A 57671-nucleotide genomic window follows, 5' to 3' on the forward strand; every position below is an offset into this window, starting at 1 on the left:
TTCAAAATTTATTAACTAATTCAGTTAAGTATAATAAAATAAATGGTGAAGTTTGGATATCAGCATGCAAAAATATGCAACAATGGCAAATAACGGTCAGCGACTCGGGGATTGGTATTCCACTGAACCAGCAGTCTCGTATATTTGAGCGCTTCTATCGAGGTGACGAATCAAGACAACGTAAAATAGCAAGTGGTACTGGATTGGGGCTTGCAATTGTCAATGAGATTGTGAACCAACATAATGGGGAAATCAATATTAAATCACAGGTAGGTGTCGGGACGACAATTAGTGTTATTCTACCTTTGTAGAAAAGTACCAAAACAGTAAAATTGATGTTTGTGTATGAAAACATCATGCTCTTTACACAATCTTTACATAAAAGCGTTTTGACATTTACACAAGTTTAAGATAATAAATATGTAGTAGTAAATCTTGGGAGGCATGAACATGTCGAAATCATATCGCGGTTCAATCGTATTCACGATTGCAGCTGTGGCAGTTGTTGCAGCGCTTGGAACAGCGTATGCAATGCGCGATAAAAGTGCGTCAAATACGTCAATCACTGCAGTTGGGTCAACTGCTTTACAGCCACTGGTTGAAGCTGCTGGTGAGGAATACGCTAAAGATAATCTTGGTACCTTTATCAATGTTCAGGGTGGTGGAACAGGCACAGGACTGAGTCAAGTGTCGCAAGGTGCTGTTGACATTGGTAATTCTGATGTATTTGCTGAAGAAAAAGATGGTATTGATGCTAAAGCGTTAATTGATCATCAGGTTGCGGTTGTCGGTATTGCGCCACTATTGAATAAACACAACGGTGTCAAAAATTTGACAACTAAACAGCTCATTTCTATCTTTACCGGAAAGGTAACGAATTGGAAAGAGGTTGGTGGTAATGATCAAAAAATCGTCATCATTAACCGTGCAGCTGGATCAGGGACACGTGCCACTTTTGAACAGTGGGGATTGAATGGTGCACAAAGTACAGAGGCACAGGAGCAAGATTCTTCAGGAATGGTTCGTTCAATTGTTAGCACGACACCAGGGGCTATCTCGTATGCAGCCTTTGGTTATATTGATGCCAGTGTGGTAGCGCCTAAAGTTAATGGTGTAAAACCTACTAAACAGAATGTCGTTTCTGGAAAATATGCCATTTGGTCGTATGAACATGTTTACACTAAAGGAAAACCCTCCGAACCTGTAGCTAAGTTTTTAAACTATTTAACTTCCGAAAAGGTTCAATCAACACTTGTATCAAAACTAGGATACATATCAATACATGACATGAAGATTAGTCGTGACGTAAATGGTCAAGTAACTAGAAAATAAACATATTTCTTGTTCGAAAATATTATATTTCGACACGTACGTTGGAGAGAAAATGGATAACATTACAAAAAAACTTATGCAAAAATCTGAATCCACGCATAAGGACACGATTGGTCGTGCTGTTAGTTTAACGGCACTAGCCTTAATTGGTATTGTGGTTGTGGCAATATTTGCCTTTGTTCTGAGTCGCGGGCTTTCAACATTCTTTAGAGATGGTGTTAGTGTCAAAGACTTTCTATTCGGAACAACATGGAATCCGTCTGTAACCAACCCAGAAACCAATCAGCCTTATATTGGTGCATTGCCAATGATCATTGGTTCATTTTTAGTAACCTTTTTAGCTGCGATAGTTGCCACACCATTTGCAATTGGAACATCTTTGTTGATGACTGAAATAGCGCAAAAGCGTGGTGCAAAAATTATGCAACCAATTATTGAATTGTTAGTCGGTATTCCGTCAGTTGTATACGGATTTATTGGTTTAACAGTCGTTGTTCCTTTTATACGAAATATAACTGGTGGCTCTGGTTTTGGTATTTTGTCTGGAACAATCGTTTTGTTTGTTATGATTTTGCCAACAATCACTTCGATGACCGTGGACACATTAAAATCAGTTCCACGTTACTATCGAGAATCTGCTCTAGCAATTGGTGCTACACGTTGGCAAATGATTTATAAAGTTATTTTACGTTCAGCAACACCGGGTATTATGACGGCAATTGTGTTTGGTATGGCACGTGCGTTTGGTGAAGCATTAGCTGTTCAAATGGTTATAGGTAATGCTGCATTAATGCCTACAGGATTAGCTACTCCAGCATCTACCTTAACATCTGTTTTGACTATGGGTATCGGAAATACAGTTATGGGCTCACTACAAAACGATGTTTTGTGGACCTTGGCCATGATTCTATTGTTGATGTCATTGGTATTTAATTTGATTGTTCGTGCAATTGGACGTAGAGGAGCGATGAAATAATGAATGCAAAAACTGCTGATAAAATTGCAACAGGCGTTATTTACGCTATTTCTGGCATTGTCGCTTTAATTTTGTTTGCGATGCTGGCTTTTATTCTTGTACAAGGCGTACCACATTTATCATGGCACTTCTTAACCTCTCCAGCACGGGCATTTGAAGCAGGTGGTGGTATTGGAATACAACTTTTTAATTCTTTCTACTTGTTAATTTTGGCGATGTTGATTAGCTTTCCGATTGCGCTGGGTGCAGCAATTTATCTTAATGAATACGCGCAAAAAAATCATTTTACAGCAATCATACGTACAGCCATTGAAATATTAAGTTCTTTGCCTTCTGTTGTTGTTGGTTTATTTGGATTCTTACTTTTCGTTGTACAATTTAAATTAGGTTTTTCAATTTTGTCTGGTGCAATTGCGCTAACTTTGTTTAATTTACCTCTTTTGACACGTTCAATTGAAACGAGTTTAGCACAAATTCCTGATTTACAACGTGAAGCGGGGGCAGCACTTGGTTTATCACGATGGGAAACGGTTTTGCATGTCATTCTACCTGCAGCTGTTCCATCAATTGTGACGGGTGTGGTTCTATCTGCCGGGCGAGTGTTTGGTGAAGCCGCAGCTCTAATTTATACTGCGGGACAATCCGCTCCAGCTTTAGACTTTTCCGACTGGAACCCATTCAACATTTCGAGCCCTTTGAATCCAATGCGACCGGCAGAAACATTAGCCGTACATATTTGGAAAATTAATTCTGAAGGTATTATGCCTGATGTGAGTGCCGTGTCAGCAGGGGCTTCTGCCGTTTTGATTATTGTTGTGTTGCTGTTCAACTTTAGCGCACGAAAATTAGGTATGAAGCTTTATAAGAAGTTAACGAGTGCGTGAGGCCATTATGATAAATTCAAATACAGATCTTAAACCAGCTAGTGAGTTCATTAGAGAAAATGCACCAGAGCGTTTTATTTATAACATGGATACTGAAAAACATGAAATTGCTCTGTCAACACACGATTTGCAAGTTTTTTATGGTGATAACCTTGCCTTGAGTGAAGGGGACCTGCAGTTTGAGCGTTATAAAATTACGAGTTTGGTTGGTGCTTCTGGATCAGGAAAATCAACATTTTTACGTTCACTAAACCGTATGAATGATGGTGTTGCTACCGTTAATGGTAACATTATGTATCGTGGTTTGGATATCAATACAAAAAAAATAGATGTTTATGAAATGCGTCGACATATCGGCATGGTATTTCAACGCCCTAATCCTTTTGCTAAGTCAATTTATGACAATATAACCTTTGCACTAACAAGCCGAGGTAACTACACTAAGGAGCAACTGGATGAAGTAGTTGAAACTAGCTTAAAACAAGCTGCTTTGTGGGATCAAGTTAAAGATGAATTAAATAAATCGGCACTAGCATTATCCGGTGGGCAAGCACAGCGACTAGTGATTGCTCGTGCATTAGCATTAAAGCCTGATATTTTGTTGTTAGATGAGCCTTCGAGTGCGCTAGACCCTATATCATCTGCTCAGGTTGAAGATACACTACTCAAATTAAAAGATCAGTATACAATTATTATTGTCACTCACAACATGCAACAAGCAGCTCGAATTAGTGATTATACAGCTTTCTTTCATATGGGTAAGGTCATTGAATATGATTTAACACGAAAAATATTTACGCGACCAAAAGTAGCACTTACAAACGATTACATATCAGGTAACTTTGGATGACAGATAATAAAGAAAAAACAATTTTATCAACCCGCGATGTACATCTTTGGTACGCTAAGAAAGAGGCACTGTATGGTATTGACTTAGATTTCCCAGAAAAGGGGATTACTGCGTTAATCGGCCCTTCCGGATCAGGGAAATCAACATACCTACGTGCAATTAATCGTATGCATGATTTAGAAGATAATGTCACAGTGACAGGGTCTTTCAAATTTAAAGATACGGATATCTATGCACCCACAACTGATACAGTTGACCTACGCAAACGTATTGGAATGGTCTTTCAACAGCCTAATCCGTTTCCGTTTTCAACTTATGAAAATGTGGCATTCGGTTTGCGACTGGCTGGAGTCAAAGATAAAGCTATCTTGGACGAAGCAGTTGAAAAAGCTTTAAAACAATCTTCTGTTTGGGATGAAGTGAAGGATAATTTACATAAGTCAGCTCTTGGATTATCCGGTGGCCAACAGCAACGTGTTTCGATAGCACGTGTTTTGGCTACATCTCCAGAACTTTTACTGTTAGACGAACCTACGTCTGCGTTAGATCCAGTTTCTAGTCACAATATTGAAGAAACTTTATTAAAACTACGAGATGATTATGCAATGATTATTGTGACACATTCGATGTCACAAGCATCACGAATTTCTGATCGTACAGCCTTTTTCTTGAGTGGTGACTTAATTGAAGTTGATGATACAAAGCACATTTTCTTAGATCCATCAAAAAAAGAAACACAAGATTATGTTTCGGGTCGTTTTGGCTAATTTACACAATTTTGATACAGAACAGTTATAATATAATAAAGTTGAAGGAGGTTTCACTATGCGTCGATTATTTGATGAAGAATTAGCAGATTTAGATAGCTCATTTACAGAAATGGGTATGCTTGTTTCACAAACTATTCAAAAAGCGGTACAATCATTCGTTGACCATGACCGTGAAGGGGCTCGTAAGATCTTAGAGAACGACCACCAAATTAATGAGCGCGAGGCGGCTATTGAAAAGAAAACTTTCGAAATGATAGCTTTGTATCAGCCAGTAACTACTGATTTACGTGAAATTGTTACGATCTTAAAGGCTGTGTCAGTGCTTGAGCGTATGGGAGACCAAGCACGTAATATTGCAAATTCAACAATACGTGTCAAAGGTACCAAACATATTGCTAGTGTTGAACAAGAATTGGGTGAAATGGGCGAGATGGTTGCTACTATGGTTTCAGAGGTCATGGATTACTATGTAAAAAATGATGCTCTTGGTGCTGAAGCAATTGCTGATAAAAATAGTGTACTTACACACAGCGCAGCTAAAGTTCGAACAGATTCAGTTAATGGTATGAAAGAGGATGCCGAATTGGTTGACTCAGCAGCAGACTATCTAGTGATTGCAGGATATTTGAAGCGAATTGGCGATTATACGACAGATATTGCTGAGTGGATTGTGTACAAAAGGACAGGGAAAATTATTGAATTAAATCCTGGTTATAATTTCTTTATATAAAATTTCTTTTATTAAAAGGCGCGACAGTTATGTCGTGCCTTTTAATTTACTAATAATTTGTGGGGAATTTGAATCCTGATTATAGTAAAATAATTCCCACTGCAATGAAGAGAACTAAAAAAATTAGATTGAGTAGGGTAAAAGTTTTGAAGAATTGAAAATTTGAACGATTTTGAGAATAACCAGTGTATTGTCTTAAGGCGAGCAAATTAGCTAAGGAAGCAATAATAGTGCCTAGACCACCAACACTGACACCTAGAAATAATGGGTAGACGTGGTTTGTGAATTTGGATAATAATACAGCAGCAGGGACATTACTAATCAATTGACTTGTAATGATAGTTGATAAAAAAGTTGATAAAACATTATCTGTGTGGATAGTAATCAATTCGTGAACAAAGTCAATACGACTGATAGCGCCAACAATTATGAAAAAATTGATGAACGTCAGTATTACGGCGTAGTCAACACGTTTAAATACATTTTTACTGAGCATTAGCCCACTGAGTAGGCTAATAAACAAAGATAATGTTATAGGAATGACTGACAATATACCGAGCAATATTACTATACTTGCTAGTAATAGCCACACTGTTTTTTTCTTGTTTATGTATATTATATTTGAACTTAGTTTTTTAATTTGTTCATTTTTAATAAATAAAGTACAGAAAAACAAAGAAATTAGTGAAATCAAACCAAAAGGAATGCTCATTCCTAAAAAATCAATGGGACTTAATTTATAAAAAGAAGCAATATAAATGTTTTGTGGATTACCAAAAGGTGTGAATGAACTTCCAAGATTAGCGTAGATGGTTAACAAACTAATAGAGAGTATTTTGGGAAGTGGGAGATACTGACTAATATTAAAGAAAATAGGAATAAGCGTTAGGATAGCTACATCGTTTGTAAAAAACATCGAGCCAAAAAACGAACAGAGTAAAAGAACCAGAAGAACTAAGCGTGTAGAATGGCATTTTGAAACAATGAAATTGGCAATGAATTTTAAGATTCCTAAATCTTGATAGATGGCAATCATAATTAACAAAGATAATAAGGAAATAATGGTTTTGAAGTCGATGTCTGTTGCTTTTACCTGACCAAAACACAAAGATAAGATGGATAATATGAATGTTATGAAAAAGGTTTTATCAGTTAAAATACCTTTCAATGTATTAAGCATAGATTATTGCAGCCCCATATAACATGGGAATAAATTGACGTTGCATAAAGAATTCCCCGTATACTTTCAAATAATGTTAATATTTCATGCCATTGTCCGTTTTTCATCAACACAATGTGATTGTCAGAAAGTGGTTTGGCATCATGAATAGTTACAATAGTATCAAATCTGCAAAGCCATAAACATAGTTAGGCGAAATTTAATTAAATACTTAATATTATTAGATAATAAAGTAAGACAGAATTTTGGATAGTTACTTTTAAGTACATTTGACAAACTATCTAAGATATTTGTTATAATGGAATTATTGAAAGCTTACTATATCAATATGGTAAACGTTTTCAAAAAATTATAAGTAATGGAGAATTTAATGCAATTTATTGTTCGTTTAGCGATAAACATGCTAACCTTTCTACTTTTATCAATGATTTTCCCATCAGGATTTCGGGTAGATAGCTGGGATGCAGCATTATTGGCAGCATTTGTATTATCGATATTAAATGCCATCATTAAACCAATTTTAACAATTTTGGCGTTACCGTTAACAATTTTAACATTTGGATTTTTTGCTATTGTTGTTAATGCAATGTTATTGGAAGTTACCGCTGATCTTGTTGGTGGATTTGAATTTTCAAGTTTTGGCTGGGCAATGATTATTGCATTTATTGTTTCCATTATTAACACGTTTTTGACAAAAGATTTGCATGTGCAAGTAGAAAGACATTAAGATGGCACAAAATTCAGTAACAGTAAAACAATTAGTAGAAAATACCCGACTAAAGATTGTTGCCGGTGATCAGTATCTAGACCGAGAAATCACTACTTCAGATATTTCTCGTCCTGGATTAGAGATGACAGGGTATTTCAATTATTATGCACCAGAAAGAATTCAGTTACTTGGAATTACTGAAACATCATTTTCTGAGCGCATGAGTCATGATGAACTATTATTAGTATTTCGTCGTATGGCAGATGAAAAAACCCCAGCATTCGTTATTTCAACTGGATTACCAATAAGTGATGAATTAAGTCAAGCAGCTGATGAAGCACATATCCCGATTTTATCATCAACCTTAACCTCTTCAAGAATTTTATCCAACATGACGTATTATTTGGGTGGTGAACTTGCACCACGTAAAAATGTGCATGGTGTTTTGATTGATGTTCACGGATTAGGCGTTTTAATTACTGGTGACGCAGGCATTGGTAAGACAGAATCAGCCTTGGAATTAATTCAACAAGGGAAAGCGCGTTTGGTCGCTGATGATCGCGTAGACATTTATCAAGAAGATGAAGAACGGCTGATTGGCGAACCAAACGGTGTATTACGTAATATGATGGAAGTACGTGGTGTCGGAATAATTGATGTTCAGCAAGTTTATGGTGCTGTATCTGTTCGATCACATGCTACAATTGCATTAAACATCCATTTATCTAATGGTAAAATAGGTGAAGCTAATTTTGACCGTTTAGGTGATGATAATGATTCCTTAGAAATCTTAGGTGTTAAGATTAAACGAATGGTTGTGCCAGTGACACCTGGTAGAAATACTGCCAGTGTGATTGATGCAGCCTCAGTTAAGTTCCGTACAGCGAACATGGGTATTGATGCGCTGAAGACATTGGAAGAGCGTATGACTGCCGAAATGGAAAAAAATGAAAAAATCGATGCAAGGGACGAGAAAAATGACTAAAATAGCCGTATTGGGCGGTGGCTCTTGGGGCACGGCGTTAGCTAACGTTGCTGCAGAAAATAATAATGATGTGCGTTTATGGACACGTACAGCGACACAAGCAGATGAAATAAACAGTCAACATACCAACCAAAAGTATTTGCCAGACGCAGAGCTATCATCTGAGTTAATGGCCACCAGTAACATGGCCTTAGCAGTGATGGATGCTGAAATTGTTTTAACAGTTGTTCCTACTAAAGTTGTACGAGAAGTTGCACGTCAGTTAGCTGACGTTTTGAATAAACAAGATCATCCAGTAATTTTGGCCCATGCTACTAAAGGTTTAGAGCAAGTAACTTATAAGCGTGTGTCGGAGATGCTTGCTGAAGAAATACCTTCAAAGTATCGCTCCACGTTGGCGATGATTTCTGGACCATCGCATGCAGAAGATGTTATCAAGCATGATTTAACATCTGTATCGATTGCTTCTGAAGATGAAGAAGCTGCTGAGTTATTACAGCAAGTATTTGCTAACAATTCATTTAGACCTTATACGAACCATGATTTGTTAGGATCAGAACTGGCAGCAGCCCTAAAAAATATTATCGCCATTGGATCAGGCGCATTAATAGGATTAGGCTATGGTGCTAATGCACAGGCTGCTTTACTGACACGTGGTTTATCAGAAATGCGCGCCCTAGGGCAAGCAATGGGAGCGCAGCCCGAAACATTTTTGGGACTTGCAGGCATTGGTGATTTAATCGTTACTGGTATGTCACCAAACTCCAGAAATTATCGTGCTGGAAAACAGCTGGGTGAAGGAAAGAGCTTGCAAGAGATTCAAGATGAAATGGGCATGGTTATAGAAGGTGTTAGCACAACAAAAGCAGTATATGAATTTTCGCAACATCATCATATGGAGATGCCTATCACAGCCAGTATTTATCGTATATTATATGAAAATGAGCCATTACGAGATGCAATTAACGACCTAATGAGTCGTCCTTTGCGTAGTGAAGATTAGAAAAAGATAAAGAGGAAAAAATCATGAAACCAGTACGTAAAGCTATTATTCCAGCAGCCGGATTGGGCACACGTTTTTTGCCAGCAACTAAGGCATTAGCTAAGGAAATGTTGCCAATCGTTGACACACCAACGATTGAATATATCGTGCGTGAAGCAATTGAATCTGGTATTGAAGATATCGTGATTGTTGATGGTAAGTCAAAACGTTCTATTGAGGACCATTTTGATTCTAACCCAGAATTAGAGAATAATTTACGTGAAAAAGGAAAGGATGAACTATTAAAGCTTGTTGAGGAAACAACAGATATTAATATGTACTTCATCCGTCAATCACATCCTAAAGGTCTCGGTGATGCCGTATTGACTGCTAAGGCGTTTATTGGTGACGAACCGTTTGTGGTTTTGCTAGGTGATGACTTGATGCAAGATGAAGTACCATTGACAAAACAACTAATCCAACGTTACGAAGAAACTGGTGAATCAACGTTAGCGGTCATGAAAGTACCGCACGATCAAGTATCCGAATACGGTGTAATAGATCCAGCCGCACAAGTTGATAAAGGTGGACTATACCGTGTAAAGAGTTTTGTTGAAAAGCCAAAGCCAGAGGATGCACCTTCCGATCTAGCAATTATTGGGCGTTACCTTTTGACCCCTGAAATTTTCGAAGAGCTAGAAAGAACAAAACCTGGTAAAGGAAATGAAATACAATTGACTGACGCTATTGACTCATTGAACAACCGTCAGCACGTATATGCGCATGAATTCAAGGGTAGTCGTTATGATATTGGTTCAAAAATTGGATTCTTGGAAACAAACATTGAATTCGGTTTAAAGCATCCGCAAACGAAAGATGCTTTGCGTGCGTATATTAAAGAATTGGCATCAAAGTTGTAATTAAAAAAACAGGAGAAATACTTCCTGTTTTTTTAAATCAGATGATACACTCGACAAGGGGTACATAATCGAGTACAATTGGTGTTAACAAAAAGTAAGTAAAGGGGTAAATATGTCAGAAGAACTCAAAGAATATGATGTAGTTGTTATTGGGGCTGGACCAGCGGGGATGACTGCAGCCACATATGCTTCAAGAGCTAATTTATCAGTATTAATGTTGGATCGTGGTATTTATGGTGGTCAAATGAATAATACAGCTGAGGTAGAAAATTATCCTGGATTTGATTCCATTCTGGGTCCGGATTTAGCTGAAAAGATGTATTCTTCGTCAACACAATTTGGTGCCGAATATGGTTTTGGATCAGTAAAGAGTATTGAAGTTGAAGATTATATAAAAATAATTCGCACTGATATGGGCGATTATGCTGCCAAGGCAATCATTATAGCAACAGGGTCAGAGCATATCCATTTAGATGTAACGGGTGAAGACGAGTATCAAGGTCGTGGTGTGAGTTATTGTGCAGTGTGTGATGGTGCATTTTTCCGAGACGAGGATGTTTTGGTTATTGGCGGCGGTGATTCAGCTATCGAAGAAGGTTTATACTTAACTAATCTAGCTAAATCGGTGACAGTACTTCATCGTCGTGACAAATTACGTGCACAACAAATTATCCAAAACCGCGCATTTGATAACTCTAAAATGAAGTTTGAATGGCATACTGAAGTGGTGGCAATTACTGGTGATAATGACAAAGTTACAGGCGTTGATGTGATTAATAACCTGACAAACGAAAAAAGTCACATTGATGCATCAGGGGTGTTTATTTATGTAGGATTGAAGGCAAATACGCAAGGGTTTGAAAATCTTAATATTACCGATTCAGAAGGATGGATTGTAACAGATGATAAGATGCAAACGAATATTCCTGGTATTTTTGCTGTTGGCGATGTTCGTGTAAAAGATTTGAGGCAAATCACTACTGCTGTTGGTGATGGCAGTTTGGCAGGTCAGGGTGTGTATGATTATATTAGTAGTTTGCCCACCACTGAAAAAATTGCAGAATAAAAAAACGATGACGATTAGTCATCGTTTTTTTTTATTTAACGATTTCGCAGAATTCTACGATAACACCATCAGGTCCTTGAATATTAAAGAACTTAATTCCTTTGTCCCAAAATGGTAAATGTTGTACTTCTGAATCGATTAAAGTAAAGCCTTCAGCCTTAGCAGCATCAAAAGCAGCATCTGCATCAGTAGTGTCCATTGAAATATGGTTAATAGCTCCTGGTTTACCAGCAACTTCGTCACCGCTCCATGTTTCAATCACTAGATTTTCACGTTGCATGAAGATGACATTCCCGGCAGGAAAATCACCAGTCTTTTTAAAACCTAATTTAGTCCAAAATGCTTCAGATTGTGCTAATGAAGATGATGGAATACCAATATGTTGTACACCTGAGTAGTAATCAGCAAAAGCCATAATTTTCTCCTCCAAAAATAATATTTTTTATACCAAACAATGAGTCTATTTTATTCACCAACATCAACAGCTTGGTGATCTAAATTACGAAATACTAGCTTGTCAGCAATTCCAGTTATCCCGCCTTGGAAAAGAAAGGCGAAGAGCGTTCCTAAGCCAAAATTATATAGATTTGGGAAAGTAATGATAAACGCAATAATGGCAAAAATCGTTGGTGGAATGTATGAGGCCCACATTGCTTTGAAAGCAGAACCCTTAAAATACTTAAAACGCAATATTTGCATTAAATCATCTGCTGGATGCAAAACCAAATTTACACGCTGATATATTGAAATAGCGGTACCAATAAGGGCAACTCCTAAGAAATTAATAACAATGTATAAAATTACCATTGGTAATGACTTTGCATCAGGCATAATTTGATTGAAAATATTTGAAAACCATTGAATGAAAATTGAAAACGGTAGCATGAATACAAAGTTACCAAAAATTCTTTTCCAATCAATCTTTTTCATCAAAAATGCATTTAAGAAAGAGATTAACATACCAAGAACTAGAAAGGCCCAGAATAATGCTAGAGAATTATTTCCTAGAATCGCGTGACCTAAGTTGGCTTCTGCTGCTGTCCAGTAGGCAGAACCAAGAAAGGCAGGGTGAATATGATCAGAGGTAACCAGGGTTAAAACGTTACCCATAGCATTGATAACTAGTGAAATAATAAAGTAGGTAATCGATAAACTCATTGAAATAGTTCTAGAGCTTTTCGTCTTTGTCTCGTTTTGAGTCATAATTATGCCTCTTCGCCGCCGACCTTCACAACAGCCTTAGATACGACACCTAACTTACCATTAACAAAGTCGTCAACAGTTGCATAGTCTAATTCGTGTGACATCAATGCTTCAACATTCAACTTACCAGATGATAGCAAAGCCAATGAATCTTCAAATGCGTTAGGGTTGATAAATGAACCTTGAATAGTTAATTGCTTTTGGAATACTTCATAAGTGTTCATTTGGAACTTAGCATCAGGACCACCAACACCAAACATCAATACTTGAGCACCACGAGCTGATGCTTCAATAGCAGATTCTTGTGTTTGTGGTAGACCAACAGCTTCGATGATAACATCATATTCACCTTCAGGGATTTTGTCGCCCTTCATTGTGTTGTATGTGTTCTTTACACCAAACTTTTCCTTGTTCATTGCCAACTTTTCATCAACAATACCAGCTAAATCAACTTGGTGAATACCATATGCTTGCAAAATTTGAACAAACAATTCACCCATGAAGCCATCACCGATTACCAAAGCCTTTTGGTAAGGAGTAACTTTCAACAATTGGATACCGTGAACAGCACATGAAATGGGTTCAACAACAGCAGCTGACTTCAATGAAACATTGTCAGGAATTTGGTAAACAACAGATGCAGGAGCCGTGAAGAATTCTTCAAAACCACCATCACGTGTAACACCAACAGCTGATAGGTTTTCACATAATTCAGGACGTGCAGTGCGGCAAAACTTGCATTGTCCGCAATAGATGTTAGGATCAACAGTTACGCGATCACCAACTTTAACGTTAGTAACGCTTGAACCAACTTCAGCAACAACACCAGAATTTTCATGTCCCAAAACAATTGGAGGAACGGCATCAGCAGACCCAGGTAAACCAGCATATAGTGCGTGATCAGTACCACAAATACCAGCAAATGCTGTATGAATCAAAACTTCATTAGGCAAAACCTTTGGACGTTCAATGTCCTTTACTTCTAATTGCTTAGTTCCGGTTAAAACAAGTGCTTCCATGATTAATTCTCCTTTTTTGTGACAAAAGTAACTTACGGTGACTATGCTAAACCTTTGGCATTATAAAGTCAAGTCTCACGACGAATTAATTTCCGTTTTATAAGGCTATTGGTGTGATAAAATAATATAAGACTATGGAGGTATGTAATGGTTGCAAAATTAAGTGATGTCGCAGCGCTAGCTGGTGTTTCTGTGACAACAGTATCACGTGTTATTAACAGCTATGGTTCTTTGAGCCAAAAAACAATTGATAAGGTCCATGCTGCAATGCGTGAACTACATTATCAACCAAATGCAATGGCACGTTCATTACAAGGTAAATCATCACAATTTATCGGTTTGATTTTACCTAATATGGAAAACCCATTTTTTACTGCATTAGCCAACGAAATTGAGCAGTTATTGTTCTTAAAAGGTTATAAAGTTATTATCGCAGCATCAGCAAATAATGTTGAGAAAGAGCAGCAATACTTGCAAATGCTTGCAGCTAATCAAGTTGAAGGGATAATAACATCTTCACATAATCTAGATATTGAAGAATATCAGAATACCTATTTACCGATTGTTTCTTATGATCGATATTTATCAGATGATATCCCTATTGTTTCTGAAGACAATGAAGAGGGAGGATATCTTGCTGGTAACTATTTACTCTCAACAGGTGCTCGACGTCTATTAATATTGAGTGATGATGATGGCTCGAAATCACCTACACATATCCGCTATGATGGTTTTGTAAGAGCGACAAAAGACTCTACAGCTAAGGTTTTTCAAGAAAATTTCAATCTAGAAGGGTTCGCTTCAAAAGAAGATCTCGATAAAATGATTGACTACGTTACAAGCAACGATATTGATGGTGTTTTTGCTTACAATGATGTTGGTGCAATTCAATTACAAAATGCACTAAGAAAAATCGGTAAACGTGTTCCAGAAGATGTGAAAATTATAGGTTACGATGGGACACCAATTGTTCGTCAGCTACATCCTGATTTACCAACAATCGTACAACCAATGAAACAGGCGGCAAAAGTGTTGATTGACGTATTGTTTGCGGTAATAGAAAATCCTGGAGAAAAGCCACAAAATAATCAATTACTTGGTGTTGAGTTATTTCAACCCAAACAATAAATGATTTCACTGTGTTTTTTTAATATTATGACATTTTGGAGGGGAAATGCTTATAAATACATTGGCAATGATGCCAGAGTGGATTACCTATCTAATTAGCAGTGACGCTGATTTTTCTATATCAACTTTTGTTGTAATGTTTTTACTAATATTTGTTGAGACAGCTGGTATTCTAACTGGGTTTATTCCTGGAGATGCGATTTTGATTACAGCCGGAGGATTGGTAGGAACACATCACGATTTTTTTGAACTTGGACTAGTTGTTTTAGTTTTTGCTTTTGCGTCTTTTTTGGGGGATGGCGTTAATTATTGGTTTGGTGCTTATATTACAAAGCAATTTGGTAAGATTCCCATAATTAAAAAATACGTGCATGATGAGTTAATTGAACAAATCGCAGGTAATTTTCATCCAAAACGCTGGTTGTTATTTATTGTCTTGGGACGTTTCTTGCCTTTTATTCGTGTTGCGGTGCCACTATTAGCTCACCGTTTAGGTTTAGCATTTTCAAATTATCTAAGGATGTCAGCCTTTGCTAGCTTTCTATGGTCACTAATCATGGTTTCAATAGGATATTTTATTGGTCATCTGGCAATTCCAAGACAAGATACAATTTCCTTAATGATAGTAATAGCAATAGTGTTGATAGTGATTTTACGTATTCCCAAATGTCGGCAAAGTATTATCCAATTGTTTATTCGAAAATAAATTTGTTATAATTTAAGAAATTACAAAAAAAAGAAGGTAAATCATGAGTTATAAAGAAGCACTTACAAAATGGCAGGAAGCGACTTTACCAGATTATTTGGCTGCTGATTTAGAAAAATACACACCAGAACAAGAGGAAGATGCTTTTTATCAAAATCTAAGTTTTGGTACAGCTGGAATGCGTGGTGTATTGGGTGCAGGGACAAACCGCATGAATGTTTTCACAGTTCGTCAAGTAACTGAAGCTTTGGCACGTTATATTGATCAACAAGGATTAGACGCTCAAAAGCGTGGTGTAGCAATTAGTTTTGATTCGCGCCATTTTTCACCCGAGTTTGCTTCAAATGCGGCACAAGTATTGTCAGCACACGGAATTAAGAGTTTTCTTTTTAGCTCATTACGTCCAACACCAGAATTATCATTTACTGTACGTGAATTACATGCTTTCGCTGGTATTATGATCACTGCATCACATAATCCTAAAGAATATAACGGTTACAAGGTTTATGGAGAAGACGGCGGTCAAATGGTTCCAAAAGCAGTTGAGGCTGTGGTTAACGAACTGGCGAACATTACTGATATTTTTAATATTGCTTTAGATGAAGACAACAAAAATGTACAAATTATTGATGATGAAATCGATAATAAATATTTAAAGAAGATGGAAACAGTGACAGTTAACACTGACCTTGTTGCCAAAGAAGGTGCTTCGCTAAAATTTGTTTATTCACCGTTACATGGAACAGGACAATATATTGGTGAAAAAGCTTTGCAGCAGGCAGGTTTCACAAATTACACAATTGTAAAGGAACAAGCTGTTATTGATGGTGACTTTCCAACGGTTCAAAAACCTAATCCAGAAGATGCTGCCGCGCTATCACTAGCTATTGAATATGCTAAGCGAGATGGAGCGGATGCTGTTGTAGCAACAGATCCTGACGCTGATCGTATGGGTGCGGCTGTTAAATTAGCTGACGGTACATTCCAAATTTTGACAGGTAATCAAATTGCTGCTGTTTTGGTTAACTATTTATTAACAGCTAAAAAAGATACAAATACTTTACCAACTAATGGCTCAATTGTGACATCAATTGTATCATCACGCTTTGCCTCAAAAGTTGCGGAAAGTTTTGGTGTTGAGACAGCTGATGTGTTAACTGGGTTTAAATATATTGCTGCTACGATTGATCGATTTGAAGAAACGAAATCCAATACATTTTTGTTTGGTTTTGAAGAAAGTTTCGGTTACTTGGTCAAGCCTTTCTCGCATGATAAAGATGCTATTCAAGCCTTGGTATTATTTGCAGAAGTTGCTGCATACTACAAGTCACAAGGGAAGACCTTTGCGGATGGATTGTATGAATTGTTTGAGAAATTTGGATACTTTGAAGAGAAGACGATTAGCTTAGATTTCCCAGGAATTCATGGTAATGATGAAATGGCTGCAATTATTGCTGGCTTTCGCGATAATCAACCCAATGAAATTGGTGGAATAGAAGTTGCACGTGTGCAAGACTTTTCAACTTCAGTTGAAACAAATAAAAATGGATCAACGACTAAGCTGTCTCAACCAAAAGCAAATGTATTAAAATATTGGTTGGACGATGGTTCTTGGGTAGCCTTACGACCATCAGGAACTGAACCTAAGCTAAAGTTCTACATCGGGGTTGAATCTGAATCACAAGAAGAATCACAAAATAAAATTGATATTATTTCCGCTGATTTAATGAAACATGCAAAGTAATACTAGACATTAAAATCATAATTTGCTATAATTACTTCTGGCTATTAAAGCCCATATTAACGATAATCCGCTGTGCGTTCAGCCTAAGGGCAAGTGTATGATTGTCGATCAGGAGAATGACCGATGCGTCAAAATACTATTTTAGAAAACGTTACATCAGCACAATTGCGTACTGACATTCCTGCTTTCCGTGCAGGAGACACTGTTAAAGTGTATGCTAAGATCGTTGAAGGTTCACGTGAACGTGTTCAGTTGTTTGAAGGTGTTGTTATTAAGCGCAAGGGCGCTGGCATCCAAGCAACTTATACAGTTCGTAAGATTTCTTCAGGTGTTGGTGTGGAACGTACGTTCCCATTGCACTCGCCACGTGTTGAAAAGATTGAAGTTACTCGCTTTGGTCAAGTACGTCGTGCAAAGTTGTACTACTTGCGTGCTTTGCAAGGTAAGGCAGCTCGTATTAAAGAACGTCGTCGCGACGTTTAAACTATGTAAAAAGCATTTCTTTGGAAGTGCTTTTTTGTTAATTATTTTTAATAAAAGTTATTTACTTCACTAAGTATTATGTCATTGTCACGTAATAATTTTGTCAAAATTCAGACATATTATTGCAGATGAATTAGTCTATAATAGACATATACTCAAATAACATTTGAGTTTCATTACTTCCCCCAGTAATGCATCAATCAGCTCCCCCAATTGTTGATTGATACACCGATAACTTATGTTATCAAACCCCTGGCCAACCCCCCTCTTCGGTCAGGGGCTTTTTATTTGTAAAAAATTATTGAAATCCAATAAAAACCCGTTAACGCTTTCGTTAACGGGTTTTTTATTATTTAAAAGGGGACTGTGGATTTTCTGTAGATGTTGGCACATTGAATGGATCAATTTCTTCACCAGATAAAGCACTCAACCCGGAACTCTCTTCTGTAGGCATGACGGTTTCGTCAAACTTAAAAGCCAGTAAGGAGTCTGTGATAGACTGTTCACGTGAAATATCATCGTTATTCCTTACTTCCACAACGGTAGCTTTTTCTGTTGTCGCATGTGTTCGATCTAAGAAAGAATCCCGTGCAGCTGCACGTTGCCTAAGATCATCAACATTGACTGTTTCAGATAGGTCAGTGATTACTTCAAAGGAAACACCTTCGTTTTTCTTCAAATACTTGAAATTGGCTTCAGCAATAGCACCAGTTTGTACTTCAAGCTGTTGTGCTAAAAAACCGGCTTCTAAACTGAAATCCGCATTTTTATTTAATTCAAGACGTTGTCGTACTAAATCGCCAGTTAATTCCCAACGTTGATTTTTGCTATTTTGTGACTTGATTTCTAAATCACCAAAGGCAGCGTTGGCAAAAAACTCTTTTACTGTCGACAGTGTGTCGGTTGGAAACTGTCGTGCAATTTCTTTGCCAGCCCAGTATAAAATATGAGGGTAGTCTTCTTGAAGTAAATTTTTTAAGAGACCATCACGTAGCAAGCTAAGTGCAAAACTGTTTACTTGAAAGTTTGTTTGTAAAATTTTATCGTAATCGTTGATATCCATGGTTGACGAAAATCCTTTCATTTCATTATACACAAAATTAGTGTTCAAATGCTTGCATTTTTTATTATCCTAGTCATAATTAATTATATGATAAAAAATAATCCTATTGGGCTAGTTGACTCTGGTATTGGTGGTCTAACGGTTGTTAAAGAGACTCAGAAGCAATTACCAAACGAACAATTAATTTATATTGGCGATACGGCACGTATGCCATATGGACCGCGCTCCGAAAAAGAAGTCATTGACTATACTTTTCAAATGGCTCATTACTTGGTAAATGACCAGCATATCAAAATGTTGGTCATTGCTTGTAATACAGCTACTGCTAGAGCTCTAGAACAATTACGAGAGCAATTGTCTATCCCAGTTATTGGCGTCATTCAACCAGGCGCAGAAGCGGCTGTTTCAGTTAGTCAAAATAAAAGAATTGGATTAATTGCAACACAAGGTACTGTCGAATCGCAAGTCTATAATAAAAAAATATTAGCAATTGATAATAATGTCCAAATTACTTCTAAAGCTGAACCTGAATTTGTTACATTAGTGGAAAATAATCTCTATCAGAGTGACGAAGCTCGTGAGATAGTTCATCGTCATTTGAGTACTTTTAAAGATGCAAATGTAGATACACTAATCTTGGGATGTACTCATTTTCCATTACTGACGTCTTTTATTCAAGAAGCTGTCGGGACTGATGTGACATTAGTTGATTCTGGCGCCAAAACGGTTGCAGTAATGAAACAATATTTGGATGAACTCGATATTCATTCAGCCGTGAAGCATAATCATAATAATGATATTTATAATACGACAGGTGAAACATTGAAATTCAAAACAATTGCTAGTAGTTGGTTAGCACGAGATCATGAGCTAGATGTGCGCCATCTTAACGTTGTTGATAACCATTTGGAGGAAGAAAAGTGAAGCTAATTATAGCGAGTAATAATACCCATAAAATAACTGAAATTGAAGCCTTACTGGCGGCAATAAGTATTGATTTACCTGTCGTTTCACTTCAAGAAATAGGGGATGTGCCTGAGATTGTTGAAGATGGAACAACGTTTGAAGAAAATGCTGTGAAGAAAGTTGAAACGATTGCTAAAGTTGCTCCTAATGATTATATTTTGGCTGATGACTCTGGTATGTCAGTGGATGCTTTAAACGGTGAACCAGGAGTTTATTCAGCACGATACGCTGGTGACCACGATGATCAAGCAAATCTTGACAAAGTTTTGCAAAAATTAACTCAGTTTCCTAAAGAGCAGCGAACAGCACACTTCAATAGTGTTATTGCGCTACATAGTCCTAAGGGTTCTAACCTAATTGTTAACGGCCAGGTAGATGGCTACATCACAGAAAGTGAACGTGGGCAAGACGGCTTTGGCTATGATCCAATATTTTTTGTACCTAGCATGAACAAAACTTTTGCGGAAATGTCTGCAAGCGAAAAAAATGCAATTAGTCATCGTGGCTTGGCACTACAAGAACTCGGTAAAAAATTACCAGTTTGGTTGGAGGAAAATGATGGTTAAATTTTTAGTTGTTTCAGATATACATAGTGATCGAAAAATTTTAGCAGATATTTTGGCACATTGGCGAGATCAGGTTGCTGGCATTTTTTACAATGGTGATTCTGAATTACACGCTGATGATGACATTTTTAAAGGTGTTTCCACGGTAACTGGTAACATGGATAATGATCCTGATTTTGTTGAAGCACGTTCAACGGTTATTGAAGATATAACTTTTTTTCAAACCCACGGTCATCTTTATAATGCGACAGCAATATTGAAGTGGGCTCATTTAGATTTAATGAATGAAGCTGCAAGCGATGCGCATGCACAAATTGTTTTGTTTGGGCATACACATAAAGAAGGGGCAGTTTCATACGATCAAAAGTTATTTATAAATCCAGGTTCAACAACCCTACCAAAGGGACCACATGCAAACCTTGGTGGGACTTATGCGATTTTAGAAGTAACAGACAATCAGTATATCGTAACCTTTTACACACGTCAGCATCAGGCCGTTCCTGATTTAACTGTGACAGTAAATCGATAAAATTTTTTAAAATATAAAAACTCCTTTTGTTATAATTTACTTATAAGCTTAGGGAGTTTTTATTACGTCATATCATAGTATGATGCTTAAAAATGTAACTACATCATGAACGTATATAATATAGGACTAACTATGACAGAAGATAACCCACAATTTAATCAATGGTATGAACAAGACACCGAAGTAGATCATTTATTACGTGACGCAGCTGCTAATGATGAAGAACAGCGTAGTGAATTATCATTGCGTCCACAATTTTTGCGTGAGTATATTGGACAAGAGGCATTAAAAGAAGAGCTGAATGTCTATATTTCAGCAGCAAAACAACGTGAAGAAGCTTTAGATCATGTGTTACTTTTTGGACCACCAGGATTAGGTAAAACAACGCTTGCAATGATTATTGCTAATGAGATGAATGTCAATATTAAAACAACATCGGGACCTGCTATTGAAAAACCAGGCGACTTAGTAGCACTACTGAATGAACTGGAGCCAGGCGATATCTTGTTCATTGATGAAATACATCGAATTCCTACTAATATTGAGGAAATAATGTATTCAGCAATGGAAGATTATTTTGTTGATATCATGGTTGGTCAGGGGCCAACAGCGCGGCCAGTTCATTTTCCGTTGCCGCCATTTACTTTAATTGGGGCGACTACGCGTCCTGGTATGTTATCTAAGCCTCTTCGCGATCGATTTGGTATTATTAACTCGCTGCAATACTACACGCCAGAAGAATTACAACAAATAGTTGTCCGTACAGCAGATATTTTTGATGCACCAATTAAGTCAGAAGGTGCATATGAAATATCGTTGCGCTCTCGTGGCACACCTCGTATCGCTAATCGTCTGTTGAAACGTGTCCGTGATTTTGCTCAAGTAGAGGGAAAGGCTGCAATTGACAAAAACATTGTGACCATTGGATTAGATAAGTTACGTGTTGATGATAAAGGTCTTGACGAAACTGATCATAAGTTATTGGAAACAATGATTGAATATTATAAAGGTGGTCCTGTTGGGTTAAACACAATAGCAGCTAATATTGGTGAGGAGTCAGAAACATTAGAGGCAATGGTTGAACCATATTTATTGCAGATTGGTTTTTTACAGCGTACGCCACGAGGACGTGTTGTTACTGAAGCAGGGTATGCGCATTTGGGACATGCCTATCAAAGGAAATTATGACAAATTTTATTATTTCAGATACTCATTTTAATCATGAAAAGATTCTATATTTTGATAAATCACGGGCTGTATCATTGAAAGCATTGAATATTGAGCCAACGATTAAAAATATGGATCAATATCTTGAGGATACTTGGAACGAGACCGTGACAGACGAGGACGTAGTTTATTTTCTTGGTGATTTGGGCATGTTTCGTAAGAAACAGGATTTTGTAGCCCAACTTAGTCGTTTAAAAGGCAAAAAAGTGTTTTTTAAAGGAAATCATGATCATTCAGACCAAATTAAAGCAGCAATAAAAACACCTGAAACAAACATTATTGAGTATATTGAAACTGCTAAAGCTATAAAAATTAATAGTATTAATGTATGGATGAGCCATTATGCAATTGATTTACCATACCCCATTTTATCTGTTCATGGACATATTCATGAAGCAGAATACAAGCAAGCTGGTATGGTTAATTTATCGCTTGATTCCTCGTTTATGCAAAAAAGACGTTTTGGACAACCAATTGCTTTTGATGAACTAACCGAAGAACTGAAGGATAGATTGGAAAAAATTCAAAATGAATATACAATTGAGTCCAATAACAAGCGTTATGATCGTTCCGTTGAGCGAGCTTTTGATGAAACAATAACAATTAATAAACCAACCGCTACCCAACGCCACGAATTAGCTTTATTAGTTGATTATCTGAATCAACACGATTTGACGTATGCTGATGTTTTGAAGCAATTTGAAATTCCAAATGTCAATAAAATATTGACTGCCGATGAACTTGACAAAGTAGCGCAAACTGGGTTTGAATTCGAAAAGGAAACGGGTCTTAGTGGTAACACCGGTAGTTTATAAAACATTTTCTAATTTTTTCATTTGTTAAGCCAGTTCAATAGCTTTTTTCTTTACAAACAAGTATGTTACAATTGAAATTAGATTATTTTTAAAGGGATTCGATATTATTATGGCAGAAGAAAAAAAATATACATTATCAGATTTTGATTATGATTTACCAGAGGCATTGATTGCACAAACACCGTTGAAGCAACGTGATGCTTCGAGATTATTAGCAATGGACGCTAAGACTGGTGTTTATGAGGATAAACATTTCTATGACATATTAGATTACTTGAATCCTGGGGATGCTATTGTCATGAATAATTCGCGTGTTCTACCGGCACGCTTACACGGTGCACGTCCGGAAACAGGTGGGCATGCTGAAGTCTTATTACTTCGTCAAGATCATGGTGATGTATGGGAGACACTAGTTAAACCAGCGAAAAAATCTCCTGTTGGATCAACTATTGTTTTTGGAGATGACATTGAAAATCCAATTATGACGGCAACAGTTGTTGGTGAATTAGAACATGGTGGTCGATATATTGAATTTCACTATGATGGTATTTTTATGGAACTTCTTGAGCAGTTGGGCGAAATGCCATTGCCGCCTTATATTAAAGAAAAACTTGACGATCAAGAACGTTATCAAACAGTTTATTCAAAGGTTGAAGGATCAGCAGCAGCACCAACAGCAGGGCTACATTGGACACCTGAGTTGCTAGATAAGGTTCGTGCCAAAGGTGTTAAAACAGTTGAATTAACGCTTCATGTGGGTCTTGGAACGTTTCGGCCTGTTGACGAAGAAAATATTGAAGATCATAAAATGCATTCAGAATTTTACCAACTCAGCCAAGAAGCCGCTGATGAGTTGAATTCGGTTAAAAAACACGGTGGGCGTATCATTGCTACAGGTACGACATCAATACGTACCCTTGAAACTATAGGTACTAAGTTTAATGGTGACTTGGCCGCTGATTCAGGTTGGACAGATATATTTATTAAGCCAGGATACAATTGGACAGTCGTAGATGCCTTTATAACTAATTTTCACTTGCCTAAATCAACATTGGTCATGCTAGTTGCAGCCTTTACTGGGCGTGATAATATTTTGAATGCTTATAAACATGCGGTTGATGATCAGTATCGTTTCTTTAGTTTTGGAGACGCGATGTTTATTCATAAATAATAAAGATGAACAAAACGAAAAAAATACATCTGACTCTCAGACGTATTTTTTATTTGTTTATCAAAGTAGAATGCTATAAGTTGTAATAACGGGGGTAACATGAGATTTATTTTAGGTTTGTGTGCACTACTATCAGGCATGCTTTTTACCAAAATCGTGAATTCAGAAGTGGGCTCAGTACAGCCACCTTCAATGCTAGAAAAAGTAGTGCTAACACAAATTGAAAATGGTGCAGTAGGCCAAACACCACACTCTGGTTATGTGAATGGTAGTTATTATAAAACGGCTGAACCGGCTAACGGTTATTTAGATGATGGAACGGGAAAGTATTTTTTTAAAGATGGCAAACGTCAAAGTGGTTTACAAACGGTTGGATTGAAAACTTATTATTTTGATTCAGTAACAAATCTTGCTATTAAAAATCAATTGAAATCAGTTGATAAGCACACATATTACTTTGCTTCTGATGGAAGTGTCCAATATCGTGTTAATGGTAATTTTCAAACAAAGTTAATTGCCCACCGTGGGGCGTCCAACTTAGCGCCTGAGAATTCGATACCCGCTTTTCAATTAGCTAAGGGTAGTTATGGTGCGGAGACAGATATCTGGCTTACAAAAGACAAACAGTGGATTGTCAGTCATGATGGTACTATTGATCGTATGACTAACGGCCATGGTGCTATTAAAGATTTGACATTGGCTCAGATTAAACAATATCATATTGATTCTGGTGCTAATGTTGGAAAATATCAATCACTAACTTTACCAACTTTAAAAGAGTACTTAACGGAAATGTTTAGTAATAGTTTACGTCCAATTATTGAAGTTAAACAACCGGCTAGTCAAATGACCGATGGTGATGTTCAAAATTTAATTACTGCAGTTAAAAATGCAGGATTGTATAACCATAGTACAATAATCAGCTCGCAGTATGAAGCCTTAAAACATGTGTATGCGTTAGATAAAAATATTTCGCTCGAGCTTTTATGGGATTCGGCCAGTGATCCTGTGCAATTGTCTCAAAAATTAAACGAATTAGGACCCAAAGCAGGACTGGATATTAATGGGAAAAGATTAACGCAGCAAACAATTCAAGCACTCAGACAGCAAGGTCGAAGACTAAATGTTTGGACAATATCGCCATCAGAGTTCCCGTATTATATTGGACTAGGTGTTGATGAAATTACGACGGATGCTAATAGTTTTAGTTTGAACTGACTTACTTTAGGGTGAGTGCCGTGCACGTTTTATGCTAAACTAAAAGAAACCATTTGAAAGAGAGTTATTGCGTAAATGTATGAGTATATTAATGGACTAATCACAAACATCACACCATCGTATATTGTGATTGCATCCCGAAGTGGCGTGGGGTATCGTTTGTACAGTGCAAATCCTTACCGTTTTGAGGAGAATGTGGAATCGCATGTCTATGTGCAGCAAATTGTTCGTGAAAATGACATCAGTTTATATGGCTTTATTGATGCTGATGAGAAGGCTTTGTTTAATAAGCTATTGAACGTCTCAGGAATCGGGCCTAAGAGTGCCTTAGCTATTTTAGCAAACGGGGATGCCGAGGGACTTATTAGCGCAGTTGAAAATGATAATGTGGCGTATTTGACACAATTCCCTGGTGTTGGAAAGAAAACGGCTCAGCAAATTGTTTTAGATTTGAAAGGTAAGTTAGATGAGTTGGTATCACGAACGGGTATGATTGATTCTTCAAATAAGCCAGAACAATCGCAAGCCTTAGATGATGCACTTGAAGCGCTATTGGCACTTGGCTATACAGCTAAAGATGTGAAAACGGTTGCCCAAATCGTTGGTCGCAATAACGATAGTACAGATGGCTATATTCGCTCAGCTTTAAAACTATTGGTTAAATAAAAACGTCCGTGAGGATGTTTTTTTGTAGAATAAATTGGCAGGTGTTTCAAATAGTCTGCATTTATTTTGAAGGATGTATTTGATATAATAAACATTGTCTGAAATACTGAGAATACTTCTGAATATTGTGCGAGGTTTAATCAGATATGACAAAAGTCGCTCACTAGCGATTACTTGAAAATAGTTGATTCAAACTAATTTTCAAGTCAAAATAATGAAAACATCAGGAAGAAGGTTGTCATGGTGATTATTACTGCAGGTATGATCGGTGTTGGTAAAACAACGCTCACAAGTTTGATTGCAAAGCATATGAACACAAAAGCATTTTATGAACCGGTAGGCGATAATCCCGTTCTACCGCTTTATTACTCGGATCCAAAGCAATATGGTTTCTTGTTGCAAATATACTTTTTAAATCGTCGTTTCGACATGATTAAGCAAGCGTTGGCGGATGACAATAATGTTCTTGATCGTTCAATTTATGAAGATGCTTTGTTTACTGAAGAAAACCATAAAGATGGTAATATTTCTGACTCTGAGATGGACGTTTATACCAGTCTATTAGACAATATGATGGCTGAACTACAAAAAATGCCTAAAAAAGCTCCTGATTTGATGGTATATGCTGAAACTGATTTCGAAACTATTTTATACCGTATTAAAAAGCGTGGCCGTGATTATGAACAATTTGATAATAACGACGGGTTAAGAGCCTATTATTATAAAATGTGGTCAGCTTATCGTGATTGGTTCGATGCCTATGATGCATCTCCAAAAATTAAAATTGATTTGCAGACTTATGATCTTGAGCAAGTCGATAACCAAAAGATTATTTTGGAACAAATTGATGATGCACTCAAGCCCATTCGATAAATAAAAAAAGAAGTTCAATTTGAACTTCTTTTTTTATTGTGCTTTTTTCTCAGCATCTAACAAATCACGGATTTCTGTTAGAATCTCCAATTCAGGGTTTGCTTTTGTTTCTTCTTTTTTGTTAGCTTTAAATAAGCGATTAATAAACTTAACAATCAAGAATACAACGAAAGCAGTAATCAGAAAATTAATTACGTCATTTAAGAAGGCCCCGTATTTAAATGTTAACGTTTTTGTAATGACAAGTTGCAATTGATCTAAGTCTGTTGTTCCGCCAGTTGCAAATGCAATGATTGGGCCGATTAAGTTCGTAGTTAATGATTTAACCAATCCAGTAAAGGCACCACCGATAATGACACCAACCGCCAAGTCAAGTACATTTCCTCGCATAATAAAAGCTTTGAATTCCGATAACATTAAGTTTTCTCCTCTATCTTTTTAAAATTATTCTTGACTAATTATACAATAAATGTAAATTTTTACCAAAAAAACGAATGAGTAGAAGAACTATCAACAAAGGGTGGCCGCATCAAAAAGTTAGTTTTTTATTGACAAATTAATAATGTATCTATATAGTTTAGGGCATATGCAGTTATTGGAGACGCTATAATGATCAATCAAAATACCCGTTATTTCGTGATAACGACACTTTTTATCGCCATTGTATTTTTACAAACTTTTGTTCCGTGGCTTGGATTATTGCCCCTTGGTGCTTTTATTGTTGGTGCTTCAGTAACGATTATTCAATTTACCGTTGCCATTGCAAGCGTTATTTTAGGTCCAAAATATGGCGCAATTGTTGGCTGTTGGTGGGGTCTATTATCGTTTGTAAATGCTATAACTCACCCGGGAACGATAGGTTCTTTAATATTTCAAAATCCATTGACTGCTATTATCCCACGTGCTTTAGTTGGGTTGATTATTGGGTATCTCTTTAATAAATTACTACGAAACCAGTCTAAATCAATTCGAACGTTTGGATTAGGGGTATTGGGCACAACGGCAGCTTTAATCAACACAGTTGGTGTTGTTTTGCTAACGACACTAGGTTTTACCGTTATGCACACTAACTTTACTGGGGTCCCAACGCATAACATCTTAGCTTGGCTGATCAGCATTGTTTCGTTCAATGCCTTATTTGAAATGATTGTAGGTTTTATTTTACTTAGTGTGATTGGTAGCATACTATTACCAATAGCAGAACGATCAAATATAATAGGATAGAAAAAGGGGTGCCAAATCGGCACCCCTTTTTCTTATGCGTCCACCCAGACTCGAACTGGGAGCTAAAACTTAGGAGGTTCTTGTTCTATCCTGTTGAACTATAGACGCATTACTCATAAATTATACCGATATTTGGCGACAAAAACAAATGTTAAATGAATAATGTTGCTCTATGATATGATATAAGGCGTGGAATATACATAGGAGCAAATTTTATGACCAACAATAAGACAAAATATTTGGTAATTACAACCTTTTTTATGGCAATTATTTTATTACAAGTACTGATTCCTTGGCTTGGGTATATACCACTCGGGGCTGTTATTGTAGGCGCACAGCCAACAATTATACAGTTTACCGTAGCGATTGCTGCAATTCTTCTAGGAGCACGTCGTGGGGCCTTTATTGGTGGTTTCTGGGGCCTATTAACTTTTTGGCAAGCTTGGTCGACACCGGGGTCTATTGGTTCTTTAATGTTTCAAAACCCTTTTACAGCGTTCATACCTCGTATTTTGATAGGCCTGGTAATCGGTCTAGTATTTAATAAATGGTTACGTAACAAGAATCTAGGGGTTCGTACGTTTGGATTAGGATTTTTGGGCGGACTAGCTGCTTTGATTAATACCGTTGGAGTGGTGTTACTTACAGCTATTGGCTTTACGGTTATGCGCACGAATTTTACGGGTATACCTAATCATAATTTATTAGGCTGGCTTATAGGCATCGTGTCGTTTAATAGTATTTTTGAAATTATTACTGGAATCATTTTAGTAGCTGCTATTGGGAATGTTTTGATTCCTATTGCTGAAAGAGCTGGCATAAACGGATAACAGCACAATAAAAAAGACATCAGTTAAGATGTCTTTTTTATTGTAATCCTGATTGTGTTTTATTGCTTGCAATAAGTTGCACGTTATTACTGTCACCGCTAGGTGTAAAGACGACAGAAACTTTCGCACCGCTTTGACTTTGCCAAGTAGCATAAGCATATTTTTGATCTGCGGTTAAGTAGGTAGGATTGCCATATGTAGCACGGATCTGATCATAAGTAGCTGAACCAAGGGCAACATCATTATATGTTGCTAAAGACCAGTTGCCAAATGTAGTTGTACTTGATGAAGTAGCACTTGATGAAGAAGAACTATCGTTAACACTAGATGTATCGCTGTTATCTTGTACTGGTGTCTGCGTAGCATCTTGGGTAGCGCTACTTAATACTTGGGAAACTTCACTACTAGCGACAGATGGCGCTGCAGCTACGCTTGTGGAAGAACTTATAATTGAAGTGGCTTCTTCTGCTGAAGTACTGTTTGATATTTTTGAAGATGTACTTGATTTTTTTGATTTCTTTTGACTTGAAGAAGTTGATGAGCTACGAGAAACTTTGCTTGAAGAAGTCTCTTTTTTATTGTCGGATTGGTGACCAACAATGACAAATCCTATCACCACTGCTGCAATAATGATAATAATTGCTATGATGGTATTGCGAATTTTGTGTGATGGCTTGAATGGATGACGTTGCATGAGTTATTTTGTTCCTTTCGTCTATAAACATGCTTTTTATTAATTTTGTATCTGTCATTCTCAACAGATACTATTTTATTATTGACACGCTGTTTCAATAATACCAGAAAAGAGTTGAAAAGTATGCTAAAATAGAAACATTACGTATCGAGACAAGCAACAAGGAAGACCTCAGTGTTCTAGACCGGCAGGTTCCTGTTATTCATAAAATATACGAATAAAAAGAGTGTGTAGACTATGGTGATAACTAAAACATCTAGTTGATCACATGTTTATAAAGGAAAGATTAATGACAGATTTAAGTATTATTCCATTTGGCGGAGTCCGTGAAAATGGGAAAAACATGTATGCCGTCACAGTTAATGACGATATTTTTATATTGGATGCAGGATTAAAGTATCCAGAAACAGACCAGCTGGGTGTGGATGTAGTTGTACCCGATTTTGACTATTTGATTAAAAACACTGAAAAAATTGCCGGTGTTTTCTTGTCACACGGACACGCTGATGCAATTGGTGCTTTGCCATATTTTTTACAGCAAGTCAATGTACCAATTTTTGGATCTGAGTTGACAATTGAGTTAGTTAAGCTAGCGATAAAAGATCAGCCTGCATTAAAAGATTATAATGATTACCACATTATTAATGAAAAGAGTGAAATTGACTTTGGTAATGTTAAAGTGTCTTTCTTTAATACCACACACTCGATTCCTGAATCATTAGGTATTGTAATTGGTACGGAATATGGTCAAATCGTGTACACTGGCGATTTTAAGTTTGATCAAACAGCAGAAAGTTACTACCGTACTGATATTCCTCGTTTAGTAGAAGTTGGTCAAGGGAAAGTATTAGCTTTGTTGGCTGATGCTGCTGGTACAGAGGGTGGAGCTGATTCGGTTAACGAATCCAAAATTGGCGATTATATATTAGAAACGTTCCGTGATAACAAAAAAAAGCGTATTATTGTAGCAGCTGTCGCTTCGAACATCCAAAGAATTCAACAGATTATCGATGCCACTGCTGCAACAAAACGTAAGCTAATTTTATCAGGGAATGATATTGAAAATGTTGTACGAACAGCTATCAAACTAAAAAAATTACAGTTACCTTTGCCTGAAAGTCAATTATTTGTCAGTTTAAAGAATATGAAGAGTGTAGTTGCTCATGAAACGGTTATTTTAGAAACAGGTCGCATGGGTGAACCCATTAAGCATTTGAATCGTATGGCAAATGGCGAAGACGCTCATATTAAAATTGGCTCAGATGATCTCGTGTTCATTACGACAACACCTTCTACAGCCATGGAAAGTGTCGTCGCAAAAACACGCGATATGCTATTCAAGCAAGGTGCTGATGTGAAGCAAATTAGTACCGATATGCGCTCTAGTGGTCATGCATCACGAAATGATTTACAAATGATGCTTAATATCATGCAACCAGCGTACTTCATGCCCATTCAAGGAGAATATCGTGTGATGTCAGCAGCTAAAGATGCTGCTGAGGAGGTTAACGTACCTGAAAATCATATTTTGATGGCAATGAAGGGTGATCAGTTTAAGCTAATTGACGGCGAATTTGAGTTGAAAGATTCGTTTACCATTGGTGAAACGTTGATTGATGGTTCTGGTATTGGCGATATTGGTAACGTGGTCTTGCGTGATCGTCGCATATTGTCTGAAGATGGCGTCTTTGTTTCTGTTGTGACAATTGATCGTAAAAAACGTCAGGTTGTCTCAAAACCAAAGCTAACATCACGTGGATTTGTGTATGTTAAAGCAAATCGTGATTTGATGAAAGAAGCTTCTGATTTAACTGTTCAACAGATTGAAGATTATTTAACTAATAATAAAAATTTTGATTGGAACGAGCTAAAAGCTGGTGTTCGTGATGTATTGTCACGCTTCTTATTTGAACAAACAAGACGTCGACCTATGGTTATGCCTGTGGTTATGGAAGTTAACCAAAATCGCCGACCAAACAGCCACAAAACAGCAGCGACACAGTCTGGTACTCAGGCTAATAAACGCACCGCACAGAAAAAATCTGCAACACCTAATAGCAATAAAAAAAAGGTTCGCCGTCCAGCAAAAAAGAATGTGCAAAGTAAGGCTACCGAATAATAAAATGTCCCAACTCAATTGAGTTGGGATTTTGAGTATTTGAAAGGAGGGCATGTGTTTTAATGATATGCTGCATAATTTGGGTATTGTTTGAACACAAAAAAATATGGATGAAAATATAACACCAGAAAATCAAGAATTGATTGATCGAGCCAATATCGAGACAAAACAAAAAAATTGGCATGATGCTGCTGAAACATTAGCTACACTATATGAAAAGATGCAAACATTTGAAGTCAACTATCGCTTAGTGACCGCCTTGTTTATGGATGAACAATATCAGCTTGCATCAACTTATGCAGATGATTTTCTATTAGAATATTTAGATGATGAATCTAATTTTCGAATGGTTGTAGCGCTTGCCGTTCAAAATCAAAATTTTGTCTATGCGCAACAATTAGCTGTTCTTTGGGATGATTTAGATGTCGTTGATGAAGTTTTGAAAGAAATCAGACAAGCTGAAGAACGAGCACAAGAAAATATGAGAGCAACACTCGATACGATTGCGCGCCAATTTTATCATATGAGCGATTATGATTTGTTAGCACAACGTGATCGTTACGAATCTGCGCGACACTTACCAGTAGCGCAGTTTGTTGTAGGTGCTAAATTTATCCTTGTTGATCCCTACGCATTACCGATTATTCGTGCAACATTACTGGAAGATCTGCAAAAATTACAGATTGATGAAACAGTGAAGTACCGCTGGCTTGATGATGAAATTTATACGGTACAGCTGAGCGATATAATGCCATTAACTAGTTCAGCTGTATTTGAAGCTGCAGCAGCAACACTGGAAAACAGGTTAGGGCAAAAGGACCCCATCGCTCTAGAAATGTTGGCGCATCAAATACGTATTGAGCTAACATTACTATACCCACGTGTTGATATTGCAATAACGGATATTGAAAAATGGGTTGATAGCAGTATCGCACATTATTATGGTCGCTCTAAACCAAATGAGCCAGAAAATCAACAACAATGGCATGAAAAAATAAATACACTGACTGAAAGCTTTTTCGAAAATTAAGTTCAAAATGGTTTACATTTTCTTAATAAATCGGTATAATAATTTCTGGCTTCAAAAGCCGGAAAAATGCAAGTTATTTGTTGTCTTTTGACGGCTTGCGTTGTAAAATATATTTATAAACATTTTTCATAGTATTGAAAAATGAATTTTGGAGGAAACTACATTGGCTAAGGAAACTTACGTTCGCACTAAGCCCCACGTTAACATTGGTACTATTGGACACGTCGATCACGGAAAGACGACTTTGACTGCCGCTATCTCAAAGGTATTGGCTGAAAAGCAGGGTGTTGATGCTACTGATTTTGCTGAAATCGATAACGCGCCTGAAGAAAAAGAACGTGGTATCACAATTAACACTTCTCACATCGAATATGAAACAGAGAAGCGTCACTATGCCCACATCGATGCCCCAGGTCACGCGGATTATGTTAAAAACATGATCACTGGTGCTGCCCAAATGGATGGTGCTATCTTGGTTGTTGCTGCAACTGATGGTCCTATGCCACAAACACGTGAACACATCTTGTTGGCACGTCAAGTTGGTGTTGACTACTTGGTTGTCTTCTTGAACAAGACTGATTTGGTTGATGATGAAGAATTAGTTGAATTGGTTGAAATGGAAGTTCGTGAATTGTTGTCAGAATATGACTTCCCAGGCGACGATATTCCTGTACTTAAGGGATCAGCTTTGAAGGCTTTGGAAGGTGATGCTGAACAAGTTAAGGTTATCGAAGAATTGATGGATACTGTTGATTCATACATTCCAGAACCAGCACGTGAAACAGACAAGCCATTCTTGATGCCTGTTGAAGATGTCTTCACAATCACTGGTCGTGGTACAGTTGCTTCTGGTCGTGTTGACCGTGGTGTATTGACTACTGGAACTGAAGTTGAAATCGTTGGATTGAAAGACGAAGTTCAAAAGACTACTGTTACAGGTATCGAAATGTTCCGTAAGACTTTGGAAGAAGCTCAAGCGGGTGATAACATCGGTGCATTGTTGCGTGGTGTTGATCGTAGCAACATTGAACGTGGTCAAGTTTTGGCAAAGCCAGGTTCAATTAACACACACAAGAAGTTTAAGGCTGAAGTTTATGTCTTGACTAAGGAAGAAGGTGGTCGTCATACACCATTCTTCACTAACTACCGTCCACAATTCTACTTCCACACAACTGACGTTACAGGTGTTGTTGAATTGCCAGCCGGTGTTGAAATGGTTATGCCTGGTGACCAAGTGACATTCGAAATCGAATTGATCTCACCAGTTGCCATCGAACAAGGTTTGAAGTTTACTGTTCGTGAAGGTGGCCACACTGTTGGTGCCGGAACAGTTACTGATATCGAAGACTAATAGAATTATTAGTATTCAAAAAACACGCGTAAGCGTGTTTTTTATTTCTTATTTTTTTCTTCGTCATGACCCAATGCTGCTTTTCGAGTTTCGTCATTACTTTCACTAGTCGGTAATGAAATGAAATCTTCGAATAAATTTGATACCTTTTCTTCACGATTTACAATTTTAGCCATTATTATTCTCCATATAATTTATCAAAGTAATTTTTTATGCAATATTATACAATGTATTCAGTTTAATACGAATAACAGATGCATATAAATTATAACACTGTATAATAGTAATTAACATTGGAAATGGAGATTAATAATGACTGAGTTATTGAATATAAAAAATTTGAAAAAACAATTTGGTGAAAAAATAATTTTTGATAATGTAAATGTTACTGTGCAAAAAGGCGAGGTTATCTCTGTTATTGGGCCTTCTGGTGCAGGTAAATCTACCTTTTTACGTGCCATTAATATGTTAGATTCACCAACCAGTGGTAAGGTAAATTTTGAAAATCAGGATTTAACAAATTTGTCTGAAAAAGAGTTAGATCAATTGCGTGAAAAAATGGGTATGGTGTTTCAAAGCTTTAACTTGTTTCCAAATTTATCTGTAATTGAGAACATTAAATTGGCACCGGTAAAAGTTAAGAATATTAGTGATAAGGAAGCCACCAAAACTGCTGAAAAGTTACTTGCTCAAGTTGGTTTAGCTGATAAAGGAAATGTTTATCCTGACAGCCTATCAGGAGGACAGAAACAACGTGTAGCGATTGCTCGTGCTTTAGCAATGTCACCTGACGTATTACTCTTTGATGAGCCGACAAGTGCCTTAGATCCAGAAATGGTAGGTGAGGTATTAAGTGTGATGAAGCAGTTGGCAGAAGATGGCATGACTATGATTGTTGTAACGCATGAGATGGGATTTGCCCGTGAAGTAGCGGATACTGTGTGGTTTATGGCTGACGGTGGCATACAAGAGATTGCTACACCACAATCATTCTTTGATAAGCCAAAGACAAAGCGTGCACAAGAATTCTTAGAAAAAGTGTTGTAAAATAACAAGATGAACAAGCAAAAGAAACACGCCGGTGAGTTTGCTGCCACACTGATAGAAGATGGAATGGTTGTCGGTCTTGGAACAGGATCTACGATAGCTTACTTTCTAGATGCCTTAGCTAAACGTATTCAAGATGAAAAATTGACTATTATTGGTATAACCACTTCGACAAAGACAGCTAGACGTGCGCAAAAACTTGGTATTCCGATTCGTGATATTGACTTGGTACCAATGATAGATTTAACGATTGATGGTGCGGATGAAGTCGACCAGCATTTAAATGGCATCAAAGGTGGTGGAGCAGCTTTCTTAATGGAAAAGATTGTGGCGAAATACTCTAGACGTGTGATTTGGATTATTGATGAACATAAACTGCATAGTAAATTGGGCAAATTCCCTTTACCAGTAGAAGTAGTAGCATTTGGTAGCGGTAAATTAGTAGCTGAACTAAAAGAACGTCATTTACACCCCAAATTACGTCTAGACAAGTATCAGAAGCCACTAGTGACGGACTTAGGGCACTATATCGTTGATCTGAATTTAGAACAAATTGATCAACCGTTTGAACTAGGGCAGTATTTAGATGGACAGATTGGTATCGTTGAGCATGGATTATTTCTAAATGTAGCGGACCAAGTGATTATTGGACAAGATGAGGGTTATCGAATCATGAATAACTTACAGAAATAAATGTAATTTTTAAAAGCGCTTACATTATTTTTTTAATAGCGGTATAATGTAGTTATTAAGAAATAAGAGGGATAGGCGTATGGCATATAATAACATTTTGGTTGCAATTGATGGCTCAGAAGTTTCAAACACATTGATAAAAAAAGTTGTTGAGTTTGCTCCTGATTCACACATTGATATTTTGACAGTAGTGGATACCACAGGTGGTGGTTATTTTGGCTCGATTGCGATGAATGAAGATGTAGTTTATCAAATGGAGCAAGCTGCTGAAAAAGCTATTAATGAATCTTTTGATTACGCTAAGTCACTAGGACATAGTAATGTCGATATTCACGTCCGCTTTGGGTCACCAAAGCGTGTAATCGCGCGTGATTTTCCGAAAGATCATCATAATGATTTAATTGTTATTGGTGAAACTGGGCTGAGTCGTTTACAAAGAGCAATGGCAGGTACGGTACCGTCCTTCGTAACACAGGTTTCTAAAGTAGATGTTTTGATTATGCGAACATTTGAAAAATGAATTAAAAAAAGACAAGTAGCACACGCTACCTGTCTTTTTTTAATTCTTTTATCATTTCAATATTTGTAATTTTGACTGGATTAGTTGGCTTTGATTTTTCATCACTCGAAGTTGCTATGACTGGGGAACTAGCTATTTTATCTACTACAGCCATGCCATCAATGACTTGTCCAAATACAGTATAATTGCCATCTAAACTAGGATAACCGCCTTTTTTATAAGCATTAACAATTTTGGTTGGATAAACATTAGGGTTGACGTCACTTGAAACATCTTCTGGGTTTTGGACAATAAAGAACTGACTGGTATTAGTGTCTGTGCCTGCATTTGCCATTGCAACGGCACCGCGAATATTGTACAGTGAAGAACTAATCTCATTTTTAAATCCGTTGCCATCATCTATGTGCTTGTCTTTATCTTTCCAAATTGATTGTCCACCGCTACCTGTGCCTGTTGGGTCGCCACCCTGAATCATAAAATTATTAATAACACGATGAAATGATGTGTTGTTATAGTAACCATCTTTGGCATGAGTAATGAAATTTTCTACAGCCAATGGCGTATACCTATTGAAGAGTTTTATTGTGATGTCACCATAGGTTGTTCTCATCACAAGCTTACTCTCGTTTTTAGCAATTTTAGTTGTTAGTTGAGGAAGGGGAATTTTGTTAAGTTTAGGTTCTTGTTGAGTACTAGCTGGTTTTTGCTGTGTCATCACTAGAACGCCGACAATGCTAATGATTAATATAATCCCCATAACAATATGTGGTAAAAATTTTTTCATTATTAAACCCTCTCAATAACATCTGTTTGGACGAGCCTTGTAATATAGCTGGCTTGTGAATAGTCGGCCGCAAGTAAATTATTTTTATATTCATACCACTCTTCAGGTACTTGATCAAATTTGACAATTAGTAACCCCCCATGGGTAAGGCGTGGTAAGACACTTGTTATTTGTTGTAGATAATCAGCTGGTCGATCGTCAGTATTTTTAGCATCATCAGAATAATCGAAAATAGCGACACTAATTTGGTTTTGTGAACCAAGTTCGTGGATAAATTGGTCGTCTAATATTTTTCCTAGTAAGGTTACACGATCCGATAAACCACTCATGAATAGTGAAGCAGCGGCAGCATTAGCATTGTCCTTTGTAGTCGCATAGCTAAGTACTTTTCCAGCATTCCCAACTCTTGTAGCTAAAAATCTGGTGTTGATACCGTTTGCTGTTGTAGCATCGAGAACTATATCGTTGATTTTGACGGTTTGTTCAATTAATTGATGTGTGAAATTATTACTTGTGAGAATCATGAAGAACTCCTGTAGCAGATTTAAGATCAAAAATAAAATACTTCGAAATAAGAAGTAGTACGTAACCAAGTGATAAACCAGCAAGAACATCACTCGGATAATGCACGTTAATGTATACTCTGCTGATTGGAATAATGATAATTAAACTGGTTAGAACAATTATACTGAGGGTTTTGAATAAACTAGGTTTTAGGTGGTAATTAATCAAAATAATTAATGAACCATATAATAAGATTGCGACCATGGAATGACCAGATGGAAAGCTGTAGCCATTTTCTGGAATAAGTTGTGGCTGTGGCCTGACACGAGTAATCACTTGTTTGAGCACCTGTGTAATAAGTCCAGCTGAGAATATGATATTAACGGATAAAAATAAAATATCACGATAATAATGTTTATAGGCTAGAAAAATACCAACAACTACTGATACTACAATGATTGTAGACATATTACCAAACAGTGTAATATGCGTGTAAAACAGTGTAGTAAGGTCACCACGTTGTTGGATTAACTGCTGGAAAAATATATCAAATTGACGAAACCAATTAGGATTTTTCAGAACGCCAAACATCATTATACCAAAGAGTATAGCCGCCAACATTGTGCTTAATTTTTGTTTCTTTTGTTGAATAGTCATGAATTTAATTATACCTGATTATAGTAACTTGTGTTATAATAATAGCAATATTGTTCAACACTATTACGTATGGCGGGGTATCAGAGAGTAAGTGGTGCTGGAAACTTACCAAACAAAGTTCGGAACTCAGTTGATTAAATTGCTAGTGAAATGAAGTAGCTGGCAACGTTTTGTCGCGTTAAGATAAATGAGACGTAGCAATACGTGAACATGGGTGGTACCGCGAAATATTAGTTTCGCCCCGTGTCATGCCTTTTTGGTGTGATATGGGGCTTTTTTGTTTCAGTAGAACGATCACCCATTAGTAAATAGAATAGATAAATGATAAAAGGAAAAATTTATGGCATACGATCACAAATCCATTGAAGCCAAGTGGCAAAAATATTGGGATGAACATGAGACGTTCAGAGCACCTGATTCATCAGAAAAAGACAAGTATTACGTTATGGACATGTTTCCGTATCCTTCCGGACAAGGACTACATGTTGGGCACCCTGAGGGTTATACAGCAACTGATATTATGAGTCGCTATAAGCGTGCTAAAGGGTTCAATGTTTTGCATCCAATGGGATGGGACGCATTTGGATTACCTGCGGAGCAATATGCAATTAAAACAGGTAATAATCCAGCCAGCTTTACCAACAAAAATGTTCAAGTGTTTAAAAATCAAATTAAGTCACTTGGGTTTTCAATTGATTGGTCACGTGAAATCAACACAACTGACCCTGAATACTATAAATGGTCACAATGGATTTTTGAAAAATTATACGAAAAAGGCTTAGCCTATGAAGATGAAATGATGGTTAACTGGGCGCCTGATTTTCCAGGTGGTGGTATTGTTGTCGCCAATGAAGAAGTCATTGATGGAAAAACAGAGCGTGGTGGTTATCCAGTGTATCGCAAGCCAATGAAGCAATGGGTTTTGCGCATTACAGCTTATGCTGATCGTTTACTTGAAGATTTGGAAGATTTAGATTGGCCAGAAGCTATTAAGGAACAACAACGTCACTGGATTGGAAAGTCAATTGGTGCTTCTGTATTTTTCAATGTTGTAGATTCAGATCAACAAATTGAAGTTTATACTACACGACCAGATACATTATTTGGTGCTCAGTATATGGTTCTATCACCAGAGCATGAGCTAGTAGATGCAATCACTACATCAGAGCAAAGAGAAGCCATTACCAACTATAAAAAAGAAGTAGAAACTAAATCTGATTTGGAACGAACAGATTTGAACAAAGATAAGAGCGGAGCCTTTACAGGTGCTTATGCTACTAATCCAATTAATGGTGAGAAGTTACCTATTTGGATTGCTGACTATGTTTTGTCTTCTTACGGTACTGGTGCTATCATGGCTGTTCCAGCTCATGATGATCGTGATTGGGAATTTGCTAAAAAGTTTAATTTGCCAATTAAAGCTGTTATTGAAGGTGGAGATGTTGAAGCAGCTGCATACACCGATGATGGCACACACATTAACTCTGGCTTCTTAGATGGATTAAATAAACAAGAAGCTATCGATGAATCTATTAGCTGGTTGGAAGAACATAATGCGGGTCATCAACAAATTAACTATCGCTTGCGTGATTGGATCTTTTCACGTCAACGTTATTGGGGTGAACCTATTCCAGTTATTCATTGGGAAGATGGTACACAAACGCTTGTTCCTGAATCAGAATTGCCATTGCGTCTACCAGAAATGACACAAGAACAATTAAAACCTTCTGGAACGGGAGAATCACCATTAGCTAATGCTACTGATTGGCTAAATGTTACTCGTAAAGATGGTGTTAAGGGGCGTCGTGAGACCAATACCATGCCGCAGTGGGCTGGTTCATCATGGTATTTCTTACGTTACGTTGATCCGCATAATTCAGAGGCGTTGGCTGATCCTGAAAAATTAAAGTACTGGATGAATGTTGATTTGTATGTTGGCGGTGCAGAACATGCTGTTTTGCATTTATTGTATGCACGTTTTTGGCATAAGTTCTTATATGATTTAGGTGTTGTACCAACTAAAGAGCCGTTCCAAAAGTTAGTTAACCAAGGCATGATCTTAGGCGAAAACCATGAAAAAATGTCTAAATCTAAAGGGAACGTTGTCAATCCTGATGAAATTGTTAACAATTACGGCGCAGATACATTACGTGTATATGAGATGTTCATGGGGCCATTGACACAGAGCAAGCCTTGGTCTGAAGATGGTGTTGCGGGATCGCGTCGTTGGCTAGATCGTGTGTGGCGGTTGCTAGTTGATGAAGAAGATAAGTTACGTGATCATGTAACAACGGTCAACACAGGAAACTTAGATAAAATCTATCACCAAACAGTTAAAAAGGTTTCGGAAGATTTGGAGAATATGCGATTTAACACGGCTATTTCTCAATTAATGGTTTTTGTTAATGAAGCTTATAAATCAGAATCTTTACCTGTTCAGTACATGGATGGTTTCGTTCAAATGTTAGCACCAATTGCACCACACTTAGCGGAAGAGCTATGGTCAAAACTCGGGCATAAAGAGGACATTAGTTATGTTTCATGGCCAACTTATGATGAAAGTCAGCTTGTTGAAGACAGTGTAGAAATTATTTTCCAAGTAAATGGTAAAGTACGAGGTAAAGCCACTGTTGCTCGTAACATTGATAAAGATGCTATGTTCGACTATGCGAAAGCTGATGAAAATGTCCAAAACTTTATTTCTGGTAAGGAAATTCGCAAAATAATTGCTATTCCTGGTAAGTTTGTTAATATTGTGGTAGGTTAAGATATCAAGTTAACAGGCTTATACTTTATTGCTAGTAGAAAAAAGCAATCATCCCGCTTTGGCGGGGTACATAATTAAAAATGAGGTCTCAAACATGACGAATGATCAACGTCCAGAAAAAGTCAACGGTAATAATAGTCGCGTTGATAAAACAGATGTTGACGGTAAAACGTTAACGGCTGATGAAATTTTATCATTGGCAGGACGGCACCTACAAGAAAAACGTAATCTGGGACCGGAAGCGAGATGGAAATCGCGTAGCCATGTGAATATGTCGCAGCCAACAGAACAAGAAATTTTGATGATCAAAGAGAAAAATGTTCGTGCGCGACAAAAAATTATCAAAAAGAAACCTAGTTTGCAAGTTCCAGAACAATTGTCTACTTCTGATAGCCATCTTGAAAAACAACCAACGATACAAGAAAGCAATCAAGCAACACTAATTAAAGGTTCGGCGTGGTTGTCTGTTGGCAACATGGTTTCTCGCGTATTGGGTGTTGTATACTTAATTCCGTGGATGGCCATGCTTGGTAACTACGGGACAAGAGCAAATGGTTTATTTAATCAAGGGTATACCATCTATGCAATTTTTTTGGCGATAGCTACATTTGGTATTCCTGCAGCCATTTCAAAAGTAGTTGCAGAATTGGCTGCTAAAAACGATGTTTATCGGTCAAGACAATTAACAAGGCAATCAATGGCCTTGGGTATTTTACTAGGCATAGTATTTGGTTTGATTTTGTACTTTGCTGCTCCTGTCTTATCCAATAATAATGCTGATGTTATTCCAGTACTGCATTCTTTAGCACCGGCGGTAGCCATTTTTCCTCTAATGTCAATGATTCGTGGCTTATTTCAAGGACATCAATTAATGAGCATATCGGCCATGTCGCAGGTTATAGAACAAATTGCTCGGGTTGTTTACATGCTAGTAATGGCAGTTATTGTGTTAAAAGCTAACCCAGATAATTGGACTGGTGTAGTTGTGCAATCAACTTTTGCAGCCTTTATTGGTGCCATTTTTAGTATGTTGGTACTGATGTGGGGATGGGTAAAGTATCGTCATATATTATCCCGACCAGTACAGGATACGGCAAAACACGAAAAATCTGGAACATTAAGCCTAGTGCTAAATATTCTGAAAGAATCATGGCCATTCATTATTATCGGTTCTGCTATAACACTGTTTCAAGCTGTTGATCAGTACACATTCTTTAGCATAATGAACCACTTTTTTGCCATCTCTAAATCAGATTTATTGGAAAAGTTTTCACTCTTTAGTGCGAATCCCAATAAGCTTATAATGATTATCGTACCTTTTTCAACTAGTATAGCGGCGACGGCATTACCAATGTTATCTGGTAGTAAAGCTGCGTTAACTTATGAAACGATTCAAGATCAATTAAAGCAGGTGTTGAAGTTATTTTCTTTGATTATGTTGCCCAGTGCTTTGGGCATGTATGCAATTGCGGAACCCTTATATAAAATGTTCTATCCAATTGAAGCCTCAAATCAAGAAGGTATTTACATGTTGCAATACTCAACAATCTTAGCATTGGTGTTCAGTTTGTTTATGTTACTTGCTTTCGTATTACAAGCTCTTTCAGAAGTTAAAATTGTTATGAAAGCATTCTTTGTTGGTATTATCATTAAAATTACTTTGCAAATTCCATTGATACGCTATTTTGAAGGTATGGGTGCTTTGATGACGAGTGTGATTGGTATGTGTATTTCAATTCTCTATATGCTAGACTTTTTGCAAAAGGTTTATGGTGTATCATTTAGTATGATTGGCAAAGAACTATGGCAAATGTTTATGGCTTCAGCCTTAATGTCTATTGTTGCCTATATTATTGTCTTTATTATGGGTAACTTTATTTTCCCAGTGGATACAAAGTTCTCGGTTACTGTGACAACAGTTAGTGCAGTCTTGATTGGTGGCACTTTGTTAATCATAATGTATTTGCGGATGGGATTGGGAGATGAGTTATTAGGTCGACGAATGCGTTATATTCCTAAAATATTACAACCAGAGCGATGATTCTTCATCGCTTTTTTTGATATATAATATCTATCAAGACAATAAAAAATTCTTAAGATAGTACTTTTTAGAGATTATATAGGGTATGCTAAAATTAGGTTTTAAATTAAGCTTTTAGCGGAGGCAAAACAATGACAGATTCTCAAACTGTGTTGCAGCCAGAATTAATCAATCGGCTCGATAGTAAAATTATGTACCTCGGACAATTACAGTCTGCTGTAATGAACCAACAGGTGCCTCAAGTATATGAATTACTTGACTCTAAAAAATTCAACGAGCAAATTCGCCAACGTCCTCATGCAGATTCTAATGCTCTACTTGCCCAAATGGTTACTGATATTCATGATAATCTGGCAAGTTTTCTAGCTCCTGAATTATTGGAATATTTAAAACAACAGTTTAGTTTTTTTGATTTTGTGGCAACTAATGATGAGCCATCAATTTATCAAGTATATATTGGTACTTGGTGGGACCACCGCCAATTTGCACTCTTAGACGTATTGTCGCTCACGTTAACAATTAATAAAAAAATAGTCAGTGAATGGCAAGAAACGATTAAACTACCAACTGGAGCAAATATAAACGATGTTCAAATTCGTGAAATAAAACAAATTATGAACGGCCTACAAACTTTTTTGGATGATGAAACTAAACGGAATTTAGAAGTGCAAGTTTTAAATGATCAATTAGCCCAACTTAAGGAAAATAAGTCTGGGCTGCTAGGTCGTATTGATAAAAAAACGCGGGAAGAATTAGCAAATAAACGCGATTTGTTATTAGCTTCGCAGCAAAGAGTTCCGGAAGTAAAGGCTAAGTTGGCAGAACATGAATCTGAAATGCTTCAATTGGAAAAAGATGATGCCTTACGTCACTTAGAAATCGAAGAAATATTGTCACATTTTGAGAGCATTGACACTTTTATTCAAAAAATAAATCATCTTTATGTTGACTACTTGAAAACACTATTGCAGAAGAAATAATATGAATTTTGATACTTATAGCTATTCACAACAATTAAAGAAAGACTTAGAAGTATTCCAGCGGTGGCAGGTGCTAATTGAAGCACTTTCTGAAGCTGGACAGACTGCTGAAATATTAGATATTACCAAAAAAATATTAGCATTCGACGTTCATAAGTCAAAAATTATGCGTGTAGCGAGTGAACATTGGCATCCTAATACACATTGGGTTACTGTGGCTTTCTCAAATTTAGCTAAAATGACCTCGTTATCACATACGCAAATCATCTTACCAAAGATGCAAAAAGTGGCTGAACTCCATTTTGAAGAATTTCCAAATGCGGCTTTCCAATTTACCAAGGCACCTCTGGCTGCAGGTGGTTATTATCTAGAAGAAATATCTCAAAATTTACGTGTTGTATACTGGGATATCTTAAATAAACGTTTTTACTTAGATACCGTTCATTTCATGAAATTAGTGCAAACAGAGGCTATTCAAATTGCTGGCGTTGATGCATTAACTATTTTTCAAAAGCGTTTGACGGCGATTAGCTATCTTCTAAAAGATAATGAGTACACTACTGATATTGTCGGACTTGATATGACAGATACTCAAAATTTGATGATGCAGCAAAAGGACTTGTCAGCTGAAATACTTGATAATTTATTTGTTGAAGCGGCAAAACAAAACTTTGTATTAACGTTATTACAAAATGGGAAAAATGGAGCGGCATTACAAATTGGAGCTGTATCATTAGAAATTATTCAGCACCGTGATCAACAAGGGCACGCGGTTTGGCAATATGATATCATTGATAATGATAAATGTGTTACAATTTATACACTGTTTCAACAATTACCTTTTTTTGCTAAATGGTATGAAAAATGGTTTAATAAAGTTGGTCTGAAGGATAAACGTGCAGTTTTTGTAGATTAGAGCCAAAACTGACATTAATTAGAAAGAGGAAACAATATGACAATATTGATTATAGTTGCAATCGTTGTAATTATCGCTGTTGCTTGGGTTAGCATTTATAACTCGCTTGTAAAAACACGCATGCAAACAAAAGAATCTTGGAGCCAGATTGACGTTCAATTAAAGCGTCGTAATGATTTGATTCCAAATTTAGTGGAAACCGTCAAAGGGTACGCTAAGCATGAAAGTGGTACGTTGGAAGAAGTAACAAAACTTCGTCAAGAGGTGGAACATGCCGCAACACCGGCTGATAAAATGGTTGCCTCAAACCAATTGACCGGTGTTTTATCTGGATTTTTTGCCCGTGCTGAAGCTTATCCTGATTTGAAAGCTAATACGAACTTTACAAAGTTGCAAGAAGAACTAACAAACACTGAAAATAAGATTGCTTATTCACGTCAGTTGTTTAATTCAACAACAGCACTTTACAATATGAAATTACAACAATTCCCAAGTAATATTGTTGCGGGAATTCATCATTTTGAACCAAGTGAATTTTTGCAAGTCCCAGAAACTGAGAAAGAAGTCCCTACGGTTAAGTTCTAATGTTGTACCAACAGATACAATCAAATAAACGGCGTACCATTGTATTATTATTTGTATTTTTTATTTTGGTAGCCTTAGTCGGAGCAGCAGTGGGTTATCTTTTACTTAATTCCCTAGAAACTGGCGTAGTTGCTGCTATAGTTATTGGTGCTATTTACACCATTATTATGGTTAGTAACTCAACTAATGTAGTTATGGCGATGAATCATGGTCATGAAATCAAAAATGCCGACCAAGCTCCGGAACTGTGGCACACAGTCGAGGACATGGCAATGGTTGCTCAAGTACCGATGCCACGGGTATTTATTATTGATGACGATAGTCCTAATGCTTTTGCGACCGGAAATAATCCTGAGCATTCGGCAGTTGCTGCCACTACGGGCTTACTAAAGATTATGAACCGAAGCGAGTTAGAGAGTGTTATCGCTCACGAAATGAGTCATGTTCGTAACTACGACATTCGAATTTCAACTATTGCATTAGCTTTGTCCGCTGCTATCACGTTATTGACTAATATTGGTGGTAATTGGTGGTTTTGGGGCAGTGGTGATAGGCGAAGGGATGACGATCGTAATGGTGGCGGGTTACAAATACTGTTATTAATATTTTCGATTTTAATGATGGTTTTAGCCCCGTTGGCTGCAGCAGCAATTCAAATGGCAATTTCACGTAACCGTGAATATCTTGCTGACGCTGGTAGTGCGGAATTAACGAGAAATCCACAAGGATTAATTTCAGCCTTAAAAAAACTAGGTAACGCGCAACCAATGAAAGATGTGGATTCTTCATCAGCAGCGTTGTATATTAGTAATCCTTTGAAGAACAAAGAGCGTTTATTTGACACGCATCCACCAATTGAAGAACGTATTAATCGTTTAGAAAAAATGTAAAACGTGTAAAGCTTAATCTAATTGAGCCAAACAAAAAGTCACGCACATATACGTGATTTTTTTGTTATGATAAAGAATGATATAATTTGAATTTTGTGGAGTGTTGGGCGATGAAAAATATTAAAATTAACTGGCGAAAATCACTACTTACGATACTTATCTTTTTTGCTAGTTCAGCTGTACAAGTAGTTGGATTAAACGCTTTTTTAATTCCTAATAATGTTTTCTCAGGTGGATTTAACGGTATCGCACAGTTACTATCGTTGTTCTCTCAAAGTTTTTTCCACGTTAGTATGCCTACCGGAATCTTTATTATGATTTTCAATATTCCAGTGGGAATTGTTGGTTGGAAAATGATTGGTGGTAAATTTACAATATTGAGCTTTGCCAACTCACTATTCGTATCCACTGTTCAAATTATTGCCCCAACACAAGCCTTAACCACGAATCCGCTTTTAGCAGCCTTATTTGGTGGTTTATTAATTGGTGCCGCGATAGGATTGGCCATGAGATATGGTTTTTCAACAGGAGGCATGGATATTGTCGCAATGGTTGTTCAAAAGCGAACCGGTAAATCAATTGGTGCGTTGATGAACGTGATTAATTTTGTCGTTGTGATTATTGCTGGGTCATTTATAGGATGGCAAAATGCTTTGTTCACAATTATTGGTATTTATGCAACTGGTCGTGTTGTTGATACGCTATATACTAGTTATCAAAAGTTGACGGCAATGATTGTGACCTCAAAAGGTGATGAAGTTGTTGCAGAGTTACACAAAGATCTCATCCGAGGAATTACCATTTTGCCATCGAAAGGGGCATATACCAAACGCGATTCGACAACATTAATGATGGTTCTTTCTCGTTATGAACTGTTTGAAATGCAAGAGGTCGTTCATCGTATTGATCCAAAAGCGTTTATTAATTTAATGAATACAGTTAGTGTTTCAGGGGAGTTTCTTGATGCTGACCGTCAGCTACAAATGAAGCGAGCAGTCGCTGTTCCAAAAATTGAAACGGTTGAGGCGCAAATTGAAGCTGAACAACGGTTAGAAGAGCAACTTGAAAAATTAGACGATAAAAAGTAAAATATAGGAAATAGAAGGAGAATACTTATGCCAATAGTACAAGTCGAATTGCTTGAAGGTCGTTCACACGAACAACTTGCCAAAATGGTGAAAGACATTACTGATGTTATTGTTGAAGATGCAGGTGCCTCACGAGAAGCCGTTCATGTTATTTTACGTGAAATGCCAAAAGACCATTATGCGGTCGGTGGTGTCTTAAAAAGTGATCAATAATTTTATTTCTATAAAAAACAGGGTATTTTGTTCACCCTGTTTTTTTTTAGAAATAAAAGTTTCAAATTATTAACAATAGTGCATTCCTTATGCTTTTTTAACAAATCCATGATAGAATTAAAATGTTAATAAAAATTTAAACATTGAGAGCAGAAAAAACACTGATTATGGTGTTTAGAGTGGAAAGGTAGGGAAGTATGGAACGACTGGATAAAAAAGTAGTAGCTTCAGGACTAAGTTTATTAGGCCTGGTAGGCGTTGGCTCGGGTATCGCCCATGCTGATGATGTTAAAAGCACTGTCAACAAGGCCGTTAATTCTGTTGCTGAAGCTGCTGGATTAATTGATAACAAAACGGTTAACCTCACTCAAAAGAGTTTAACAATACCAAAAGATAAGGTAGCTCATATTGAGACACCAGCTGAGAAGCAAGTTTCCCAAAAAGCCACCACGCAATTAACATCATATAAAGTAAAGTCTGGAGATTCCCTTTGGTCGATTGCACATGATCATAATTTGCATGTAGATGATCTCGTGAGTGAAAATAATAATTCTGATTTAATATCAGTAGGGCAAACATTAAACTTGCCAACTCATATTGGCGCTGATACACAAAATAAGGCGGCTGACCAAACTACAACAGATATTACTAAAAGCACTGAAGCGCAGGTCAATTTGTTACAACCTGGAACTAATGCACCTGTTTCAGATGTATCAGTTGCTGACAACTCAGTTTCTTCAACATCATCAACAGTAGCAAACACCGCAGATTCTAGTGTGTCAAGTGAAAAATCAGTACAATCAAGTTCAGAAAGTTCAGTGACAGAGAGTTCGGTAGTCTTAGGCGAATCAAATGAAGAACCAAGTTCAGTGACAGAAGACGTCTCTTCAACAGCTCCTAGTACAGAAGATGTAACATCAGAAACACCACACACGCCAGTCAATACTAGCTTGCAAAATAGTGATACAACAACCGCAAGTGCTGCTAGTGATGTTACGCCCTATACAAATCCTGTGGTTTCAACAGCAACAGATACTTCAGCCGACAGCAATAATGCTTATGACACGGCTGCTGTTTCCAGTGCCAATTCGAGTGTTGGTCAACAGTATAATCAATTATCCTCAACTGCGAACAGCAATAGTAATTTAGTCAATCTTTCTACAGGATCTGCCAGTCAAATAGTAAGTTCTAGTACAAGTCACTATACATCTGAAAATTCTGCTGCAATTATTGCGTTAGCACAGCAACTGGTAGCACAAAATATTCCTTATATTTGGGGTGGAGGAACGCCTTCAACTGGATTTGATTGTTCTGGATTAGTGAGTTATGTTTTCAAAAAAGCAGCTGGCATCTCATTACCGCATTCGTCTGTTGAACAAGAAATGTATACTCAAAAAAAGTCGGTTTCTCAAGCTCAACCAGGTGACCTATTATTTTGGGGGACACCTGGCGCCTCATATCATGTGGCTATTTATATTGGTAACAATCAATATATTGCCGCACCAAAGCCTGGATTAAATGTACGCGTTGAAACGATTTCACCAAATTTCTTGCCATCTTTCGCTGGTTCAATTAAGTGATTCGATCCATCAGATCAAGATAATGATTGTAATAAAAGTACTAATCCACCAAAAGGAATAAGTGCTTTTATTTTATTTTTTAAATAAATAGTAATCATTACATTTATGTGATATAATTAATTCATGAGTTACTTAAAGTAAGCTCATTTTATTATTGTAATCACTGACAGTTACTACACGTTCCTTCCATGATTAGATAATTGTAACTTACAACTTCATTTATCTGTTTGTCAGCATTGCATTATTTAGGCACCTTACTAGGTGCCTTTTATTTTGAACAATCCTCGTTTTATTGACTACGGTTTTGGCTTGTAACCAGCGTTTGGAGCACTTATAATGAATAATATAGTTTGGTTAATCTTAAATGAGATAACTTGAACTTTTGTAAAAGCCACTCACCCCCGTGTGGCTTTTTGTTTTGCAATTTTTGAGGCAGATAGACTGATCATTAGAATCAAAATAATTTACAAAGATTATGTACTACGATATGATTAATCCGTAACATTGAATAAACCTCAAGGAGAGCATGTACAATGACAGTTGAAGAAAAGTTTGATAATACCAAGGACAAGATTGCTGGAAAAGCAAAAGAAATTGAGGGTAGAGTTACTGGTGACAAACAACGGGAGTTGCAAGGTAAGACCCAAAACATTTTCGGTAAGGCAAAAGACGCGTTTGTTGATATTAAAGATGCGGCAGAAGAAGCCGTTAAAGATACGATTGATGATTACAAGCAAGATAGCAAAAAAAATATTGATAAATAAATATACGAGACAGAGCGACTGGTTGCAAGTAAAAAATCAGTTGTTTTTTTATAAATTATTGAGTGTTTAGTTAGTTGGAAATTACATATTTATAGGAAAATTTTAAGTCGAGTTAGGTAGTTTTTTTCTACTTAATAAACAGTTGCATTTTCTCATAAAAGCGGGTAATATGATAACAACAACTAAAGAAGTTATTTGCAGATATATCGTTGGAAAACGGCCAACAGTTTCTACCACGCCCCAAAAGTCGTGACTATCCGCAAATGTTTTTGACGATTCAAAAGCATTTGTGGATCTCTGTGTCCCAGATGCTTTTTTTGTGTTTCAAGATGATGGCGGATCCGTTAACAATTGTGTTAGCAAAAAGGCCTGATTAAATTATATAAACTACCGCTGAATTTTGTGTTAAAAATTGTCATACCTATTGGGGACAGGTGTGATGACCATACGATAAGGGTAGAATGCATGTTTATTTTGGAGGATCTTATGCAGAAGTTTAGTTCAAAAAATAAGTTTGTCCCAATGGGATTAACATTTGAAGACGTCAAGTTAGTTGATGACTTGCAGTCAAATGTGACACCTGAATCTGTCTCGGTGGACACAACCTTAACGCCTACTTTGAAGCTTAATATTCCATTGCTCTCCGCTGCGATGGATACTGTGACAGAATCACGCTTTGCCATAGCTTTAGCTAAATTAGGAGGCCTTGGTGTCATCCATAAAAATATGACAATTAGTGCACAGGCCGATGAAGTTCGTAAGGTTAAAATAGCGACGTTCGACCAAACAGACTTTGCTAATGCAGCTGTTGATGCTGAAGGACACCTGCTTGTCGCTGGTGCTGTTGGTGTAACCAATGATACGGTAGATCGTGTCCGGGCTATGGTTGAAGCAGGAGTTGATGCAATTGTGCTAGATTCCGCACATGGACATTCTGAGGGTGTTCTCCGTAAGGTGTCTGAGGTGAGGTCGACTTTCCCTAATCTGAATATTATTGCCGGAAATATTGCAACTCAAGAAGGTGCTGCTGCATTATACGATGCGGGCGCTGATGTTGTTAAAATTGGCATTGGCCCTGGATCAATTTGTACCACACGTGTGGTTGCCGGTATTGGTGTACCACAAGTTTCTGCTATTCGTGCAGCCGCCCTTGAAGCAGCTGCGCGTGGCAAGAAGATTATTGCCGATGGCGGTGTTAAAACATCATTGGATATTGTTAAAGCAATATCAGCCGGTGGAAATGCGGTAATGCTTGGATCGATGTTTTCTGGAACAGAAGAAACACCGGGCGAGGTATTTGAGGACAACGGTCAAAAGTATAAAACATATCGAGGTATGGGTTCAATTGCTGCGATGGAAAACGGTTCAAAGGATCGTTACTTCCAAGGGGAAGTGAACGAAGCTAAAAAGATGGTACCGGAAGGTATTGAAGCCCGTGTTACATATAAAGGCGATTTGACAACCGTTTTGAATGCTATGTTAGCAGATATACATAATAAAATGGCACAATTAGGAGAAGCAACGATCGATGATTTAGTTAATCATGAGCATATCGAACGTGATAGCGAAGTGTTTGATTTCGAAGCAGCGACAGACAAGCAAAAGCCTGTTATTGCTGCCCAATTCTAATTATCCTTGTAAATAATAGTTCAATTATCTTTGGAGAAAATCATGTCTGAAAATACAGAGTTCATAGGTCTTGGCTACGATCAAGTTTTGTTAGTACCAGGAGCCTCAAATGTTTTACCATATAGTGTTACCTTACGTACACAACTGTCAGAAAATTTTAAATTAAATATACCGCTTATTTCAGAGGCCTTTGGTCCGGAAACAGATACACGTGTTGCACCCACAGCTTTGAATGGTGGGTTAGGTGTTGTTGCTGAGCAAGAAGATTTGTCAAAACAAGTGGCTAGTTTACAACAAATTAAGGAAACACTCGTTGACACCGAAAAATATCCTAATGCTTTGGTTGATTCACAGAATCGTTTACGTGTAGCAGCTGAAGTATGGTTAGTAGAAGGTGCAGAAGCTCGTGTTGCTGCATTGGTTACTGCAGGAGCAGATGCTATATTCTTTTATTTGCATGAAGCACTGGCTAAAAATACACGTGATCTTATCAAGCAAATACGACAAGCATATCCAGAGTTGTTCATCGCTGTTGGTGTTGTTGAAAATCAAAGCATTGCTGCTGCATTATATGAAGCAGGAGCGGATACAATACTTGCAGGACGTTCAGTTGAATCATCATTACCAAACGACATTACCTACCCATTCTTAACAGTCACAATGAACATTGCAGATGTGGCAGCTGCTTATGACAATAAATCAGTCATTGCTGTTGGTGGTATTCATTATTCGGGTGACGTTGTTAAAGCGATTGCGGCTGGTGCAGATGCAACAATGGTATCAGATCTATTAAAAGGATCAGTATTGGAATCTGACGGTTCGTTTAAAGAAGGAGACATGTCAATTGATGATGCAATCTTTCAAACTGATGGTGGATTACGCGCCGGAATGGGTTATACGGGTTCACAAACAATTGAAAGCCTAAAATTGAATGCTAAGATTGTTCAAATAACAGATAATGGTTTGCGTGAATCACATCCGCATGATGTTGAAATTACTAAACAAGCGCCTAACTACGCGAAAGGATAAGCAATGGTTGACAAACTTGATAAAGTCTTAGTTTTAGACTATGGAAGCCAATATAATCAATTAATCACACGACGTATACGTGAAATGGGTGTGTTCTCAGAACTTAAATCACGTAATATGACTGCCGAAGAAATCAAGTCTTATAATCCTAAGGCTATCATCTTGTCTGGTGGTCCTAAGTCGGTTTATGAGGAAAATGCTTTTACCATTGATAGTGAGATATTCAATTTAGATATTCCAGTGTTGGGTGTATGCTATGGTATGCAACTAATGGCGCAAGAGTTGGGCGGCAAAGTTGAAGCTAATCCAGGTAACGGTGAATTTGGACAAACCGTCTTACAACAAACTGAGGCTGCTGGACGATTATTAGCTGATACACCAGCATCACAAACGGTTTTGATGAGCCATTCAGATAATGTCATTGAATTACCTGAAGGGTTTAAAGTAATTGGCGGCTCAGATAAAACACCAATCGCTGCTATTGCTAACGAAGAGCGTCGCTTGTATGGCGTTCAGTTCCACGCAGAAACGACCTTGTCAGAAAATGGTAAGCAAATTTTAACCAATTTTGTTAAAAATATTGCTGAAGCAGAATCTAACTGGGACATGAGTGGATTTATTGATGAACAAATTCAAAAAATTCGCGAAACTGTAGGTGACAAAAAGGTACTGCTTGGACTATCGGGCGGTGTTGATTCATCCGTTGTCGGTGTTTTGTTGCACCGCGCGATAGGTGACCAATTGACATCTATATTTGTGGATCATGGTTTGCTCCGTAAAAACGAAGCAGACCAAGTAATGACAATGTTAGGTGGTAAGTTTGGATTAAACATCATCAAAGTTGATGCCCAAGAACGTTTTTTGGATAAATTGGCTGGTGTTTCGGAGCCTGAACAAAAGCGAAAGATTATTGGAAATGAGTTTATCCAAGTTTTCAATGACGAGGCTAAAAAATTAGACGGTATTGAATTCTTAGCACAAGGCACGCTATATACTGATGTGATTGAATCTGGTACCGATACGGCGCAAACAATTAAGTCACATCATAACGTTGGTGGTTTACCAGAAGATATGCAATTCCAGCTAATTGAGCCACTTAACACATTGTTTAAGGATGAGGTTCGTGAACTAGGCGAAAAGTTGAATATGCCACATGAAATGGTCTGGCGCCAACCATTCCCTGGTCCAGGATTAGGTATTCGTATCCTAGGAGATATCACTGAAGATAAGTTAGAAATCGTACGTGATTCTGATTGGATTTTGCGTGATGAAATTGCTAAAGCTGGTCTAGAAGGAGACATATGGCAATACTTTACAGTATTGACTGGTGTCCGTTCAGTTGGTGTCATGGGTGATTATCGTACTTACGATTATACGATAGCAATCCGTGCCATTACTTCTGTCGATGGTATGACAGCTGATTTTGCACGTATACCTTGGGAATTATTGCAAAAAATATCGGCTCGTATTGTCAATGAAGTTGGTCATATTAACCGCGTCGTGTATGATATTACGGCTAAGCCACCGGCGACTGTTGAGTGGGAATAGCAGATAACCTTAAGTTGAAGCCATAACATTGATTTAACAACATTTTGGTTGTAGTAAAACGGGTCGATTTGTGTGATATTTAGTGGGCACCCCACCAAATTCACCACCAAATAAAGACGTTGTTACGAAAGTAACAACGTTTTTTTGTTATCAAAGATAGAATTAAAATTTGGATAATATATATTGATTGTCTTTTTTTATAAAAAAAGCAGATAAGGTTGACTAAATTTGACAAAAATCGGTTTATGTAGTATAATTAATGTATAATTTCAATGAAAAATATAAACAGATAGGACAGTTTAATGAGTGAATATAAACATTGTAAAACAGACTTTGATGATATTAGTAAATTAACATCGGCCGCTTTAACAGATAGTCATAGTGATAGAGAAGCTTTGCATCAACAAATGGAAACAGGAACTTTTAATTGTGAAAAGCAAATGATGTGGGATTTTTTGTATCAGGATGTTTTTGAGGCTGGAAAAAAATTGAATTTTGAGTCTTTTCATATAACGCGCGGTCCACTGTGGACACTGACAGCTGTTTTGAACACTACTACAGGTGAACTGTTTTTGTTTATGAAAAAGCAGAATGTGTTGGTGAGTTTACAGAAGCCAACACACTATTTATCACAATTAACCTCCATTTTTAATAAGGATTTTGATACTCTTGAAAATAGTTCTGTCCTGTTAAACGTAATTCAAGATGATTATGAAGATTTAAAAAATTCAGTAGCTGAAATTTTGGGCGAACGATATGAAAGAGTATCGAGTGTTTTTGTAATTGAATTAGATTTGAAAGATAAAATTGGGCAGCTGGTAACAATAAATTCACAGCAAGAAATTGTAGATGAAGAACTGATAACTATAATTGAAAATACTGAAGAGGCTGCTTCAATTGATAATTCTCAGCTAAAGCCAAATAATAATCAGTTTTCTCAAGGTATTGGTTTAAAACTAAAAAAGGTTGCTATAGAAAAGGAAACAAAATAAATTATGTTTAATGGGAATCGTTTGAAGGAAGCTAGAAATTTTTGTAGATTATCTATAACTGAGCTTGCAAGTAAAATAGGAGTAACAAAACAGATGATTTCGAAATATGAAACGGGAAAATCTGAGCCTAGTTCTGAAACAATGTTCAAAATTATTCAATCATTGAAATTTCCAAATAGTTTTTTTGTTACGGATGATTCTAAGATTACTATCTCAAACAATGAAACCTTTTTTCGCTCCAGATTTACTGCCACACAAAAACAAAAGTCACCAACTGAAACAATCAAGAACGTTGCATATATGTATCGCGATTTTTTGGAAGATTATATTGATTTTCCTACAACAAAAAAAATTAAGCTTGATGAAGGTGTGGACGCTGAGTTAGCTTCTGAATTATTAAGAAGTGAATGGGCACTAGATCAATTGCCTATTTATAACATGGTAAATTTACTTGAAGTGAAAGGATTTGTAATAGCAACTATTCCGGATTATTTGGACAAAGTAGATGCTTTTAGCGGACTTGAAGTAATAAATGGAAAAGAATATTATATTATATTTATTGACAAAAAGAACACAAACTTCTTTCGTAACCAATTTACGGTAGCGCATGAATTAGGGCATTACATTTTGCATTCAGAAAATATCGACCCTTTGGAATTAAATCATGAAGAGTATAAACAAATGGAGCAAGAAGCAAATGATTTTGCTTCAGCATTTTTAATGCCTGCTTTGGAATTTAGTAAAGACGTAGAGGTTTTAGGCTATGTCAGAAGTGTAGATCAATTAATTCATTTAAAAACTAAATATCATGTTTCCCTTGGTGCTATTATAATGCGTATAAAAAAGTTAAAACTTTGGGGATTAGATGATGTTGTTCGCTTGCAAAAACAAATGAGTTCAAAGGGTTACAGAAAACAAGAACCGTTGGATAAAGATAGAGAATTGGCTTTGCCTCAGAGTTTGTGGGAAGGTTCAGAATTATTGGTAAAAAATAATGTTGTTGAAGCTAGTAGTATAGCCGATATGATTAATAATAAATTCAAAAAAGAGTATCCAACGAATTTAATAGAAAATGTAGTTAATCTTCCTGATGGATATTTAAATAAAGGAGAATCAATGCAAGATAAACTAAGCTTGAAAAAGCTAATTGATGTTATGTGATTTTCTGATATATTTTGAAATGATACTAAAAAGGCCACAAATTGATAAAAATGTGGCCTTTTTTAGTTCTTACTGCTTATCAATATTTTTATTGGACTTTTCAATTGTAGCAATGAACTGTAAAATGCTACTGCTTTGTTCAGCTGTTAAACCTCCAAGTTTGAAAGTTAAGTTGTCTGAAAGACCCAAAAGATAGTCAGCAGAAACACCCAAAGTATCACAAATCTTAACGAGGGTCTCTACAGAGGGATAGGATGCCGATTGTTCATAAGCTGAAACAGTAGCTTTACTAAGGTCTAAGTGTCTTGACAACTCAAGCTGTGTAATATTTTTTGATTTTCTAGCGGCTTTAAGTCTTTCACCAAAAATATCTATTCGCATATTAATTTACCTCCACAAATTCTAACAAATATAGGTACTTGTATAGATAGTACAAGGTAAGTGCTATATTGATCTTTATGATTTAATATGCTAATATTATTATTGCAAAATGAGATAAAGAAAATAGCGAAATAGTAGCTGCGCTAATTATCAAGAAAAGCGTTAAATTAAAAATTATTTGTGGAGAAGAAAATAATGAAAAATAAATCGAATACTTTATTCCAAAGTGTTAAGCCGTGGCAAATCATTCTTTTAACTATTGGAATTATTCTAGTACTAGGTGTTTTTATTTTTAGAAAGACTAATCATAATAGTATTCAAAATAATGAAAGAGATAAAGTACATATAAATCATACTTCATATCAATATAAGGGCATTTCAGAAGTCAAAACAAAGCAAATTCAGAAAGCAACAACAGCTGTTGATAAAGCACTGACGGAACGTATTCAAAATGAGAAAAACGATGATGACGTAAAATTAGCAAACAAATTAAGTTCAAATATTAAAAGTGACGATAATGATACACATGAAATTAGAAAAGCGTATGAAAATGTGATGATGGTTGTTAATGGGTCGAGTATTGATAGATTGCAAGTTGCTCGATCTTATCTTGCTAATTTAAGCAATACCACATTATCAAAAGAGCTTGAAAATAAATTTACTGAAAAAATGGTTACAGCAACTGCTAGAGATATTAGTGACACGCCGTCTTATGTTGAAAGCCAAACAAAACCACTAACAAAGGAGAAATTGAAACTCAAAGAAGCTGAAATGGTAAAAAAAGATGCTAAGGCTAAAGCTGATTATGATGCACAAGTTAGAAATACACAAGCTGCTTCATCAGAAGATGCTGAGAATGAGAAAACTTGGTCATCAAATGCAACTGTTACACC

At 36.9% G+C, this 57671-nt stretch carries 60 protein-coding genes, 1 tRNA gene and 1 riboswitch (2 of these 62 cut by a window edge); of the genes, 49 read left to right on the top strand and 12 right to left on the bottom strand.

Annotated features, from left to right (window positions below):
* The 7 genes from GJV51_05395 to phoU all read left to right on the top strand — a co-directional run.
* Positions 1-311, top strand: the 3' end of a protein-coding gene (locus GJV51_05395) for a histidine kinase (protein ID QGM25433.1). The gene continues 1030 nt to the left of window position 1, outside the view; only the last 311 of its 1341 coding nucleotides appear in the window; its start codon lies off the left edge, out of view; the stop codon is at positions 309-311.
* Between the two features lie 139 nt (positions 312-450).
* On the top strand, positions 451-1332 hold the full coding sequence (gene pstS / locus GJV51_05400) for a phosphate ABC transporter substrate-binding protein PstS family protein (protein QGM25434.1): 882 nt from the start codon (positions 451-453) through the stop codon (positions 1330-1332).
* A 52-nt stretch (positions 1333-1384) separates the two neighbouring features.
* Positions 1385-2308, top strand: a complete 924-nt coding sequence (gene pstC / locus GJV51_05405) for a phosphate ABC transporter permease subunit PstC (GenBank protein QGM25435.1) — start codon at positions 1385-1387, stop codon at positions 2306-2308.
* On the top strand, positions 2308-3192 hold the full coding sequence (gene pstA / locus GJV51_05410) for a phosphate ABC transporter permease PstA (GenBank protein QGM25436.1): 885 nt from the start codon (positions 2308-2310) through the stop codon (positions 3190-3192). The genes pstC and pstA overlap by 1 nt, the downstream gene beginning before the upstream one ends.
* 7 nt (positions 3193-3199) lie before the next feature.
* Complete coding sequence (gene pstB / locus GJV51_05415) at positions 3200-4042, top strand: phosphate ABC transporter ATP-binding protein (protein QGM25437.1); 843 nt, start codon at positions 3200-3202, stop codon at positions 4040-4042.
* Positions 4039-4809: a phosphate ABC transporter ATP-binding protein gene (gene pstB, locus GJV51_05420; GenBank protein QGM25438.1), complete on the top strand. Its 771-nt coding sequence runs from the start codon at positions 4039-4041 to the stop codon at positions 4807-4809. The genes pstB (GJV51_05415) and pstB (GJV51_05420) overlap by 4 nt, the downstream gene beginning before the upstream one ends.
* Before the next feature lie 58 nt (positions 4810-4867).
* Positions 4868-5542 (top strand): phosphate signaling complex protein PhoU, encoded by a 675-nt coding sequence (phoU, locus tag GJV51_05425; protein ID QGM25439.1) that lies wholly within the window; start codon positions 4868-4870, stop codon positions 5540-5542.
* Between the two features lie 79 nt (positions 5543-5621).
* Here phoU and GJV51_05430 read toward each other — a convergent pair whose 3' ends face one another.
* Positions 5622-6722, bottom strand: a complete 1101-nt coding sequence (locus tag GJV51_05430) for a carboxylate transporter (GenBank protein QGM25440.1) — start codon at positions 6720-6722, stop codon at positions 5622-5624.
* Positions 6723-7092: 370 nt separating this feature from the next.
* On the opposite strand from GJV51_05430, the gene GJV51_05435 reads away from it, so the two are divergent.
* From GJV51_05435 to trxB, 5 genes are all read left to right on the top strand, one after another.
* Positions 7093-7449, top strand: coding sequence for a phage holin family protein (locus tag GJV51_05435; protein ID QGM25441.1), 357 nt, complete (start codon positions 7093-7095; stop codon positions 7447-7449).
* A 1-nt stretch (position 7450) separates the two neighbouring features.
* Positions 7451-8416 carry an HPr kinase/phosphorylase gene (locus GJV51_05440; protein QGM25442.1) on the top strand — a complete coding sequence of 322 codons (966 nt, stop codon included), beginning with the start codon at positions 7451-7453 and terminating at the stop codon, positions 8414-8416.
* Entirely contained in the window at positions 8409-9419 is a 1011-nt protein-coding gene (locus GJV51_05445) for an NAD(P)H-dependent glycerol-3-phosphate dehydrogenase (GenBank protein ID QGM25443.1), read from the top strand. The genes GJV51_05440 and GJV51_05445 overlap by 8 nt, the downstream gene beginning before the upstream one ends.
* A gap of 23 nt (positions 9420-9442) precedes the next feature.
* Positions 9443-10318 (top strand): UTP--glucose-1-phosphate uridylyltransferase GalU, encoded by an 876-nt coding sequence (galU, locus tag GJV51_05450; GenBank protein QGM25444.1) that lies wholly within the window; start codon positions 9443-9445, stop codon positions 10316-10318.
* Positions 10319-10430: 112 nt separating this feature from the next.
* Complete coding sequence (gene trxB, locus GJV51_05455; protein QGM25445.1) at positions 10431-11384, top strand: thioredoxin-disulfide reductase; 954 nt, start codon at positions 10431-10433, stop codon at positions 11382-11384.
* A gap of 31 nt (positions 11385-11415) precedes the next feature.
* On the opposite strand, the gene GJV51_05460 is transcribed toward trxB, so the two are convergent.
* Genes GJV51_05460 through GJV51_05470 form a run of 3 tightly spaced genes read right to left on the bottom strand, consistent with a single transcriptional unit; the run spans position 11416 to position 13606 of the window.
* Positions 11416-11799, bottom strand: a complete 384-nt coding sequence (locus GJV51_05460; GenBank protein ID QGM25446.1) for a VOC family protein — start codon at positions 11797-11799, stop codon at positions 11416-11418.
* 50 nt (positions 11800-11849) lie between these two features.
* Positions 11850-12587: a fructose permease gene (locus GJV51_05465; GenBank protein QGM25447.1), complete on the bottom strand. Its 738-nt coding sequence runs from the start codon at positions 12585-12587 to the stop codon at positions 11850-11852.
* A 2-nt stretch (positions 12588-12589) separates the two neighbouring features.
* Positions 12590-13606 carry an alcohol dehydrogenase catalytic domain-containing protein gene (locus GJV51_05470; GenBank protein ID QGM25448.1) on the bottom strand — a complete coding sequence of 339 codons (1017 nt, stop codon included), beginning with the start codon at positions 13604-13606 and terminating at the stop codon, positions 12590-12592.
* A gap of 147 nt (positions 13607-13753) precedes the next feature.
* Here GJV51_05470 and GJV51_05475 point away from each other — a divergent pair, with 147 nt between their 5' ends.
* The 4 genes from GJV51_05475 (at position 13754) to rplS (ending at position 17667) form a co-directional block, all read left to right on the top strand.
* Positions 13754-14734, top strand: a complete 981-nt coding sequence (locus tag GJV51_05475) for a substrate-binding domain-containing protein (protein QGM25449.1) — start codon at positions 13754-13756, stop codon at positions 14732-14734.
* 46 nt (positions 14735-14780) lie between these two features.
* Positions 14781-15440: a DedA family protein gene (locus tag GJV51_05480; GenBank protein ID QGM25450.1), complete on the top strand. Its 660-nt coding sequence runs from the start codon at positions 14781-14783 to the stop codon at positions 15438-15440.
* A 43-nt stretch (positions 15441-15483) separates the two neighbouring features.
* Positions 15484-17184, top strand: coding sequence for a phospho-sugar mutase (locus GJV51_05485; GenBank protein QGM25451.1), 1701 nt, complete (start codon positions 15484-15486; stop codon positions 17182-17184).
* Positions 17185-17307: 123 nt separating this feature from the next.
* Positions 17308-17667, top strand: a complete 360-nt coding sequence (gene rplS, locus GJV51_05490) for a 50S ribosomal protein L19 (protein QGM25452.1) — start codon at positions 17308-17310, stop codon at positions 17665-17667.
* A 349-nt stretch (positions 17668-18016) separates the two neighbouring features.
* Here the strand turns inward: rplS and GJV51_05495 are convergent, their stop codons facing one another.
* Positions 18017-18730: a DUF2507 domain-containing protein gene (locus GJV51_05495; protein ID QGM25453.1), complete on the bottom strand. Its 714-nt coding sequence runs from the start codon at positions 18728-18730 to the stop codon at positions 18017-18019.
* A gap of 48 nt (positions 18731-18778) precedes the next feature.
* On the opposite strand from GJV51_05495, the gene racE reads away from it, so the two are divergent.
* The 9 genes from racE to GJV51_05540 all read left to right on the top strand — a co-directional run bounded on the left by racE (position 18779) and on the right by GJV51_05540 (position 26761).
* Positions 18779-19654, top strand: a complete 876-nt coding sequence (racE, locus tag GJV51_05500) for a glutamate racemase (protein QGM25454.1) — start codon at positions 18779-18781, stop codon at positions 19652-19654.
* Positions 19651-20262: an XTP/dITP diphosphatase gene (locus GJV51_05505; protein ID QGM25455.1), complete on the top strand. Its 612-nt coding sequence runs from the start codon at positions 19651-19653 to the stop codon at positions 20260-20262. Before racE ends, GJV51_05505 begins: the two co-directional genes overlap by 4 nt.
* Positions 20255-20791, top strand: a complete 537-nt coding sequence (locus GJV51_05510) for a YfcE family phosphodiesterase (GenBank protein ID QGM25456.1) — start codon at positions 20255-20257, stop codon at positions 20789-20791. The genes GJV51_05505 and GJV51_05510 overlap by 8 nt, the downstream gene beginning before the upstream one ends.
* A gap of 132 nt (positions 20792-20923) precedes the next feature.
* On the top strand, positions 20924-21979 hold the full coding sequence (gene ruvB, locus GJV51_05515; GenBank protein QGM25457.1) for a Holliday junction branch migration DNA helicase RuvB: 1056 nt from the start codon (positions 20924-20926) through the stop codon (positions 21977-21979).
* On the top strand, positions 21976-22833 hold the full coding sequence (locus GJV51_05520) for a phosphoesterase (protein QGM25458.1): 858 nt from the start codon (positions 21976-21978) through the stop codon (positions 22831-22833). The genes ruvB and GJV51_05520 overlap by 4 nt, the downstream gene beginning before the upstream one ends.
* Before the next feature lie 109 nt (positions 22834-22942).
* Entirely contained in the window at positions 22943-24004 is a 1062-nt protein-coding gene (gene queA, locus GJV51_05525; protein ID QGM25459.1) for a tRNA preQ1(34) S-adenosylmethionine ribosyltransferase-isomerase QueA, read from the top strand.
* Between the two features lie 192 nt (positions 24005-24196).
* On the top strand, positions 24197-25222 hold the full coding sequence (locus tag GJV51_05530) for a glycerophosphodiester phosphodiesterase (GenBank protein QGM26107.1): 1026 nt from the start codon (positions 24197-24199) through the stop codon (positions 25220-25222).
* A 75-nt stretch (positions 25223-25297) separates the two neighbouring features.
* Entirely contained in the window at positions 25298-25888 is a 591-nt protein-coding gene (gene ruvA / locus GJV51_05535) for a Holliday junction branch migration protein RuvA (protein ID QGM25460.1), read from the top strand.
* Positions 25889-26128: 240 nt separating this feature from the next.
* On the top strand, positions 26129-26761 hold the full coding sequence (locus GJV51_05540; GenBank protein ID QGM25461.1) for a deoxynucleoside kinase: 633 nt from the start codon (positions 26129-26131) through the stop codon (positions 26759-26761).
* 33 nt (positions 26762-26794) lie between these two features.
* On the opposite strand, the gene mscL is transcribed toward GJV51_05540, so the two are convergent.
* On the bottom strand, positions 26795-27178 hold the full coding sequence (gene mscL / locus GJV51_05545) for a large-conductance mechanosensitive channel protein MscL (protein ID QGM25462.1): 384 nt from the start codon (positions 27176-27178) through the stop codon (positions 26795-26797).
* A gap of 192 nt (positions 27179-27370) precedes the next feature.
* Between mscL and GJV51_05550 the strand changes: the two genes are divergently transcribed.
* On the top strand, positions 27371-27985 hold the full coding sequence (locus GJV51_05550) for an ECF transporter S component (protein ID QGM25463.1): 615 nt from the start codon (positions 27371-27373) through the stop codon (positions 27983-27985).
* A gap of 35 nt (positions 27986-28020) precedes the next feature.
* On the opposite strand, the gene GJV51_05555 is transcribed toward GJV51_05550, so the two are convergent.
* Positions 28021-28093 (bottom strand) — tRNA-Arg (locus tag GJV51_05555).
* A 107-nt stretch (positions 28094-28200) separates the two neighbouring features.
* On the opposite strand from GJV51_05555, the gene GJV51_05560 reads away from it, so the two are divergent.
* A complete protein-coding gene (locus GJV51_05560; protein ID QGM25464.1) occupies positions 28201-28815 on the top strand; it encodes an ECF transporter S component in 615 nt (204 codons plus the stop codon).
* Positions 28816-28852: 37 nt separating this feature from the next.
* On the opposite strand, the gene GJV51_05565 is transcribed toward GJV51_05560, so the two are convergent.
* Positions 28853-29509: a cell wall anchor protein gene (locus tag GJV51_05565; protein QGM25465.1), complete on the bottom strand. Its 657-nt coding sequence runs from the start codon at positions 29507-29509 to the stop codon at positions 28853-28855.
* Between the two features lie 289 nt (positions 29510-29798).
* Between GJV51_05565 and GJV51_05570 the strand changes: the two genes are divergently transcribed.
* The 6 genes from GJV51_05570 (at position 29799) to GJV51_05595 (ending at position 36269) form a co-directional block, all read left to right on the top strand.
* Positions 29799-31628: an RNase J family beta-CASP ribonuclease gene (locus GJV51_05570; GenBank protein QGM25466.1), complete on the top strand. Its 1830-nt coding sequence runs from the start codon at positions 29799-29801 to the stop codon at positions 31626-31628.
* A 106-nt stretch (positions 31629-31734) separates the two neighbouring features.
* A complete protein-coding gene (locus GJV51_05575) occupies positions 31735-32658 on the top strand; it encodes a type I restriction endonuclease subunit R (GenBank protein QGM25467.1) in 924 nt (307 codons plus the stop codon).
* 163 nt (positions 32659-32821) lie between these two features.
* Positions 32822-34009 carry an elongation factor Tu gene (gene tuf, locus GJV51_05580; GenBank protein ID QGM25468.1) on the top strand — a complete coding sequence of 396 codons (1188 nt, stop codon included), beginning with the start codon at positions 32822-32824 and terminating at the stop codon, positions 34007-34009.
* A 312-nt stretch (positions 34010-34321) separates the two neighbouring features.
* Positions 34322-35056 carry an ATP-binding cassette domain-containing protein gene (locus tag GJV51_05585; protein QGM25469.1) on the top strand — a complete coding sequence of 245 codons (735 nt, stop codon included), beginning with the start codon at positions 34322-34324 and terminating at the stop codon, positions 35054-35056.
* A 9-nt stretch (positions 35057-35065) separates the two neighbouring features.
* Positions 35066-35749, top strand: a complete 684-nt coding sequence (rpiA, locus tag GJV51_05590) for a ribose-5-phosphate isomerase RpiA (GenBank protein QGM25470.1) — start codon at positions 35066-35068, stop codon at positions 35747-35749.
* Positions 35750-35828: 79 nt separating this feature from the next.
* The gene (locus tag GJV51_05595; protein QGM25471.1) at positions 35829-36269 is read left to right on the top strand and encodes a universal stress protein; all 441 of its coding nucleotides are present in this window, start codon (positions 35829-35831) and stop codon (positions 36267-36269) included.
* Positions 36270-36294: 25 nt separating this feature from the next.
* Here GJV51_05595 and GJV51_05600 read toward each other — a convergent pair whose 3' ends face one another.
* The 3 genes from GJV51_05600 to GJV51_05610 are packed head-to-tail and all read right to left on the bottom strand — an operon-like array spanning position 36295 to position 38214.
* Positions 36295-37053 (bottom strand): peptidylprolyl isomerase, encoded by a 759-nt coding sequence (locus GJV51_05600; GenBank protein ID QGM25472.1) that lies wholly within the window; start codon positions 37051-37053, stop codon positions 36295-36297.
* A 2-nt stretch (positions 37054-37055) separates the two neighbouring features.
* The gene (locus tag GJV51_05605) at positions 37056-37577 is read right to left on the bottom strand and encodes an SAM-dependent methyltransferase (GenBank protein QGM25473.1); all 522 of its coding nucleotides are present in this window, start codon (positions 37575-37577) and stop codon (positions 37056-37058) included.
* Positions 37561-38214 (bottom strand): phosphatase PAP2 family protein, encoded by a 654-nt coding sequence (locus tag GJV51_05610; protein QGM25474.1) that lies wholly within the window; start codon positions 38212-38214, stop codon positions 37561-37563. Before GJV51_05610 ends, GJV51_05605 begins: the two co-directional genes overlap by 17 nt.
* Before the next feature lie 340 nt (positions 38215-38554).
* Here GJV51_05610 and GJV51_05615 point away from each other — a divergent pair, with 340 nt between their 5' ends.
* The 15 genes from GJV51_05615 (at position 38555) to GJV51_05685 (ending at position 56397) form a co-directional block, all read left to right on the top strand.
* The gene (locus tag GJV51_05615; GenBank protein QGM25475.1) at positions 38555-40981 is read left to right on the top strand and encodes a leucine--tRNA ligase; all 2427 of its coding nucleotides are present in this window, start codon (positions 38555-38557) and stop codon (positions 40979-40981) included.
* Positions 40982-41075: 94 nt separating this feature from the next.
* On the top strand, positions 41076-43022 hold the full coding sequence (locus GJV51_05620; GenBank protein ID QGM25476.1) for an oligosaccharide flippase family protein: 1947 nt from the start codon (positions 41076-41078) through the stop codon (positions 43020-43022).
* Positions 43023-43153: 131 nt separating this feature from the next.
* Positions 43154-44002, top strand: coding sequence for a hydrolase (locus GJV51_05625; GenBank protein QGM25477.1), 849 nt, complete (start codon positions 43154-43156; stop codon positions 44000-44002).
* Position 44003: 1 nt separating this feature from the next.
* Complete coding sequence (locus tag GJV51_05630; GenBank protein ID QGM25478.1) at positions 44004-44918, top strand: hypothetical protein; 915 nt, start codon at positions 44004-44006, stop codon at positions 44916-44918.
* A 36-nt stretch (positions 44919-44954) separates the two neighbouring features.
* Positions 44955-45503, top strand: coding sequence for a LemA family protein (locus GJV51_05635; protein ID QGM25479.1), 549 nt, complete (start codon positions 44955-44957; stop codon positions 45501-45503).
* On the top strand, positions 45503-46393 hold the full coding sequence (htpX, locus tag GJV51_05640) for a zinc metalloprotease HtpX (protein QGM25480.1): 891 nt from the start codon (positions 45503-45505) through the stop codon (positions 46391-46393). Before GJV51_05635 ends, htpX begins: the two co-directional genes overlap by 1 nt.
* A gap of 110 nt (positions 46394-46503) precedes the next feature.
* Complete coding sequence (locus GJV51_05645; protein QGM25481.1) at positions 46504-47481, top strand: DUF2179 domain-containing protein; 978 nt, start codon at positions 46504-46506, stop codon at positions 47479-47481.
* Positions 47482-47508: 27 nt separating this feature from the next.
* Positions 47509-47694, top strand: a complete 186-nt coding sequence (locus tag GJV51_05650; GenBank protein ID QGM25482.1) for a 4-oxalocrotonate tautomerase — start codon at positions 47509-47511, stop codon at positions 47692-47694.
* Between the two features lie 197 nt (positions 47695-47891).
* Positions 47892-49274, top strand: coding sequence for a DUF1175 family protein (locus GJV51_05655; protein QGM25483.1), 1383 nt, complete (start codon positions 47892-47894; stop codon positions 49272-49274).
* A gap of 533 nt (positions 49275-49807) precedes the next feature.
* A complete protein-coding gene (locus GJV51_05660; protein QGM25484.1) occupies positions 49808-50038 on the top strand; it encodes a CsbD family protein in 231 nt (76 codons plus the stop codon).
* A 179-nt stretch (positions 50039-50217) separates the two neighbouring features.
* Positions 50218-50314: riboswitch (purine riboswitch) on the top strand.
* Between the two features lie 210 nt (positions 50315-50524).
* Positions 50525-51667 (top strand): guanosine monophosphate reductase, encoded by a 1143-nt coding sequence (locus GJV51_05665; protein QGM25485.1) that lies wholly within the window; start codon positions 50525-50527, stop codon positions 51665-51667.
* 42 nt (positions 51668-51709) lie between these two features.
* Positions 51710-52696: an IMP dehydrogenase gene (locus tag GJV51_05670; protein QGM25486.1), complete on the top strand. Its 987-nt coding sequence runs from the start codon at positions 51710-51712 to the stop codon at positions 52694-52696.
* Positions 52697-52699: 3 nt separating this feature from the next.
* Positions 52700-54244, top strand: coding sequence for a glutamine-hydrolyzing GMP synthase (gene guaA / locus GJV51_05675; GenBank protein ID QGM25487.1), 1545 nt, complete (start codon positions 52700-52702; stop codon positions 54242-54244).
* 302 nt (positions 54245-54546) lie between these two features.
* Positions 54547-55236, top strand: coding sequence for a hypothetical protein (locus GJV51_05680; protein QGM25488.1), 690 nt, complete (start codon positions 54547-54549; stop codon positions 55234-55236).
* 3 nt (positions 55237-55239) lie between these two features.
* The gene (locus tag GJV51_05685; protein QGM25489.1) at positions 55240-56397 is read left to right on the top strand and encodes an ImmA/IrrE family metallo-endopeptidase; all 1158 of its coding nucleotides are present in this window, start codon (positions 55240-55242) and stop codon (positions 56395-56397) included.
* Positions 56398-56466: 69 nt separating this feature from the next.
* Here the strand turns inward: GJV51_05685 and GJV51_05690 are convergent, their stop codons facing one another.
* Complete coding sequence (locus GJV51_05690; GenBank protein QGM25490.1) at positions 56467-56778, bottom strand: helix-turn-helix domain-containing protein; 312 nt, start codon at positions 56776-56778, stop codon at positions 56467-56469.
* Positions 56779-56973: 195 nt separating this feature from the next.
* Between GJV51_05690 and GJV51_05695 the strand changes: the two genes are divergently transcribed.
* A protein-coding gene (locus GJV51_05695) for a hypothetical protein (protein QGM25491.1) crosses the window boundary here: on the top strand, positions 56974-57671 show its 5' portion. Its footprint extends 4 nt past the window's final position; only the first 698 of its 702 coding nucleotides appear in the window; its start codon is at positions 56974-56976; its stop codon lies beyond the right edge, outside the window.

The organism is Leuconostoc mesenteroides subsp. mesenteroides (genome assembly GCA_009676745.1).
GTDB lineage: Bacteria > Bacillota > Bacilli > Lactobacillales > Lactobacillaceae > Leuconostoc > Leuconostoc koreense.

What these genes read in the sequence shown, in the direction of transcription:
- GJV51_05670 (QGM25486.1), top strand. Translation starts at nt 51,710, where the DNA reads ATGTCTGAAAATACAGAGTTCATAGGTCTTGGCTACGATCAAGTTTTG.
- GJV51_05645 (QGM25481.1), top strand. Translation starts at nt 46,504, where the DNA reads ATGAAAAATATTAAAATTAACTGGCGAAAATCACTACTTACGATACTT.
- GJV51_05465 (QGM25447.1), bottom strand. Translation starts at nt 12,587, where the DNA reads ATGACTCAAAACGAGACAAAGACGAAAAGCTCTAGAACTATTTCAATG.
- GJV51_05650 (QGM25482.1), top strand. Translation starts at nt 47,509, where the DNA reads ATGCCAATAGTACAAGTCGAATTGCTTGAAGGTCGTTCACACGAACAA.
- GJV51_05595 (QGM25471.1), top strand. Translation starts at nt 35,829, where the DNA reads ATGGCATATAATAACATTTTGGTTGCAATTGATGGCTCAGAAGTTTCA.
- galU (QGM25444.1), top strand. Translation starts at nt 9,443, where the DNA reads ATGAAACCAGTACGTAAAGCTATTATTCCAGCAGCCGGATTGGGCACA.
- GJV51_05615 (QGM25475.1), top strand. Translation starts at nt 38,555, where the DNA reads ATGGCATACGATCACAAATCCATTGAAGCCAAGTGGCAAAAATATTGG.
- GJV51_05630 (QGM25478.1), top strand. Translation starts at nt 44,004, where the DNA reads ATGAATTTTGATACTTATAGCTATTCACAACAATTAAAGAAAGACTTA.
- pstC (QGM25435.1), top strand. Translation starts at nt 1,385, where the DNA reads ATGGATAACATTACAAAAAAACTTATGCAAAAATCTGAATCCACGCAT.
- GJV51_05430 (QGM25440.1), bottom strand. Translation starts at nt 6,722, where the DNA reads ATGCTTAATACATTGAAAGGTATTTTAACTGATAAAACCTTTTTCATA.
- GJV51_05475 (QGM25449.1), top strand. Translation starts at nt 13,754, where the DNA reads ATGGTTGCAAAATTAAGTGATGTCGCAGCGCTAGCTGGTGTTTCTGTG.
- GJV51_05655 (QGM25483.1), top strand. Translation starts at nt 47,892, where the DNA reads ATGGAACGACTGGATAAAAAAGTAGTAGCTTCAGGACTAAGTTTATTA.
- GJV51_05685 (QGM25489.1), top strand. Translation starts at nt 55,240, where the DNA reads ATGTTTAATGGGAATCGTTTGAAGGAAGCTAGAAATTTTTGTAGATTA.
- GJV51_05520 (QGM25458.1), top strand. Translation starts at nt 21,976, where the DNA reads ATGACAAATTTTATTATTTCAGATACTCATTTTAATCATGAAAAGATT.
- GJV51_05485 (QGM25451.1), top strand. Translation starts at nt 15,484, where the DNA reads ATGAGTTATAAAGAAGCACTTACAAAATGGCAGGAAGCGACTTTACCA.
- GJV51_05540 (QGM25461.1), top strand. Translation starts at nt 26,129, where the DNA reads ATGGTGATTATTACTGCAGGTATGATCGGTGTTGGTAAAACAACGCTC.
- GJV51_05665 (QGM25485.1), top strand. Translation starts at nt 50,525, where the DNA reads ATGCAGAAGTTTAGTTCAAAAAATAAGTTTGTCCCAATGGGATTAACA.
- GJV51_05550 (QGM25463.1), top strand. Translation starts at nt 27,371, where the DNA reads ATGATCAATCAAAATACCCGTTATTTCGTGATAACGACACTTTTTATC.
- GJV51_05690 (QGM25490.1), bottom strand. Translation starts at nt 56,778, where the DNA reads ATGCGAATAGATATTTTTGGTGAAAGACTTAAAGCCGCTAGAAAATCA.
- rpiA (QGM25470.1), top strand. Translation starts at nt 35,066, where the DNA reads ATGAACAAGCAAAAGAAACACGCCGGTGAGTTTGCTGCCACACTGATA.
- htpX (QGM25480.1), top strand. Translation starts at nt 45,503, where the DNA reads ATGTTGTACCAACAGATACAATCAAATAAACGGCGTACCATTGTATTA.
- GJV51_05570 (QGM25466.1), top strand. Translation starts at nt 29,799, where the DNA reads ATGACAGATTTAAGTATTATTCCATTTGGCGGAGTCCGTGAAAATGGG.
- GJV51_05510 (QGM25456.1), top strand. Translation starts at nt 20,255, where the DNA reads ATGGTTAAATTTTTAGTTGTTTCAGATATACATAGTGATCGAAAAATT.
- pstS (QGM25434.1), top strand. Translation starts at nt 451, where the DNA reads ATGTCGAAATCATATCGCGGTTCAATCGTATTCACGATTGCAGCTGTG.
- GJV51_05530 (QGM26107.1), top strand. Translation starts at nt 24,197, where the DNA reads ATGCTAGAAAAAGTAGTGCTAACACAAATTGAAAATGGTGCAGTAGGC.
- GJV51_05460 (QGM25446.1), bottom strand. Translation starts at nt 11,799, where the DNA reads ATGGCTTTTGCTGATTACTACTCAGGTGTACAACATATTGGTATTCCA.
- GJV51_05610 (QGM25474.1), bottom strand. Translation starts at nt 38,214, where the DNA reads ATGACTATTCAACAAAAGAAACAAAAATTAAGCACAATGTTGGCGGCT.
- GJV51_05635 (QGM25479.1), top strand. Translation starts at nt 44,955, where the DNA reads ATGACAATATTGATTATAGTTGCAATCGTTGTAATTATCGCTGTTGCT.
- pstB (QGM25438.1), top strand. Translation starts at nt 4,039, where the DNA reads ATGACAGATAATAAAGAAAAAACAATTTTATCAACCCGCGATGTACAT.
- GJV51_05470 (QGM25448.1), bottom strand. Translation starts at nt 13,606, where the DNA reads ATGGAAGCACTTGTTTTAACCGGAACTAAGCAATTAGAAGTAAAGGAC.
- GJV51_05440 (QGM25442.1), top strand. Translation starts at nt 7,451, where the DNA reads ATGGCACAAAATTCAGTAACAGTAAAACAATTAGTAGAAAATACCCGA.
- pstB (QGM25437.1), top strand. Translation starts at nt 3,200, where the DNA reads ATGATAAATTCAAATACAGATCTTAAACCAGCTAGTGAGTTCATTAGA.
- phoU (QGM25439.1), top strand. Translation starts at nt 4,868, where the DNA reads ATGCGTCGATTATTTGATGAAGAATTAGCAGATTTAGATAGCTCATTT.
- GJV51_05480 (QGM25450.1), top strand. Translation starts at nt 14,781, where the DNA reads ATGCTTATAAATACATTGGCAATGATGCCAGAGTGGATTACCTATCTA.
- GJV51_05625 (QGM25477.1), top strand. Translation starts at nt 43,154, where the DNA reads ATGACAGATTCTCAAACTGTGTTGCAGCCAGAATTAATCAATCGGCTC.
- GJV51_05560 (QGM25464.1), top strand. Translation starts at nt 28,201, where the DNA reads ATGACCAACAATAAGACAAAATATTTGGTAATTACAACCTTTTTTATG.
- GJV51_05660 (QGM25484.1), top strand. Translation starts at nt 49,808, where the DNA reads ATGACAGTTGAAGAAAAGTTTGATAATACCAAGGACAAGATTGCTGGA.
- guaA (QGM25487.1), top strand. Translation starts at nt 52,700, where the DNA reads ATGGTTGACAAACTTGATAAAGTCTTAGTTTTAGACTATGGAAGCCAA.
- queA (QGM25459.1), top strand. Translation starts at nt 22,943, where the DNA reads ATGGCAGAAGAAAAAAAATATACATTATCAGATTTTGATTATGATTTA.
- GJV51_05605 (QGM25473.1), bottom strand. Translation starts at nt 37,577, where the DNA reads ATGATTCTCACAAGTAATAATTTCACACATCAATTAATTGAACAAACC.
- GJV51_05575 (QGM25467.1), top strand. Translation starts at nt 31,735, where the DNA reads ATGGATGAAAATATAACACCAGAAAATCAAGAATTGATTGATCGAGCC.
- pstA (QGM25436.1), top strand. Translation starts at nt 2,308, where the DNA reads ATGAATGCAAAAACTGCTGATAAAATTGCAACAGGCGTTATTTACGCT.
- ruvB (QGM25457.1), top strand. Translation starts at nt 20,924, where the DNA reads ATGACAGAAGATAACCCACAATTTAATCAATGGTATGAACAAGACACC.
- GJV51_05585 (QGM25469.1), top strand. Translation starts at nt 34,322, where the DNA reads ATGACTGAGTTATTGAATATAAAAAATTTGAAAAAACAATTTGGTGAA.
- GJV51_05680 (QGM25488.1), top strand. Translation starts at nt 54,547, where the DNA reads ATGAGTGAATATAAACATTGTAAAACAGACTTTGATGATATTAGTAAA.
- racE (QGM25454.1), top strand. Translation starts at nt 18,779, where the DNA reads ATGCTTGCATTTTTTATTATCCTAGTCATAATTAATTATATGATAAAA.
- GJV51_05600 (QGM25472.1), bottom strand. Translation starts at nt 37,053, where the DNA reads ATGAAAAAATTTTTACCACATATTGTTATGGGGATTATATTAATCATT.
- GJV51_05495 (QGM25453.1), bottom strand. Translation starts at nt 18,730, where the DNA reads ATGGATATCAACGATTACGATAAAATTTTACAAACAAACTTTCAAGTA.
- GJV51_05435 (QGM25441.1), top strand. Translation starts at nt 7,093, where the DNA reads ATGCAATTTATTGTTCGTTTAGCGATAAACATGCTAACCTTTCTACTT.
- GJV51_05620 (QGM25476.1), top strand. Translation starts at nt 41,076, where the DNA reads ATGACGAATGATCAACGTCCAGAAAAAGTCAACGGTAATAATAGTCGC.
- trxB (QGM25445.1), top strand. Translation starts at nt 10,431, where the DNA reads ATGTCAGAAGAACTCAAAGAATATGATGTAGTTGTTATTGGGGCTGGA.
- rplS (QGM25452.1), top strand. Translation starts at nt 17,308, where the DNA reads ATGCGTCAAAATACTATTTTAGAAAACGTTACATCAGCACAATTGCGT.
- ruvA (QGM25460.1), top strand. Translation starts at nt 25,298, where the DNA reads ATGTATGAGTATATTAATGGACTAATCACAAACATCACACCATCGTAT.
- GJV51_05445 (QGM25443.1), top strand. Translation starts at nt 8,409, where the DNA reads ATGACTAAAATAGCCGTATTGGGCGGTGGCTCTTGGGGCACGGCGTTA.
- mscL (QGM25462.1), bottom strand. Translation starts at nt 27,178, where the DNA reads ATGTTATCGGAATTCAAAGCTTTTATTATGCGAGGAAATGTACTTGAC.
- GJV51_05565 (QGM25465.1), bottom strand. Translation starts at nt 29,509, where the DNA reads ATGCAACGTCATCCATTCAAGCCATCACACAAAATTCGCAATACCATC.